General features: G+C 59.5%; 52 protein-coding genes, 1 other RNA gene and 1 pseudogene (1 of these 54 only partly in view). 30 read left to right on the forward strand and 24 right to left on the reverse strand.

Annotation, left to right across the window (positions count from 1 at the left end; translation table 11 throughout):
• From DT23_RS19910 to DT23_RS02845, 3 genes and pseudogenes are all read left to right on the forward strand, one after another.
• A pseudogene (locus DT23_RS19910) lies at positions 1 to 167 on the forward strand (PfkB family carbohydrate kinase); the annotation flags it as partial.
• The gene (locus DT23_RS02840; protein ID WP_038128069.1) at positions 164 to 1084 is read left to right on the forward strand and encodes a pseudouridine-5'-phosphate glycosidase; all 921 of its coding nucleotides are present in this window, start codon (positions 164 to 166) and stop codon (positions 1082 to 1084) included. The pseudogene DT23_RS19910 and the gene DT23_RS02840, both read left to right, overlap by 4 nt.
• A gap of 72 nt (positions 1085 to 1156) precedes the next feature.
• Positions 1157 to 1840 (forward strand): DUF502 domain-containing protein, encoded by a 684-nt coding sequence (locus DT23_RS02845; protein ID WP_038128070.1) that lies wholly within the window; start codon positions 1157 to 1159, stop codon positions 1838 to 1840.
• On the opposite strand, the gene DT23_RS02850 is transcribed toward DT23_RS02845, so the two are convergent.
• Positions 1837 to 2874, reverse strand: a complete 1038-nt coding sequence (locus DT23_RS02850; protein ID WP_038128072.1) for a patatin-like phospholipase family protein — start codon at positions 2872 to 2874, stop codon at positions 1837 to 1839. The two genes, DT23_RS02845 and DT23_RS02850, sit on opposite strands and share 4 nt — an antisense overlap.
• Before the next feature lie 66 nt (positions 2875 to 2940).
• A complete protein-coding gene (locus DT23_RS02855) occupies positions 2941 to 3714 on the reverse strand; it encodes a 3-hydroxybutyrate dehydrogenase (RefSeq protein WP_038128073.1) in 774 nt (257 codons plus the stop codon).
• A gap of 313 nt (positions 3715 to 4027) precedes the next feature.
• Between DT23_RS02855 and DT23_RS02860 the strand changes: the two genes are divergently transcribed.
• The 4 genes from DT23_RS02860 to DT23_RS02870 all read left to right on the forward strand — a co-directional run bounded on the left by DT23_RS02860 (position 4028) and on the right by DT23_RS02870 (position 7668).
• Positions 4028 to 5845 carry an extracellular solute-binding protein gene (locus tag DT23_RS02860; RefSeq protein ID WP_038128075.1) on the forward strand — a complete coding sequence of 606 codons (1818 nt, stop codon included), beginning with the start codon at positions 4028 to 4030 and terminating at the stop codon, positions 5843 to 5845.
• 16 nt (positions 5846 to 5861) lie between these two features.
• Positions 5862 to 5978 (forward strand): lipoprotein, encoded by a 117-nt coding sequence (locus tag DT23_RS19300; protein ID WP_156023827.1) that lies wholly within the window; start codon positions 5862 to 5864, stop codon positions 5976 to 5978.
• 134 nt (positions 5979 to 6112) lie between these two features.
• Entirely contained in the window at positions 6113 to 6427 is a 315-nt protein-coding gene (locus tag DT23_RS02865; RefSeq protein WP_038128077.1) for a hypothetical protein, read from the forward strand.
• A 119-nt stretch (positions 6428 to 6546) separates the two neighbouring features.
• Complete coding sequence (locus DT23_RS02870; RefSeq protein WP_081846891.1) at positions 6547 to 7668, forward strand: SH3 domain-containing protein; 1122 nt, start codon at positions 6547 to 6549, stop codon at positions 7666 to 7668.
• Between the two features lie 60 nt (positions 7669 to 7728).
• Here DT23_RS02870 and DT23_RS02875 read toward each other — a convergent pair whose 3' ends face one another.
• From DT23_RS02875 to DT23_RS02895, 5 genes are all read right to left on the reverse strand, one after another.
• Positions 7729 to 8100, reverse strand: a complete 372-nt coding sequence (locus DT23_RS02875; RefSeq protein ID WP_038128080.1) for a hypothetical protein — start codon at positions 8098 to 8100, stop codon at positions 7729 to 7731.
• A gap of 77 nt (positions 8101 to 8177) precedes the next feature.
• Positions 8178 to 8537, reverse strand: a complete 360-nt coding sequence (locus tag DT23_RS02880) for a hypothetical protein (RefSeq protein ID WP_038128082.1) — start codon at positions 8535 to 8537, stop codon at positions 8178 to 8180.
• 13 nt (positions 8538 to 8550) lie between these two features.
• The gene (locus tag DT23_RS02885) at positions 8551 to 9027 is read right to left on the reverse strand and encodes a hypothetical protein (protein WP_156023828.1); all 477 of its coding nucleotides are present in this window, start codon (positions 9025 to 9027) and stop codon (positions 8551 to 8553) included.
• Positions 9028 to 9103: 76 nt separating this feature from the next.
• Positions 9104 to 9469, reverse strand: a complete 366-nt coding sequence (locus tag DT23_RS02890; RefSeq protein WP_038128084.1) for a hypothetical protein — start codon at positions 9467 to 9469, stop codon at positions 9104 to 9106.
• Between the two features lie 122 nt (positions 9470 to 9591).
• Positions 9592 to 14670: a peptidoglycan-binding domain-containing protein gene (locus tag DT23_RS02895; RefSeq protein WP_156023829.1), complete on the reverse strand. Its 5079-nt coding sequence runs from the start codon at positions 14668 to 14670 to the stop codon at positions 9592 to 9594.
• Between the two features lie 902 nt (positions 14671 to 15572).
• Between DT23_RS02895 and DT23_RS02900 the strand changes: the two genes are divergently transcribed.
• The 4 genes from DT23_RS02900 to DT23_RS02915 all read left to right on the forward strand — a co-directional run bounded on the left by DT23_RS02900 (position 15573) and on the right by DT23_RS02915 (position 20346).
• A complete protein-coding gene (locus DT23_RS02900) occupies positions 15573 to 16640 on the forward strand; it encodes a helix-turn-helix transcriptional regulator (protein ID WP_156023830.1) in 1068 nt (355 codons plus the stop codon).
• A 217-nt stretch (positions 16641 to 16857) separates the two neighbouring features.
• Positions 16858 to 18387, forward strand: a complete 1530-nt coding sequence (locus DT23_RS02905; RefSeq protein ID WP_038128089.1) for a class I adenylate-forming enzyme family protein — start codon at positions 16858 to 16860, stop codon at positions 18385 to 18387.
• Entirely contained in the window at positions 18374 to 19021 is a 648-nt protein-coding gene (locus DT23_RS02910; protein ID WP_038128091.1) for a DsbA family oxidoreductase, read from the forward strand. The genes DT23_RS02905 and DT23_RS02910 overlap by 14 nt, the downstream gene beginning before the upstream one ends.
• Before the next feature lie 107 nt (positions 19022 to 19128).
• Positions 19129 to 20346, forward strand: a complete 1218-nt coding sequence (locus tag DT23_RS02915) for a multidrug effflux MFS transporter (protein ID WP_038128092.1) — start codon at positions 19129 to 19131, stop codon at positions 20344 to 20346.
• 65 nt (positions 20347 to 20411) lie between these two features.
• On the opposite strand, the gene mfd is transcribed toward DT23_RS02915, so the two are convergent.
• Together mfd and DT23_RS02925 are read right to left on the reverse strand one after the other, a co-directional pair.
• The gene (mfd, locus tag DT23_RS02920; protein ID WP_038128095.1) at positions 20412 to 23855 is read right to left on the reverse strand and encodes a transcription-repair coupling factor; all 3444 of its coding nucleotides are present in this window, start codon (positions 23853 to 23855) and stop codon (positions 20412 to 20414) included.
• A 42-nt stretch (positions 23856 to 23897) separates the two neighbouring features.
• Positions 23898 to 24434 (reverse strand): hypothetical protein, encoded by a 537-nt coding sequence (locus tag DT23_RS02925; RefSeq protein ID WP_038128097.1) that lies wholly within the window; start codon positions 24432 to 24434, stop codon positions 23898 to 23900.
• A 161-nt stretch (positions 24435 to 24595) separates the two neighbouring features.
• On the opposite strand from DT23_RS02925, the gene hemB reads away from it, so the two are divergent.
• The gene (gene hemB, locus DT23_RS02930) at positions 24596 to 25597 is read left to right on the forward strand and encodes a porphobilinogen synthase (protein ID WP_038128101.1); all 1002 of its coding nucleotides are present in this window, start codon (positions 24596 to 24598) and stop codon (positions 25595 to 25597) included.
• Between the two features lie 141 nt (positions 25598 to 25738).
• A complete protein-coding gene (locus DT23_RS02935; protein WP_038128103.1) occupies positions 25739 to 26296 on the forward strand; it encodes a lipid-binding SYLF domain-containing protein in 558 nt (185 codons plus the stop codon).
• A 96-nt stretch (positions 26297 to 26392) separates the two neighbouring features.
• Here the strand turns inward: DT23_RS02935 and DT23_RS02940 are convergent, their stop codons facing one another.
• The 3 genes from DT23_RS02940 to DT23_RS02945 all read right to left on the reverse strand — a co-directional run bounded on the left by DT23_RS02940 (position 26393) and on the right by DT23_RS02945 (position 27568).
• Positions 26393 to 27001, reverse strand: a complete 609-nt coding sequence (locus tag DT23_RS02940) for a lytic transglycosylase domain-containing protein (protein ID WP_038128105.1) — start codon at positions 26999 to 27001, stop codon at positions 26393 to 26395.
• Positions 27002 to 27105: 104 nt separating this feature from the next.
• Positions 27106 to 27318, reverse strand: coding sequence for a hypothetical protein (locus DT23_RS19305; RefSeq protein WP_156023831.1), 213 nt, complete (start codon positions 27316 to 27318; stop codon positions 27106 to 27108).
• The gene (locus DT23_RS02945) at positions 27308 to 27568 is read right to left on the reverse strand and encodes a PepSY domain-containing protein (RefSeq protein WP_051697007.1); all 261 of its coding nucleotides are present in this window, start codon (positions 27566 to 27568) and stop codon (positions 27308 to 27310) included. Before DT23_RS02945 ends, DT23_RS19305 begins: the two co-directional genes overlap by 11 nt.
• Before the next feature lie 249 nt (positions 27569 to 27817).
• Here DT23_RS02945 and ssb point away from each other — a divergent pair, with 249 nt between their 5' ends.
• The 3 genes from ssb to DT23_RS19915 all read left to right on the forward strand — a co-directional run bounded on the left by ssb (position 27818) and on the right by DT23_RS19915 (position 29610).
• Positions 27818 to 28336: a single-stranded DNA-binding protein gene (gene ssb / locus DT23_RS02950; RefSeq protein WP_038128106.1), complete on the forward strand. Its 519-nt coding sequence runs from the start codon at positions 27818 to 27820 to the stop codon at positions 28334 to 28336.
• 101 nt (positions 28337 to 28437) lie between these two features.
• Positions 28438 to 29205, forward strand: coding sequence for a heparan-alpha-glucosaminide N-acetyltransferase (locus tag DT23_RS02955; RefSeq protein ID WP_051697008.1), 768 nt, complete (start codon positions 28438 to 28440; stop codon positions 29203 to 29205).
• Positions 29206 to 29391: 186 nt separating this feature from the next.
• On the forward strand, positions 29392 to 29610 hold the full coding sequence (locus DT23_RS19915; RefSeq protein ID WP_038128193.1) for a DUF6500 family protein: 219 nt from the start codon (positions 29392 to 29394) through the stop codon (positions 29608 to 29610).
• 94 nt (positions 29611 to 29704) lie between these two features.
• On the opposite strand, the gene DT23_RS02965 is transcribed toward DT23_RS19915, so the two are convergent.
• The gene (locus tag DT23_RS02965) at positions 29705 to 30607 is read right to left on the reverse strand and encodes an NAD(P)-dependent oxidoreductase (RefSeq protein WP_276202206.1); all 903 of its coding nucleotides are present in this window, start codon (positions 30605 to 30607) and stop codon (positions 29705 to 29707) included.
• 108 nt (positions 30608 to 30715) lie between these two features.
• On the opposite strand from DT23_RS02965, the gene DT23_RS02970 reads away from it, so the two are divergent.
• The gene (locus DT23_RS02970) at positions 30716 to 33190 is read left to right on the forward strand and encodes a penicillin acylase family protein (RefSeq protein ID WP_038128109.1); all 2475 of its coding nucleotides are present in this window, start codon (positions 30716 to 30718) and stop codon (positions 33188 to 33190) included.
• Between the two features lie 432 nt (positions 33191 to 33622).
• Here DT23_RS02970 and DT23_RS19310 read toward each other — a convergent pair whose 3' ends face one another.
• Together DT23_RS19310 and DT23_RS02975 are read right to left on the reverse strand one after the other, a co-directional pair.
• The gene (locus DT23_RS19310; RefSeq protein ID WP_156023832.1) at positions 33623 to 34012 is read right to left on the reverse strand and encodes a hypothetical protein; all 390 of its coding nucleotides are present in this window, start codon (positions 34010 to 34012) and stop codon (positions 33623 to 33625) included.
• A 319-nt stretch (positions 34013 to 34331) separates the two neighbouring features.
• Positions 34332 to 35702 (reverse strand): class II 3-deoxy-7-phosphoheptulonate synthase, encoded by a 1371-nt coding sequence (locus DT23_RS02975; RefSeq protein ID WP_038128112.1) that lies wholly within the window; start codon positions 35700 to 35702, stop codon positions 34332 to 34334.
• Positions 35703 to 35878: 176 nt separating this feature from the next.
• Here DT23_RS02975 and DT23_RS02980 point away from each other — a divergent pair, with 176 nt between their 5' ends.
• The 6 genes from DT23_RS02980 (at position 35879) to DT23_RS03005 (ending at position 42339) form a co-directional block, all read left to right on the forward strand.
• Positions 35879 to 36949: a GlxA family transcriptional regulator gene (locus tag DT23_RS02980; protein ID WP_081846892.1), complete on the forward strand. Its 1071-nt coding sequence runs from the start codon at positions 35879 to 35881 to the stop codon at positions 36947 to 36949.
• A 196-nt stretch (positions 36950 to 37145) separates the two neighbouring features.
• Complete coding sequence (locus DT23_RS02985; RefSeq protein ID WP_038128113.1) at positions 37146 to 38330, forward strand: ABC transporter substrate-binding protein; 1185 nt, start codon at positions 37146 to 37148, stop codon at positions 38328 to 38330.
• A gap of 105 nt (positions 38331 to 38435) precedes the next feature.
• Positions 38436 to 39296, forward strand: a complete 861-nt coding sequence (locus tag DT23_RS02990; RefSeq protein ID WP_038128115.1) for an ABC transporter ATP-binding protein — start codon at positions 38436 to 38438, stop codon at positions 39294 to 39296.
• Positions 39293 to 39997 carry an ABC transporter ATP-binding protein gene (locus tag DT23_RS02995; protein ID WP_038128116.1) on the forward strand — a complete coding sequence of 235 codons (705 nt, stop codon included), beginning with the start codon at positions 39293 to 39295 and terminating at the stop codon, positions 39995 to 39997. Before DT23_RS02990 ends, DT23_RS02995 begins: the two co-directional genes overlap by 4 nt.
• Before the next feature lie 3 nt (positions 39998 to 40000).
• Entirely contained in the window at positions 40001 to 41008 is a 1008-nt protein-coding gene (locus DT23_RS03000) for a branched-chain amino acid ABC transporter permease (protein ID WP_038128118.1), read from the forward strand.
• On the forward strand, positions 41005 to 42339 hold the full coding sequence (locus DT23_RS03005; protein WP_038128120.1) for a branched-chain amino acid ABC transporter permease: 1335 nt from the start codon (positions 41005 to 41007) through the stop codon (positions 42337 to 42339). The genes DT23_RS03000 and DT23_RS03005 overlap by 4 nt, the downstream gene beginning before the upstream one ends.
• 149 nt (positions 42340 to 42488) lie before the next feature.
• Here the strand turns inward: DT23_RS03005 and DT23_RS03010 are convergent, their stop codons facing one another.
• The 6 genes from DT23_RS03010 to DT23_RS03035 all read right to left on the reverse strand — a co-directional run bounded on the left by DT23_RS03010 (position 42489) and on the right by DT23_RS03035 (position 50072).
• Complete coding sequence (locus tag DT23_RS03010; RefSeq protein WP_038128122.1) at positions 42489 to 43217, reverse strand: alanyl-tRNA editing protein; 729 nt, start codon at positions 43215 to 43217, stop codon at positions 42489 to 42491.
• Positions 43217 to 45748: a DUF3772 domain-containing protein gene (locus DT23_RS03015; RefSeq protein WP_051697009.1), complete on the reverse strand. Its 2532-nt coding sequence runs from the start codon at positions 45746 to 45748 to the stop codon at positions 43217 to 43219. The genes DT23_RS03010 and DT23_RS03015 overlap by 1 nt, the downstream gene beginning before the upstream one ends.
• The gene (locus tag DT23_RS03020) at positions 45745 to 46776 is read right to left on the reverse strand and encodes a cysteine synthase A (protein ID WP_038128123.1); all 1032 of its coding nucleotides are present in this window, start codon (positions 46774 to 46776) and stop codon (positions 45745 to 45747) included. Before DT23_RS03020 ends, DT23_RS03015 begins: the two co-directional genes overlap by 4 nt.
• Before the next feature lie 68 nt (positions 46777 to 46844).
• Positions 46845 to 47966 (reverse strand): NUDIX domain-containing protein, encoded by a 1122-nt coding sequence (locus tag DT23_RS03025; RefSeq protein ID WP_038128125.1) that lies wholly within the window; start codon positions 47964 to 47966, stop codon positions 46845 to 46847.
• 69 nt (positions 47967 to 48035) lie between these two features.
• A complete protein-coding gene (locus tag DT23_RS03030; RefSeq protein ID WP_162177167.1) occupies positions 48036 to 48473 on the reverse strand; it encodes a TrgA family protein in 438 nt (145 codons plus the stop codon).
• A 180-nt stretch (positions 48474 to 48653) separates the two neighbouring features.
• Positions 48654 to 50072, reverse strand: a complete 1419-nt coding sequence (locus tag DT23_RS03035; protein ID WP_038128129.1) for a cryptochrome/photolyase family protein — start codon at positions 50070 to 50072, stop codon at positions 48654 to 48656.
• 191 nt (positions 50073 to 50263) lie between these two features.
• Between DT23_RS03035 and DT23_RS03040 the strand changes: the two genes are divergently transcribed.
• The 7 genes from DT23_RS03040 to DT23_RS03065 all read left to right on the forward strand — a co-directional run bounded on the left by DT23_RS03040 (position 50264) and on the right by DT23_RS03065 (position 54923).
• Positions 50264 to 51445 carry a hypothetical protein gene (locus DT23_RS03040; RefSeq protein ID WP_051697010.1) on the forward strand — a complete coding sequence of 394 codons (1182 nt, stop codon included), beginning with the start codon at positions 50264 to 50266 and terminating at the stop codon, positions 51443 to 51445.
• A gap of 16 nt (positions 51446 to 51461) precedes the next feature.
• Positions 51462 to 51817, forward strand: a transfer-messenger RNA (tmRNA) gene (ssrA, locus tag DT23_RS18785).
• A gap of 108 nt (positions 51818 to 51925) precedes the next feature.
• The gene (locus DT23_RS03045; RefSeq protein ID WP_038128131.1) at positions 51926 to 52351 is read left to right on the forward strand and encodes a nuclear transport factor 2 family protein; all 426 of its coding nucleotides are present in this window, start codon (positions 51926 to 51928) and stop codon (positions 52349 to 52351) included.
• A gap of 131 nt (positions 52352 to 52482) precedes the next feature.
• Entirely contained in the window at positions 52483 to 52935 is a 453-nt protein-coding gene (locus DT23_RS03050) for an SspB family protein (RefSeq protein WP_038128133.1), read from the forward strand.
• 103 nt (positions 52936 to 53038) lie between these two features.
• Entirely contained in the window at positions 53039 to 54433 is a 1395-nt protein-coding gene (gene fumC, locus DT23_RS03055; protein WP_038128198.1) for a class II fumarate hydratase, read from the forward strand.
• Positions 54434 to 54519: 86 nt separating this feature from the next.
• Complete coding sequence (locus DT23_RS03060; protein WP_038128134.1) at positions 54520 to 54702, forward strand: DUF4169 family protein; 183 nt, start codon at positions 54520 to 54522, stop codon at positions 54700 to 54702.
• A complete protein-coding gene (locus tag DT23_RS03065) occupies positions 54699 to 54923 on the forward strand; it encodes a ribbon-helix-helix domain-containing protein (protein ID WP_038128137.1) in 225 nt (74 codons plus the stop codon). The genes DT23_RS03060 and DT23_RS03065 overlap by 4 nt, the downstream gene beginning before the upstream one ends.
• On the opposite strand, the gene olsA is transcribed toward DT23_RS03065, so the two are convergent.
• The 3 genes from olsA to DT23_RS03080 form a co-directional block, all read right to left on the reverse strand.
• The gene (gene olsA / locus DT23_RS03070) at positions 54899 to 55726 is read right to left on the reverse strand and encodes a lyso-ornithine lipid O-acyltransferase (RefSeq protein WP_038128139.1); all 828 of its coding nucleotides are present in this window, start codon (positions 55724 to 55726) and stop codon (positions 54899 to 54901) included. The two genes, DT23_RS03065 and olsA, sit on opposite strands and share 25 nt — an antisense overlap.
• Positions 55723 to 56499 (reverse strand): L-ornithine N(alpha)-acyltransferase, encoded by a 777-nt coding sequence (gene olsB, locus DT23_RS03075; protein ID WP_038128142.1) that lies wholly within the window; start codon positions 56497 to 56499, stop codon positions 55723 to 55725. The genes olsA and olsB overlap by 4 nt, the downstream gene beginning before the upstream one ends.
• A gap of 139 nt (positions 56500 to 56638) precedes the next feature.
• Positions 56639 to 56784, reverse strand: the 3' portion of a protein-coding gene (locus DT23_RS03080) for a DUF3553 domain-containing protein (RefSeq protein ID WP_038128145.1). Its footprint extends 34 nt past the window's final position; the window shows 146 of its 180 coding nt (coding positions 35-180); its start codon lies off the right edge, out of view; the stop codon is at positions 56639 to 56641.

Consider the following 56784-nt stretch of genomic DNA (forward strand, 5'->3'; position numbering starts at 1 on the left):
TTGCCTCGGCCCCACCTGCCGTGCTTGTGACCCGCGTGACGGGTGCAGGCGATACTTTCATGGCCGCCCATCTGGTGGCTGAACGGCGCGGCAGTGCGCGTGAGAAGGCGCTGGAACACGCGCTGATCGCCGCTGCCCGCTATGTTTCCGGAGAACTTGCCACATGACCCTGCCCCTGATCTTTGCCCCTGACGTGCGTGCCGCACTGGATGCCCGCCAGCCTGTTGTGGCGCTGGAATCCACGATCATCACCCATGGGATGCCATATCCGCAAAACCTGCAAACCGCGCAGGCGGTTGAGGCCGAGGTGCGCGCCGCCGGGGCCACGCCCGCGACCATCGCGCTGCTCGATGGCGCCATTCATATCGGGCTGGAGGCGGACATTCTGGAACGCCTCGCGCAGACCAGCGACGCGATGAAGGTCAGCCGCGCCGATCTGGCTGTGTGTCTCGCCAAGCGCGCCACGGGCGCCACGACGGTCGCTGCAACGATGATCTGCGCCCATCTGGCGGGGATTTCGGTCTTTGCTACGGGCGGGATTGGCGGCGTGCATCGCGGCGCGGAAGACAGCTTTGACATCTCCGCCGATCTGCTGGAACTGGGCGCAACGCCGGTGAGCGTGGTCGCCGCAGGGGCCAAGGCCATTCTGGATATCCCGAAAACGCTGGAAGTTCTTGAAACCCATGGCGTTCCCGTCATCGCCTATGGCCAAGACGATTTCCCCGCCTTTTGGTCGCGCAGCTCGGGCCTGTCAGCCCCCTTGCGCGCCGATAGTGCCGCTGAAATCGCCGCCGCGCATTTGATGCGCGCGCGCCTTGGCCTGCCCGGCGGGCAACTGATCGCCAACCCGATCCCGCCCGAGGCAGAGATCGCGCGCGAAGAGATCGTGCCGGTGATCGAGGCCGCGCTGCGTGAGGCCAGCGCGCAAGGCATCGCGGCGAAATCCGTCACGCCCTTCCTGCTGTCGCGGATCTTTGAGCTGACCGAGGGACGCTCGCTGGACGCCAATATCGCCCTTGTTTTGAACAATGCCCGGCTGGGCGCGCAAATCGCGCGCGAAATCGCGCAATCTAAAGCGGGCTGAGGCGCGCGCCCATTGCTCTGCCCCAGTCGCGCGCATAGATAGCGTGAGACAATTTGGCGCGAGAGGCCGCTTATGAGCAAACCCGAAGAGACCCATCCCCCGCGCCGTCGGTCGCGGTTTGCAGCGCTGCGCGGGTCGTTTTTCACGGGGCTGATCGTGGTCGCGCCGATTGGCCTCACGATCTGGCTGATGTGGACGATGGCGGGCTGGGTCGATGGCTGGGTGCTGCCGCTCGTGCCCCAAGAAATGCGCCCCGAGCATTACATCGGCGTCAATGTGCGCGGCATCGGCGTGCTGATCTTTTTGATTTTTACGGTGATCGTGGGCTGGCTCGCCAAGGGCTTTTTCGGGCGCACCTTCCTGCGCATCGGGGAAAGCGTGGTGGACCGCCTGCCCTTTGTGCGCACGGTTTATAGCGGGCTGAAACAGATCGCGGAAACGGTGCTGAGCCAATCGGAGGCGAAATTCGACCGCGCCTGCGTGATCGAATATCCGCGCCCGGGCATCAAGGCGATTGCCTTTGTGTCTTCCACCGCCAAGGGCGAGATTGCGGCGCTCGGGGCGCCCGATGACCCTCTGGTCTCGGTGTTTTTGCCGACCACGCCGAACCCGACCTCGGGGTTTCTGCTGTTGCTGCCACAATCGGAACTGACCTATCTCGATATGTCGATCGAGGACGCGGCCAAGCTGATCATCTCGGCCGGTCTGGTCTATCCCCAGCCCAAAGAGGCCAAGAAACCCAAGGACAAATCCTAGTCGAACAAGGCCCGAAGATCGGTCGAGGCCGTCACGCCAATCTTGTCGGCATGCGCGTCAAGCCAACTCTCTGCCGCCGCTTGGCCTGCCGCTTTGAGACGCTTGAGCTGGCCCCATTCGGGGATGATCTTGGAGACGGCGGACAGCTCGGTCATGATCGAGTCATCGCCAATCATATGGATCAGAACGTCTTTCATCGCGTCCGCGGGCATCCGCTCCTCGGCCAGCAGGCGCCGCACGAAATCAACCGCGCGCAATTCGCGCAGGAGCGAGCTGTTAAAGCTGATCTCGTTGATGCGCTCTTCGATCTGTGCGGGCGTTTTGGGCACGCCGTCGCGCACCATCGGATTGACATTCACCACCACAATATCGCGCGGATAATCGAGCGAAAATAGCGGGAAAAGCGGCGGATTGCCGGTGAAACCGCCATCCCAATAGGCCTCGCGCTTGCCGGTCTTGGGGTCGTCGATTTCCACCGCGCGAAACACCTCGGGCAGGCAGGCCGAGGCAAGGATCGAATCTACAGTGATGTCATCGCCCTCAAACACGCGCACCTTGCCCGTGCGCACATTGGTGGCCGCCACATAAAGCGCAGGTCCGGCGTTCGCACAGACATGCTTGTATTCGAATTTCTCGACCACAGAGCGCAGCGGATTGACGTAGAACGGCCCGGTATCATAGGGCGAAAACACCCGTGAGACATTGTCGAGGAATGCTGCTGGCGTGAAAGCTTCGAACCAGCGCGACAGCGCATGCGTCCCGGGCAATTGCGCCGGGAAATAACGCTTTATGCGCAAATCGGCAGTCTCGGAAACCTGCCCCCAAAGCTCGTCCAGCGCGGCGCGCGCGCCTGCCCGCCCGTTGCGCACCAGCCCCGCCTTTAACGCCGCCCCGTTCAACGCCCCCGCAGAGGTGCCCGAAATGGCGCGAAATTCCAGCCAGTCCTCGTCCAGAAGACGGTCCAGCACGCCCCAGGTGAACGCGCCATGCGCACCACCGCCCTGCAGTGCGAGGTTGACGGATTTGCTTTTCATCTGAGGCAACTCCCAAGTTGGCGGACATGGCAGGCAAGGGGCGCGCGGCCCCCTGCCCGTTTCGTCTTACAGCGCGGTCCAGCCACCATCGACCGAGATCGTGGTGCCCGTGATCTGCGCCGCCGCATCGGAACACAGAAACACCGCCGTGCCGCCCACCTGCTCGGTCGTGGCGAACTGCTTGGAGGGCTGGCGCGCAAGGATCACCTGCTCGATCACCTGCTCCTCGGTCATGTTGTATTCCTTGGCCGTGTCGGGAATTTGCGCCTCGACCAGCGGAGTTTTCACATAGCCCGGACAGATCGCATTCGCGGTGATGTCTTCCTTGGCCGTTTCCAGCGCGGTGACCTTGGTAAAGCCCACAACGCCGTGCTTGGCCGACACATAGGCCGATTTATAGGGCGAAGCCGTCAGGCCATGCGCCGAGGCGATATTCACCACGCGTCCCCAACCCGCCTTGCGCATCATCGGCAGCGCAACAGCGGTGGTGTGGAACGCCGAGGTCAACATGATCGCAATGATGCGATCCCATGTTTCGACGGGGAACTCCTCAATCGGGGCGACGTGCTGAATGCCGGCGTTGTTGACCAGAATATCGCAGCGACCCGCCTGCTCGATCAAGGCGCGGGCCTGCTCGCCACTCGACAGATCGGCCTGAATGTAGCGCGCTTTAACGCCAAACTCTGCACCCAGATCGGCGGCGAGTTTGTGATCTTCTTCGCGATCGGTGAACGAATTGAGCACGACATCGGCCCCCGCACGCGCCAGTTCGCGCGCAACCCCAAGACCGATTCCCGAATTCGAGCCGGTGATGACAGCGGTTTTTCCCTGAAGCGACATATTCCCTCCTACGTGGTGATTCTCGATTTCGTCGTGATCATGGCGCGCTGCACGTGCGAACACCATGCCGCAGGCGCAAATTGCCGTGAGCCTTAGCGGGATGCCATTGCGCATTTTTAGGGAATGATAAAAAAAACGCCCGCACAAGGCGGGCGTCAAGTCATGAGGCAGGTTTCATACAGGCAAGAAACCTATCGAGCAGTGAGTCTCTTATAAGCAATGCCGCGCCGCTCTCCAAGGGAAAAGTTTGCGCCCTTTCAATCGCCTCGCTAGCTTGGCGGCATAAAATACGGGCAGAAGAGGGATTGTTGCGATGGCGAGATCGGTGTTTTTCCGCGCTTTAAGCGTGCTGGCCTTGGGGTTCAGCCCAATATTTGCGCAAAACGCATCCGCTGAGTCGCAAGATGCGATTGCGATGTATGGCGCCCCTGCCCTTGCGCCGGGATTTGACCATTTACCCTACGCCAACCCCGATGCGCCCAAAGGTGGCGAGTACCGATTCGGGGTCGCGGGCAGTTTTGATTCGCTCAACCCCTGGATTTTGAACGGTCGCCCCGCGCAGGGAATCGCAAACTATGTCGCCGAATCGCTGATGGGGCGCTCGATGGACGAGCCCTTCACGCTTTACGGGGTTCTGGCGCAGTCGATCAAAACCGATGAGGCGCGTTCGTGGGTCGAATTCACCCTGCGCCCCGAGGCGAAATTTTCCGACGGCAATCCGGTCACCATCGCGGATGTGATGTGGAGCTACGAGACGCTCGGGACGCAAGGCCATCCGCGCTATCAAAACGCGTGGTTCAAGATTGCCAAGATGGAGCAAACCGGCCCGCGCTCGGTCAAGTTTACGTTCAAGCAGCCCGATCGCGAATTGGCGCTGCTGATGGGGATGCGTCCGGTGCTGGAGAAAGCGCAATGGGAGGGGCGTGATTTCGCCAACACCACCAATCTCGCGCCGATTGGGTCCGGCCCCTATGTGATCGAAAAGGTCGATCAGGGGAAATACATCACGCTCAAGCGCAATCCCGATTATTGGGGCCGCAATCTGGGGTTCAACAAGGGGCGCAACAATTTCGACACGCTGCGCTATGACTATTTCGGCGACGGCGGGGTGGTATTCGAAGCCTTCAAGGGCGGCGCGACCGACAGCTACACCGAAGACAGCGCCGCTGACTGGGCGCGCAACTATGATTTCCCGGCGGTGACATCGGGTGACGTGGTGAAATCGGAAATCCCCAACGGCCGCCCCTCGGGGATCAAGGGCTTGGTGATGAATACGCGCAACCCGATTTTCGCCGATTGGCGCGTGCGTCAGGCGCTCATTGATGCGTTCAATTTCGAGTTCATCAACAAGACGATCAACGGCGGGGCCGAGCCGCGCATTACCTCCTATTTCTCAAACTCCGAACTGGGGATGAGCCACGATGCGGCCAGCGGCAAGGTTCTCGACCTGCTCACGCCGTTCAAAGCCGATCTGCCTCCCGGCGTGATCGAGGGCTACTCCCTGCCCCAAAGCAATGGCAGCACGCGCAACCGCAAGAACATGCGCGCGGCGGCCAAGCTGCTCAATGAGGCGGGCTGGAAGGTCGATGACAGCGGCGTGTTGCGCAAGGACGGCCAGCCCTTTACCTTTGAAATTGTGCTGCAACAGGGCGCGGCGCAGCAACAAAGCATCGTCGATATCTATACCCAATCGCTCAAACGGCTGGGGATCGACGCCAAGGTTACGGTGATTGATGACGCGCAATATACCCAGCGCACCAACGCCTATGACTTTGATATGGCATGGTATTGGCGCGCGCTGTCGCTGTCGCCGGGCAATGAGCAGATGCTCTATTGGGGCCATCAAGGCGTCACCGAACAAGGCACGCGCAACTGGATGGGGATGAATTCCCCCGCCGCCGAGGCGATGATCGACACCATGCTCAACGCGCGCAGCCACGAGGATTTCGTCGCCGCCACCCGCGCGCTGGATCGTATCTTGACGGCGGGGCGCTATGTCATCCCGATCTGGTATGCCCCCAAAGATCGCATTGCCCATATCAAGGCCCTTCACTACCCCGATAAAACGCCGTTATACGGGGCGTGGCCGGGCTTTGCGCCCGATGTCTGGTGGTATGACGATAAGTCGTGAGAACAGGAGCAGGACGATGAAAAAGCTGATCCTTCTGGCCGCGCTGGCAGCGGCATTGGCAGGGTGCAACACGGTCGCGGGCGTTGGAGATGACATTTCCGGCGGCGCACGTCAGGTGCAGGGCTGGATGTAGTCGCGCGGGGCCTGACATTGCCGTGACGGAACCCCTTCACCACGAGATTCCTTTTGCCTTGAAACTCCGGTCGCGCGATCCTTTTTGATAAAGGAGGCGCGTCGGGCGCTGCGCGAATACGAGGAGAGCAGACTATGAAATGGCATCACATTGAGGAAAACTGGGCGGCCTTCTATGAGGCGATCATCGATCGCTGGCCCGAGGCGGAAGAATCCGAGCTTGATGAGATCGATGGCGACCAACGCGCGTTCCTGCGCTACATTGCCAAGCTGACCGAGCAAGAACCCGTTGAAGCCCGCGAAGAGGTGCTGGAATGGCTGCGCGGCGAATTGCCCTCGGATGTGGTGATGGACCCGGCTCATGACAGCCACTCGATTTCGCTCTCGGGAAAATACATCCCCGAAGGCGAAGATGAATCCGATGATGACAAGCGTTTTGGCGACGATTGAGCGCGGCGCGGCACCATTCCCGTCGCCGCAGGGCTATAGCAGACGGCGGAAAGACGGGCCTAGCTTGACCGCTATTTGCTGAGGTGTTCTAACCATACTGGCATCAGTGGAGTGTCAGTATGAGTGGTTATATTTCAAGGGTTTGTATTGCTATGGCGGCGGTAACGCTGTCAACGTCGCTCGCCAGTGCCGAGATGATGAAGGTGGGCGGGCTGCGCGAGGGCGACACGCTGAATGTGCGCACCGGAGCGGGGGCGAATTTTACCGATATCGGCGATTTGCGATCGGGCGCGATTGTTAATGTGAAGGGCGTCGATAGTTCCGGCAAATGGGGCCAGATCGTTTACCGCGGTCAGGTGGCCTATGTCGCGATGCGCTACCTGCAAGACGTGATGCGTCCCGATGGCAGCGCCGCCAGCACGGGCCAGTTCTGGGTCACAGGTATCAAGGCGGGCGACCCGGATGGCGGGCTTGTCATCCGCGCCGGGGCGGGGTCGAATTTTGCCGCTCTCGGCGTGCTGTCAAATGGCGAGGCGATCCATATCATCCAGCGCTCGCCAGATGGGAAATGGGCGATGATCGCGCTGGCCACTCAGGTTGGATGGGTGAGCACAGCCTATCTGAGCGAGACCAACCCGCATGGCCCCGCGCAGCCGCAACCGAAGCCCGCGCAGAGCGCACAGACGGGACCCGATGGAATGCCAGTGCCTGCCGTCTATTCGGTGACGCATGTCACGGCGGATGACCATCTTTGGGTGCGTGCCGAGCCGAATGCGAATAGCACGCCCGTCAATGCGCTGGCTCCGGATGCGCCGGTTTCGGTGATCGCCATGGCCTCGCCGCGATGGGCGAAAGTGACGGTCGGGCAGACCGTCGGTTACGTGAACGCGGCTTATCTGACGCGCGGCGGGGGCGTAACCACCTCCAGCGGGTTGCAGATGAATCTGATTTGCCGCGGGACCGAGCCGTTCTGGACCTTAGAGATCGGGGCGGATCGCAGCGTGATCTACTCGATGATGGGCGGGAGCGAGCAAACAAGCGCGCTCAATCAGGCATCGCCCTCGGCGATGACGGGGGGCTATCCCTATACGATTGCCGCGCAGCCTGTGTCGGGCATTATCGATCAGCGCATGTGTTCGGACGGGATGTCGGACATTGAATACCCGTGGTCCATGGTTTTGAACGCCCCCAATGAGGCCGGAAATATGATGACAATGCACGGCTGTTGCACATTGCGCTAAGGGGATACGAAAACAGGCTCGCGGGGATTGCGAGCCTGTCTGAGTTATGGACCAAAGCGCTTATTTCGCAGGTTTATAGCAACGCTTCATCAAGTCTTTCGACCCCGCGCCTTTTTCGACAAGCTTGGTAAAGGATTTCAGGTCGCAGGATTGGCGGTATTTCCCGCTGATCGAGGCTTTGGCCAGATCCTCGTAGTTTTTGAACACGCCTTTTGCCTGCAAGTCGCTCACGCGATTGAAGGTTTCTTTATCCAGATCACCGGGTTTGTGATGAATCGTCATTCCGCCCCACTCTTCATAGTCGGGGTTGAATGCGCAGCCGATCGGATCCCAGGTTGCGGCGACGCAATCGCCCCAGCTTGTGGCCGATGCCGTGGTTGCACTAAGCGCAATGCAGATGGTTGCGGTGGCCGCGAAGATGGTATGTTTCATTGTTTTCTCTCTCTCTCTCTGGGTTGGACTTCGGTAAAAATTGTCAGTTCGTGTTTTGCACGTTTGGGACTGCGGTCTTATTGGACAACCGCACCGACGGCGGTCGTCGTTTTCGGAGGTGCTTTCGCCACGCTCGGATCCGGCAGAATGATGTGTTGCTTGGCCTTGCGCTTGCGCATGTTTGCGACGTCTTTTTCAAACACATCCGCGCCAATCGTGTTGCCACTGGCGTGGCTAAGGTCTTTGATCTTGGCCTTGTCGGCGGCACGTGTCTCAAGACACATCATATCGTCGGGTGTCGTGAAACTTCCGCAAGCCCATGTGATATTCATGCAGCCAGTGCCATTCGCGTGACACAGCTGATCGGCCTGCGCCGCGCTTGCGCCCAATGCGCCAAAGGCCAGCGCAAACAGGAGGTGGGTGTGCTTCTGGGACATCTTCTCTCGCTCCTTATTTCGTCGGAAGTTTGGGCAACATCGGGCTGCCATCTTTGGGCGGGGGCGGCGTGATCATCTTGCTCGGGCGCGCGATGTCACCGCCCTTGAACTTGATCTCAAGCAGGTAGGTGGTTTTCCCGTCGGGGAATTTCACCGCAATCTCATTGGCCATTTTGCAGGGGCCACACCAGATATCGCCAAGCTCCTTCATGCCCGATTGCACGAAGCTGTCGCCCGCGCCGATGCGTTTGGCGACGGTTTTCAAAACAAAGGCCGGACGATTTGCACCTTTAAGACCGTTGAGCGTTTTGATCTCGCCACCGTTCAGTGAAAACGGTTTGATCGGCTGACTGCTGGGGTCTTTTTTGATGATAATATCGATGCCTGTAATCGGATCATTGCCGCCACGGGCCAGCGCGGGGGAAAGCCCCGCCATCATGCTCATACCAAGGGCAGCAGCGCCGATCATAAATGTGCGTCTTTTCGTCATGTGTTCATCTTTCGAATTTGGTGAGAAGGCAAGCGAGCGTCAGATTCACAGTGACGCCCGCGTCTTTCGCTAGGTCTCAATGGGCTACCGCCCAATCATTGGCCAGTTTGCCCCGAGAGACTTTCCCGGCTTTCGAAAGCGCAGGGGCCGTGACATCGCGGCTGACCGCTTTGGGAAGTTTTTTGATCGAGAGATTAGAGATCTGCTCTTTCGAGGGGACCAGCGCCTTTTCAAACTTGTCGATATCAACAGCCGCAACGCCGCCATGGCATCCAAGCTGGCCATTTTCATAAACGCCTGTCGTGCCGCCCCTGCTATGACAGTCTTTGACAAATGCGTAATACTCGCTCACCGACATTGAAAATGCGGGGGCCATAGCGCCAACGATGGTGCCAAGCGCGATGGTGCCGGTAAGTGCGATTTTGCGAAAATTCAGGGTCATGCTGTTTCCTTTCAGAGCGTTTGATTGAACCGCCTCAACTGCGGTCTCTGATTGATGACAAATCCGTTTGAGTTAAGCGATATCAGCCCCGTGCTATCCGATAACACAGGGCCAATATGTTGTTATTTAATGCAAATCCCGTTGAGCATGATCCGGCACTTTTCGGTGCCCACGGCATCCACGTCGGGTCTGGAAGGCGTGATTTTGATCGGAAGGCATTTGCCGTTGACCATCGGTAAACCATTGGTGCAGGCGCATTGCGTTTTCGAGATGTTTTTCGCGTTCTTATGATCAATGCAGGCGCAGATATCGCCGCGTTGATAGGTCGAGCGCGGGTCACATTTCAGCGCAGGTTCCGGGGCCGGCGCAGGCTTGGGGGCGGCCTTCTTGACGCATCCTTTGCCATTGACCAGCGTGAACCCTTTGGCGCACCGGCAAGACGTCGCATTTCTGCGCACCATGTTGTCATAGCGACAGGCACAGCTTTCGCCCTGTTTCACCGTGCTGCGCGCATTGCATTGCAGCGGCGGCGCAGGCATCGCAGGAAGGGGCGCATTTACGCAAGACGCCTCTCCCGTTTTTTGCAGCGGCAAGCCAAGGGCAGCAAACAGCGCGTCATCGAAGTCGCGACTGTCGGGCAGGCCAAGATCACGGCGCAACTGGGCAAGTGCGGCGTAGGTTTGCTTGCCAGGCTGGCCATCGACCGGCCCTGCCTTGAGGCCGCGATCATTCATCACCTTCTGGATCAACGCGACACGTTGCGTGCGATCGGGGGTGACGCCAACCGTGGCACAGTTCTGCATCGTGCCGCCTTTGCGCAATCCGTGCAGCTTCATGCGCAGATCGACATAGCTGGATGCGCCGGGGGCAAGGCTGAGTGCCGCGTTGGTGCATGACACCGCATTGCCGACCGCCGCACCACAAGACCACCCCGAACCAGACACCGCCTGCGCCGAAGCAATCCCCGGAGCGCCCGCCGTATCGCTCATTACAAGAGGCCCGAGATAGGGGGCCGTGCCGGTGTTGGTCACGCTCAGACGGAACCCGCAGTCATAGGTTTGACTGTTACGATTGGCGACGCAGGTGCTCGTTTGCTCTTTGGTGATCGCAAAAGAGGCGATTGGCTGCGGGACGATCGGCGCCGCGATATCCTGACTTGCGTTGCTAGCACTTAGGGGGCGCTCCTCTTTGGGGCAGTATGTCGCCGCGATTTGCGCAAACACCGTCGGGGCATCTTGGGCATTCGGGATCATGATCACGTCATTGACCAATGGGTTGACCGAGCCCCCCGCCGAATAGGTCGTGATGTTATTGCCCACCGCAGCCATCAGATGCGCAGGATTGACGTCTGTCCCGATGCCGATCCCGATGACGCGGCTTCCCTGTGCACGCCGCGCCGCAATTCTCGGCACGGCGGCACTTACCGCGTCAGCAACGGGCACCTGCTGGTAAGTAGAGGTATTGGGTACGAGGCTGTAAGTCGGATTTCCGGCCGTAATGAAAATTACCAACGGTGCGGGCGAGCTAAACGGGGTATTTGTAAATGACATGTCCCAACTTGATGGCCCGCCCGCGTGAATTTGCGGCAAGGTTCCCGAGACAATCGACTGGTAGTGAGTGTCAATATCTCTGGCCCCGGAGATCATTCCACCGCCCCCCCAGCGCGCCCTGATCGCGGCGGTGGAGCCGTTGCCACGCAACCCGTCCAAAGCCTGAATGATCGCGGTTTTGGTAATGTCGAGCCGGTTTCCATGGCTGGCGTCCATCCACTTGGATGCATCGACGACAAACAAGGTATCAAGGCTACAACTGGGGCTATCGCCTGCCAGCGGTGTGCTTGGCGTGACGGGATCGACAGGAACGACAACACTTGCCCCTGCGCCCAGCGTAGCGGTGCCAGTTATTGGCCCACTCGGCCCAACCGGTTCACCCGGCAGGTCCGGAACACCACTGACGCTCCCGGTTGATCCCGGCGTTGCCATGACATTCAGCGCAATCGTCACGCAGGCTTTGCCAGTGCCCGTAGCGGGCGCGTGCAGGCCCAGAGCGGGGCTGTCGGCAAAGGCACAGTTCTGGGCAGGATCGTTGCGCAAGCGCCCTGAGCCAACCAAAGTGGCGGTATATGGCAAGGTGATTGAACCACCGTTGCCCGTGATCTGATCGGTGCTCACATCACAAGCTGAACCGGTGCCACCTGCGACAGTAAAGATGCCACAGTTTGACCCCGTGAACGGATTGGGGTCGAACGCCCCGGACGCGATTGTGGTCTGGCCTGTTCCGGTGAGTTCGTCGGTGATGCGGATCGACTGACCGGCGGGCAGATTGGTGCCGCTGATCGTGACCTCGCATTGCGCGCTCCATTGATTGTTGGCACCGCGCACCGCGGGTTCGCAGGTCTTGGTCAGGTCAATCAAGGGATCAGCGGGCGCGGCGATTTCAAAGCAATCACTGGCGACGACGGGCGCCTGCCCGAGTTCGCCACCAAAGCTGAGAGAGACGCAGTTTTCCGCCCCGAAAAGATCCATGTTCGGCCCCATCATCAGATCGACGGTCAGGGTCGAGCTGCCCGAGTTCGGGAACTGGCTGCCCTGAATGCTACAGACCGGTTCATTGCCCTGAGCGGGGGCGGTGTAGGGCGGGCTGGTGCAATCCCACGGATCGCTTGATGTGATATTCTGGATCGAGGTCGCGCCGGGGTTTTGCCCGAAATGCAGATCCTCTGATAGCCAGAGCGGCCCCGTAAACGGCACGCCATTGGTGCTGACGTTGAGGGTGCATTGATAGGGTTGGAACCAGACACTGGAGCCAAAGGTCTGACGCTCCCCTGCGGCCTTGCAGGATTTTTTAACGTCGAATTCGGTCACGGCGGCGGGCTCGTCCAGATCGACACAATCGGCGGATCCAACGACCTGATCGCCGATGCGCACCTGGGCGCAGTTCTGGAAGTCCTCTTTGCCCAGATCGGCCAGAGGAATGGACATGTAGGCGTTGATGCGATGGTTCGTACTGGCGTTGAAATCGGCTGCCGAAATCGTGCAGCTCGCGCTATTTGTCAGGGGCGGTTGCTGACAATCCCAGCCATTAGGCATTGCGGGAGTGCCTTGCAAATTCAGGATATATGGCGCGGCAGAATTGCCCGAGGTGGTCGAGAACAGCTCGTCAAAGACCAGCGGATCGGTTATCGGCGCGCCGCTGCTTTGCTGGATGTAGATCGTGCAGGCGTAATAGGCATTGCCATCCTGAACGCCGCCCAGCCGGCAGCCCTTTTTCAGGGTGAAAACGGGCGGGTCTGTCGGCTTTCCATCCCAATGCGTTTCCACGCAATTGCCTTTGATGTCGCGGGGTTTGCCCCCGTCGGGTTTATACGCACCCGAAACGCAATTGCGCCAGTCGACCGCGTTGCCCTCGTCTGCGGCAAACAGCTCGAAGTTGATCGTTTCAAGGCCCGAGGCTGAAAATGCCACGCCGGACACTCCGCATTCGGTCTGTTGCTGCGGGAAGTTGCCCGAGCAGGCCCAGTTGGGATTGCCTGCGCTATAGCCGATGATATTGGCGTCAGTCGTGCCAGAGACCGCGGTTGCGTCCTCGACAAAGCTGAAGCTGCCGGCAAAGGGGGCTGGGACGGCCTGAACCGCGACCTCACATGACCAACGCTTGCCGGAAACGCCGTTCTCGACAGCCGCCACCGGCGCATCACAGCGTTTCTTGAGACTGATCTTCTTGGGGTCTTCCAGCTTGATCTCGGGCTTGATCGTGCGCCCGGTGCACATCGGAACCGACGCAAAGGTGCCAGCGGCGGTATCGGCGTGTCCTTTGATGCAGTTTTTCCATTCAATGGGCTGGTTGGGATCGCTCAAAGCCGTGAACAGCTGATAGGTTACGACTTGCGGCGCGCCCATCGTCGCCCCGTCAAAGACGCAGGTCAGATGATCGCTTTGCAGTCCGGTGCAATTTGCAGGCTCTGATGTGGACAGGAACTGCGCGGTGCCAATCGAAATAGTGGAGGCGTCATCTTCCAGCGTGAACGTGCCGGCAAAGGGCGTAGGGGTGACGGTGATCTCGGCACGACAATCCCATGTGTAGCCCAAAACGCCGTTCACAGTTGCCTGTTGCGGCCGCTCGCAGGATTTCTTGGCAATAACGTCCTCGATCTTGGGCGGCAGAGTCTCCGTGGGCAGATCAAGAACAACGCAAATGTCTGGAAATCTGCCAGCGGCATTTCTTTGCGGGCTGCGCATCGCAGGTTCGCTGCTGCGCTGGCCCGTTGCTGCGCCAAATGAGCCCGCCAAAATGTCGGTCATCGGACAATTGACTACCTCACCGCTGGCCTGATCGGTTGTGAAAGCAAAGCTGACATTGATCGTCGAGGCGCCCCCTGCGGCCAGCATGTCGGCGGCGGAAAGTTCGCACCAGCCAGCCGATCCAGAGGCTGACTCGAAACAAGACCAAGGCTCGCTTGAGGTCACGTTCATCATCGTTCCCGCGACCGTCACGGTCGCAGGCGGCATCGCACCAAAGAAATCCCCTGCGAAAATGATGCTGTCCGTTGCAAGATTGGTGCCCGTCACGTCAAGCTGGCAGTTCATCGTCATCGGACCAGAGGAGACAGCGACGATGGGATCACAGGTCTTGGTGATGGAATTGCGCGGGATCCATTGTGCCGAAACGCAGTTGCCCGCGACGGGCGCAGCCGTGCCGGAGCCATCGTCGTCATAGCTGCCCTCGACGCAGTTCTGCATCGGGTAGCTATCTTGCAATTCGCTTGCGGTGACAAAGACGGAATAGGACAGCGTCTCGGTGCCGCTTGCGTCGAAATCCGTGCCCGCAATGGTGCATGTGGCACCGGATGCGCAGACGAAATTGCCGGATGCGGAGCTGGAAGCTACCACCTCACCCGTGGCTGTTGTGGTGTCGGTATAGGCATCCGTGATGCTCAGTGTGCCCGCGAAAGGGGCCTCTGGCACCGATACATCAACCGAGCAGGTCCACAACTGACCCACGTCTCCGTTTTGTTCGGTGGAAATGGCGGGGGTGCAGGATTTGGTCAGGGAAATATCGCTTGCGTCCAAAGCTGTAACTGGGGGCGTCCAATCCGGCGCGCATTGTTCCGCGGGCACATATTCGGCATACATGTTATCCATCGCGACGCCTGGAACGGATATGGCGCTGAAGAAATAGGTTTTGTTCGCCTCAACAGTCATCCAAATGGCCTCTGCGTGCCATCTGCCGTCTGCTGTCACCCGTATTTGGTCCCAGTTCAGTGCGGGACCGTAGGCGCTCGAGTAGTTCGGTATGCTGGACTGCAACGTTTCCAAATCGCTAACCGTAAACTCCTGGATCATCATCTGAACCATTGGCGTCTGGTCTAACGAAGGGAACAATTCGGCATTCGCAGTGGTAAGATCTGCCCCGAATTTGATGCAGCCGTCATGCTCCATATGTATCGGCTGACCAAACTGGGGGGTACCGAACCATCGCAGATATTGTCCCTCGGGCGAATTGGAGGCATCCACTTGCGGCAATGCCTGGAGCAGTGGATCGCCACCATAGAGGCCCGCAGCAGCAACGCTTGTGGCACCGCCCGGGCCATCGACGCGGACCAAAGAGGCTGGCATCGCGCCATTGATGTCGGGCGAGGAGAGCCAAGGTGCCGGCAAAACAAGCAGATTATCCCCGAAATTCTGAACGACAGGCGTTTCGAAATCTCCGTTAACGATGAGATTTTGCGCAGATGTCGCAGAGGGAACGGCATTACTCGCACAGAAGGCAATTATGAAAGCGCTGAACGATGCAGTGGGGAAACGAAAGGCCATGAGAGCAGAATCCAATCCAAGATGTCACGAAGCGTCACGCGGGCGCGAGGCGTGGTTCCATCTTGGTTAGGGCGTATTAATTTCAGAGCGAACTACCATATGGTAGTCAGACGTGTAATTTAGGGAATGATTTCCGTAAAAAGCTGCATTTTCCGGCGCTCGCGGGCGCAGGATGCAACCGTAGCGCGATGCAAATATTTCAACAGCGCTGGTAGCTTAGCCCTTTACATGCACCGAGGATCACGCCACCCTCGCTTTTGCGTGAGGGGCGAAGGAACTTGGGGGCGGACTTGAAAGATCTGTTTGATGCGTTGCAAGAAACCTTGGATCTTGCAATCGAAGACGCCCAGTATTGGGATAAGGCCCTTGGCATTGTCGTTAAAATTTTAGGCGGAACGGGGGCCCTTATTCCCGCGACCGACCCTCTTTTTCGCGGCATGTGGATGTCGGGCACCAAAGAGATGAAAGACGCTCTGCCCGCCTATATCGGCGATGGCTGGGTGCACAATGATCCGCGTGAACAAATTCTGACGTTGATGGTAAAACACGGCTATGCCTGTGATAACGATGTTTTCCCGGTGCGCGCCGACAAAGACCAAATCCCGATTTTTCGCGACTATCTTTATCCGCTTAATTTTGGCGTTTGCTACTGTATCCGCATCCTGACGCCGAATGGCTATTGGGCAATGGTGGTACATTTCGACAATGACCATCCGCCAATCAGCGCTAAAGACAAACCTCTGATCGAGCGAATCCAGGCGATGTTTGCTCAGGCAACCGCGCGCGCCGATGAGATGGCGCTCAATCGCATCGCGACATTTGCGCAGTTTTTCAAAGGTACAGAGTCCGAAGTCTTTGTGCTCGACGTTGATGGCAGGGAATGCTTGCGCATAAATTCAAGCGGCAAGATGCAAAATCGATCGCCTACAAGCCAGCTCATTCCCGAAGAGATGGGCTTGGAACTGGGCGCAGAAATCCGCGAGCTATGTTCGAGCGACCCCAATCTGTCGATGAGCCGCGCCTATCAATTCAACGACAGAGGTAAAGTCTCGAACGTTTTGATCATCCAGATCCCACCAAATTTGCGCCATTTCTTCATGCATTTCAAAGTCTGCGCCATCAGAACGGAATGCAGCGACACAACGGCGCTTAAGCATTCGCGGCTGCGCGAAACCTTTGGCCTCTCGGAATCTGAAATCGCCACCATCGAGTTCCTGGTGGAAGGCAATACGCCCAATATGATCGCCAATATCCTCAGCCTGAAAAGTTCGACCATTAGACAACGATTGAAGCAAATCTACGAGAAAACTCAGGTGAATAGCCAGGTCGAATTGATTGGTTTACATGGCCGACTTTAGGCTAAGGCGGCCATGTCCGATAGGCGGCAGACCTTGACATCGCCTGTTTCGGGACAAGCTATATTGTAGCAAGACCGTCGCGTGTTTGACCAGAAAATAGCGGGCGGAGGGGGCGCTGCCCCCACCTGCTGCGCAGGTTCCCCCGGGATATTTGGGCAAGAGCGAAGGGGGCAATTTCGTGCTTGTTTGATCTGCGCGTGCACCCTAGCAAGACCTTATGAAATCTGAAACCTCTTCTCCGGCCCTGCGCCCTCCTCCCGCTGCGTTCAATATGGCAGCGCATATTCTGGCGGCCGGCGCACGGTCACCTGACAAGCTGGCGATGCAGATCGTCGGGCCGGGTGATGCGCAAAGCTGGTCCTATGCGCGTCTGATTGCGGCGGTGCGCGGGGCTGGCTCGATTTTCTTGCAGGCAGGCTTGGTGTCCGGCGATCGGGTGCTGTTGCGTTTGGGAAACGGGCCGGAGTTTCCTGTGGCTTTTCTGGGTGCAATCGCGGCGGGTCTGGTGCCGGTGCCCAGTTCGGCGCAACTGACGGCGCCCGAGATCACCAAACTCGCGCGCGATCTGGACCCGGCGGCGGTGATCGCATCAGACGGCGTGGCGCTGCCCGATCATCGGGCTAAGGTGATTGACGCGCAGGCGCTAAACCATGCGCCCGATGCCCCGCCTTGCGATTATGCAATGGGCGATGCGAACCGCTTGGCCTATATGATTTTCACCTCGGGCACGGGCGGTCAGGCGCGCGCCGTGATGCATGCCCATCGCGCGATTTGGGCGCGCCAGATGATGTATCAGGGCTGGTATGGTTTGGGCGAAACCGACCGGCTGATGCATGCGGGCGCGTTCAACTGGACCTATACGCTGGGAACCGGCTTGATGGACCCTTGGACGGTTGGCGCGACCGCGTTGATCCCGGCTGAGGGCGTGGCGCCGCGCAGCTTACCGCAGTTGATGAAACGCTTTGATGCGACGATTTTTGCCGCCGCGCCGGGGATTTATCGTCAGATCCTGAAACTCCATGATCACCTCGATTTGCCACATCTGCGTCACGGTTTGAGCGCGGGTGAGGCAATGCCCGACGCGCTGCGTGCCGCGTGGAACGCCGCCAGTGGCACCCAGATTTATGAGGCGTTGGGCATGTCGGAATGCTCGACCTTTATCTCGGGCAGCCCCGCGCGCCCGGCCCCGCCCGGCACGACCGGTTATGCCCAAAACGGTCGCCATATCGCGGTGCTCGATAGCGATGGCCAGCCCGTTGCGCGCGGCGTGCCGGGGATGCTGGCGATTCATCAAAGCGATCCGGGGCTTTATCTGGGCTATTGGAATGCGCCCGAAGAAAGCGCTGCGCGGCGCATGGGCGATTGGTTTTTGACGGGCGACACGGTGTCGATGGCGCAGGATGGCGCGATCACCTATCTCGGGCGCGGCTATGATATGCTCAATGCGGGCGGGTTTCGCGTCTCACCCCTTGAGATCGAAGCCGTCATGGCCGAATGCCCCGGCGCAGGCGAGGTCGCCGCCGTCGAGATCGCGGTCAAGCAAGATGTCAGCGTGATAGCCTTGGCCTACACGGGCAGTGCGACGCCCGATCAGTTGATCGCGCATGCCCAAACCAGTTTGGCACGCTATAAGCAGCCCCGGCTCTATCGCCATTTCGAAAGTTTGCCGCGCAACCGCAACGCCAAATTGCTGCGCAAAGAGATCCGCGCCAGTTGGAGCAAGGAGAGACCCCATGATCCCGCTTGATATCTTCGCCGATCCGGTGTGCCCGTGGTGTGTGATTGGCAAGGCGCGGCTGGACAACGCGCTGGCGGCGCGCCCCGCGCATCCCTTTGTGATCAGCTGGCAACCGTTTCAACTCAACCCGAGCATGCCAGCCGAAGGCATGTCGCGCGCCGATTACCTACAGGCGAAGTTCGGTCAGGACGACGCGGTGCGGATGAATATGAAATTACTGGAACTCGCGCAGGCTGAGGGGATCGATTTCCGCCCCGAGCGTGCGATTCATCAGCCCAACACGCGCGACGCGCATCGCCTGCTGTATTGGGCGGGGATCGAGCATGCACAAGGCGCGGTGATGGAGGCGCTGTTGGATGCGCATTGGCGCGAGGGGCGCGACATTTCCGATGCCGCAACGCTGAGCGAGATCGCGCGCAAGGCGGGAATGGACGGCGATTTGACGGCGCGGTTGCTGGCCTCAGATGCCGATCTTGATACCATCGAAGACAAGGAATCGCACGCGCGCCAACGCGGCATCTCGGCGGTGCCGACCTTTATCGTGGCCGAGCGCCATGTCGTGTCGGGCGCGCAGCCCACGGATCTGTGGATCAAGGTCATAGACGAACTCAGCAGCGCCCCGCCCGAGGCCACACAGCATTAACTCACTTCCGCGTGAGCGCACAGACCGTTGCGCGCGCCGCCCTCTGGTGTTTGGCGCGTAAATCTGTATTTTGCGCGCTCCTACCCTTTGCGCAAAGCTCTCATCTCATGACCCAAACCTCCGGTGCGCCAACCGCGCGCTCCTCCTTATCGCTGCCGGAATTAACGGTGATGCTGGCCTCGCTGACCGCGACGGTGGCGTTTTCTATTGATGCGATGATGCCCGCCCTGCCCCAGATCGCCGCCGAGCTTAGCCCCGATGCGATCAACCGTGCGCAGCTTGTGCTGACGGCCTTCGTGCTGGGTATGGGGGTCGGCACGCTGTTTGCCGGGCCGATTTCGGATGCGATCGGGCGCAAGCTTACGATTGCGGGTGGCATTGCGATCTATATCGCGGGGGCGTTGATGGCGGTGCATGCGCAAAGCCTTGAGGCGTTGCTGATCGCGCGTGTGGTGCAAGGGGTTGGGGCCTCGGCCCCCCGGATCACAGTGATGGCGTTGGTGCGCGATTTGTTTGCAGGGCGCGAAATGGCGCGGGTGACCTCGTTCATCATGATGATTTTCATTCTGGTGCCTGCGGTCGCGCCCTCGGTCGGGGCGATGATCATTTCGTTTTCCGGCTGGCGCGGCGTGTTTTGGGCCTTCATCGTGTTCGGGCTGATTGGCGTAAGCTGGCTTTGGCTGCGCCAACCCGAGACGCTCGCCCCTGAAAACCGGCGTCCGCTGAGCGTGTCCAAACTGAGTGCCGCTGCGCGCGAGGTGCTCGCCCATTACGAGGTGCGCATCTATATCGTGACCATCACGCTGGGCTTTGGGCAGATGTTTGCGCTGCTATCCTCGGCGCAACAGCTTTATGCCGCGCATGGGGTGACCGACACCTTCCCGATGTGGTTTGCCGCGGGGGCGCTGCTGGCGGGCACGGGGTCGGTGTTTAATGCGCGCTACGTGATGCGGCTGGGCATGCGCAAAATCGTCAAGGCGAGCTATATCATGCAGATCATCGTCTCGAGTGTGATGCTGGTGCTGGTGCTGACCGGGGTGACGGCGGGTGAATCCGGCCTGCCGTTGATCTTTATCTACACGGTCAGCGTGTTCTGGATGGCGGGCGTGACCTTTGGTAATCTCAACGCGCTGGCACTGGAACATATGGGCCATATTGCGGGCATGGCGGCCTCGGTTGTCACGGCGATTTCAACGGTGGGCGCGGTGCTGATCGCGGCGCCTGTGGGGCAGTTGTTCAATGGTACCGCGCTGCCCATTGTGGTTGCGACGCTGACCTGTTCCAGCCTTGCCTGGTGGTTGATCCGCAAGACGCAAACAAACTGACGGGCGCGCGTCTGGCCCGTGGCGGGATGCCTCCGGCGGGAGTATTTCAGTCTAGATGAAAGGGGTTAGCCCTTTTTCTTCTCGGACTGGATGACCTTTTCGGCCAGATCGCGGGCAATCGCGAAGGCGCCTTTAATCTTGTCCTTATCCGATTTCCAGTCACGCCGGATCACCAGTTTGTTGTCTTTGACCTTGGCCAGATCGCGCTGTGCGGTGAGGTAGTCCACCAGCCCGGCAGGATCGGGGAATTTGTCGTTGTGGAACTGCACCGTCGCGCCTTTGGGGCCCGCATCCAGCTTGGCGATCTGGGCGCGTTTGCACATCGCCTTGATCCGCATCACCAGAAGCAGCGTGTTGACCTCTTTGGGCAGCGTGCCGAAGCGGTCGATCAGCTCGGCGGCGAACCCTTCGAGTTCAACCTTGGTGGTCAGGCCTGAGAGGCGACGATAGAGGCCAAGGCGAATGTCGAGATCGGGGATGTAGCTGTCGGGGATCATCACCGGCACGCCAAGATTGATCTGCGGCGACCAATCGCCATCGCCAGTCTCGGTCAACTCGCCCGATTTCAGCTTGGCAATCGTTTCTTCCAGCATCGCTTGATACAGCTCGTAGCCGACTTCCTTGATATGGCCCGATTGCTCCTCGCCCAGCAAGTTACCCGCACCACGCAGATCAAGGTCTTGCGCCGCCAGATTGAACCCCGCGCCGAGGCTGTCGAGCGAGCCGAGCAATCGCAGCCGCTTTTGCGCTTGCGGGGTCAGCGGGCTGCGCGGCTTTGTCGTGAGATAGCAATAGGCACGTGTCTTGGCGCGGCCCACGCGACCGCGGATCTGGTAAAGCTGGCTCAGGCCAAACATATCGGCGCGGTGCACGATCATCGTGTTGGCGGTCGGAATATCCAGCCCGCTTTCGACGATGGTGGTCGCCAGCAACACGTCATATTGACCGTCGTAAAACGCATTCATCCGGTCGTCCAAATCACCTGCCGCAAGCTGCCCGTGCGCGACCAGATATTTCACCTCCGGCACATGGGTTTTCAGGAAATCCTCAATTTCGGGAAGATCGGAAATTCGGGGAACGACGTAAAAGCTTTGCCCGCCACGATAATGTTCGCGCAAAAGCGCTTCGCGCAGCGTCACCGTGTCAAATTCGGAGACATAGGTGCGGATCGCGAGGCGGTCGACGGGGGGCGTGCCGATGATCGACAGGTCACGCACGCCCGTCAGCGACAGTTGCAAGGTGCGCGGAATCGGCGTGGCGGTCAGCGTCAAAACGTGAATTTCCGAGCGCATATCTTTCAGCCGCTCTTTATGCTGAACGCCGAAATGTTGTTCCTCATCAATGACTAACAGACCAAGGTTGCGGAACTTTACCGATTTTGCCAGCACCGCATGGGTGCCGATCACGATATCAACGCTGCCATCGGCCAAGCCCTGACGCGTGGCTGCCGCCGCCTTTGCGGGCACAAAGCGTGAGAGCGGGCGCACGCTCAGCGCGGTGGCGCGAAAACGCTCGGCAAAGGTCTTGTAGTGCTGACGTGCGAGCAAAGTCGTGGGCGCGATCACCGCTACCTGCATGCCCGATTGCGCCGCGACAAAGGCCGCGCGCATCGCAACCTCGGTTTTGCCAAAACCGACATCGCCCACGATCAGCCGGTCCATCGGGGTGCCAGATTTCAGATCCTCGACCACGTCTTCGATGGCCGACATCTGATCGTCGGTTTCGGTATAGGGGAAACGCGCGGCGAAGGCCTCCCATTCGTGATGGGGGGCCTCAAGGATTGGCGCGGTGCGCAGATGACGCTCGGCGGCGATGCGCATCAGCTTATCCGCGATCAGGCGGATACGTTCCTTGAGTTTAGCCTTTTTCGCCTGCCAAGCGCCGCCGCCAAGACGGTCGAGCAGCCCCTCTTCATGGCCGTAACGGCTGAGCAGTTCGATATTCTCGACGGGTAGATACAGCCGGTCGCCGCCCGCATATTCCAGCAGCACGCAATCATGGGGCGCACCCAATGCGTGCACGGTCTCCAGCCCCTTGTAGCGCCCGACCCCGTGATCGACATGCACCACCAGATCGCCGGGGCTCAGCGTGCCATGTTCTGTCAGGAAATTCTCGGCCTTGCGCTTGCGGCGCGGCTTGCTGACAAGGCGTTCGCCCAGAACGTCTTGCTCGGAAATCACCGTCAAGGAGCGGTCCTCAAAGGGTGCTTCGAACCCTTCGTCCAGCGGCCAGACGGTCAGGTTCACGCCATCGCCAATCGCGCGCGCATCGCTGATCAGCTTGGCTCCGGCGAGACCTTCATCCTCCATCAGCCCCTTAAGGCGCTCGCGCGCGCCTTCGGACCATGACGCAATCACCACAGGACCGCGCGCCATGCGCGCTTGAACATGATCCTTTAGCGCGCTGAAAAGGCTTAGATTTTCGACTTGACGTTCAGGGGCGAAATTGCGCCCGATGCGCCCGCCTGCATCCAGAACTCCGGGACCGGGCGGGGCCGAGATCACCTGCAAACGCAACACGCGGCGCGGAGCAAGCGTGGCCTCCCAAGCGTCGGGATCAAGATAGAGCAGTTGGGGCGGCGCAGGTTTATAGACGGAATCCAACCGGTCGCGGCGCGTCATCGCCTCGCGCCGCGTGTCATATTGATCCGCGATCCCCTCCCAGCGGCTTGTTTGCGCAGGGCCGGTCTGATCGTCGAGCATCACCGCAGCGTCGGGCAGGTAGTCAAACAGGGTTTCCAGCCGATCGTGGAAGAAGCCAAGCCAATGCTCCATCCCCGCCTGTTTGCGCCCGGCCGAGACCGCCTCGTAAAGCGGATCATCCGCCCCGCCTGCGCCAAATTCCACGCGGTAGTTTTGCCGGAACCGCGCGATGGAGGGTTCGTCGAGGATCACCTCGCTTACCGGAGCCAGCTCAATACCGGGCAGCTTTTGCGTGGTGCGCTGGCTTACCGGATCAAAGCCGCGCGCGTCATCCAGCACATCGCCAAACAGATCGAGGCGCACCGGACCGCCCTCACCGGGGGGGAAGATGTCGATGATGCCGCCGCGCAGGGCGTAATCGCCGGGTTCCGAAACTGTCGAAGATTGCGAAAACCCCATACGCACAAGGAAATCGCGCAAAGCGGCCTCGTCGATGCGCTGACCGACACGGGCGGAAAAACTGGCCCCTTGCAGCACGTCGCGCGCAGGCACACGCTGCATCGCCGCCGAAAGCGTGGTGAGCAAAACAAACGGGCCGGGAATGCCCGCGCTGAGTGCCGCCAAAGTCGCCATGCGCGTCGCCGACACGTCAGGATTGGGCGAGACGCGGTCATAGGGCAGACAATCCCACGCCGGGAAATCCAGCACCACCGTGTCGGGCGCAAAAAACGCCAAAGCCGCGCGCATCGCCGCCAGACGGCGATCATCACGTGCGACATGAATGACCGGGCGGCCCTTGCCCAGCTCGCGCGCGATCAGCGCCGCGTCATAGCCCTCAGGGGCGCCCGAAAGTGTAAATTGCTCCATAGCCTAGCGAGGTATCCGCCCTGTGTTGCGTGTCAAGGGCGCTCAGAAGAACAGCGAGGAGAAACGCAGATTCTGAAACATTCCCCAAAACGAGGTGAAGATGATCGACGCAACCCCGATGGCCTGCACCCAGACACGATGCCGCGAGAGCGCGTGGATCACCATCTCAGGCGTTTCTTCGATGTCTGGTTGCGTGCAAAGCCGATGTGATAGCCCGACGCTCAGCGCAAACACCCCACTCAGCGGGAAGGCGAATAAGAACACGGCTTGCGAAATCTCTGCGCCGTAGAAAAACCCGCTAATGGCCAGAAAACTAAGCACAAAAGGAAACATGATCGAAATGGCAACGCCTGCATCCGCCCATATCCCGTGTAACCTGCGGGCGTTGATCAGCGTGATTTCAACCAGATCCGCTGCGGCTGGCCCACCCTTACGCCGGGCACGCCCCACCATGTCCCACGGAACGCCCATCACCCAATGTGAGGCTGAAGACCACACCACGGCCAACGCTATCCAATACCACATATTGGAAAAACTACGCAGATCAATGAGATGGACGATTACCTGGAAGATGTCCACGCGTGCCTCTTTATTACTTATGCGCCCCGTCTGGCCTGTCTAGACCAGCCGCGCGCCAAGAAAAAGATGCAAAGCCACGCAGGCGGGCTTGGTGTTGCGCGCCTGCTTGATTGCGGGCGCGATCCGTGGCAGGCCAGCACACAGAGTTACGGAGCCCAAAAATGACGCCAATCTTGCCGCCTTTCCCCCATTCCCGCCTGCGCCGCATGCGCCGCACCCCCGCTTTGCGCGATCTGGCGCAGGAAAACCGCTTGAGCGTGAAAGACCTGATCTGGCCGATTTTCATCACCGATGTGGCGGGGGCCGATGTCGAAGTGCCCTCAATGCCGGGCGTGTTTCGCCACACGCTTGAGGGTGCCGTGCGCGCCGCGGAAGAGGCCGCGAGCCTTGGAATCCCCGCGATTTGTCTGTTTCCCTACACCGATCCTGCGGTGAAAACCGAAGCCTGCGAAGAGGCATGGAACCCCGAAAACATCACCAACCGTGTGATCCGCGCGATCAAATCGGCGGTGCCCGAGATCGCGATCATGACCGATATCGCGCTTGATCCCTATAATGCGAATGGCCATGACGGGCTGGTGCGCGGTGGCGAGATCATCAATGACGAAACCGTTGATTGCCTTGTGAAAATGGCCGTTGCGCAGGCGGATGCGGGGGCCGATATTCTCGGTCCCTCGGATATGATGGATGGCCGGATCGGCGCAATGCGTACCGCGCTTGAGGCCAGTGGCCACCGCAACGTCACCATCCTGTCTTATGCGGCGAAATATGCCAGCGGGTTTTACGGCCCGTTTCGCGATGCGGTCGGGGCCACTGGTGCGCTGAAGGGGGATAAGAAAACCTATCAGATGAACCCCGCCAATTCCGACGAGGCGATCCGTCTGGTCGCGCGCGATCTGGCAGAGGGCGCGGATATGGTGATGGTCAAGCCGGGCATGCCCTATCTCGACATCTGCCGCCGGGTCAAAGACCAGTTTGGCGTGCCGACCTATGCCTATCAAGTGTCGGGTGAATACGCGATGGCGATGGCGGCGGTGCAAAACGGCTGGCTTGATCATGATCAGGTGATGATGGAAAGCCTGATGTCGTTCCGCCGCGCGGGCTGTGACGGGGTATTGACCTATTTCGCGCCCAAAGCGGCGAAACTCCTGGCGGGGCGCTAGGCAGGGTTTCGCCACAACACCGTGAAATGGCTCAAGAAGAAGTGACAGAGCGGGTTCCATACGCTATACATTGTAGCAATCGGTTAGAATAAGACCGTATCGGCCCGGTCGACCTGGGCACTTGAGCGGAGCAGAACGAACATGACACATCTTTCCAGACGGTCGCTATTGGCGATGGGGGGCGCGGGGCTGACACTTGCCGCCTGCGGTAATGGCATTGGCAACACGGGCGCTGCAGAGTTGGATGCGCGGGTCGATGCGACGCGCAGCTTCCTGTTGAACAAATATCCCGGCACCGCCGAGCTTGAACAAAAGGCGCTTGGCGTCCTTTGGATGCCGCTGATGACCGAGGCGGGCTTTGGCTTTGGTGGCTCCTATGGCCGTGGCGCACTACGGATCAACAATGTGACGGTCGATTATTACTCGGCGGCTTCTGCGAGCTTTGGCCTGCAAATCGGCGCGCAGCAATACGCCCACGCCCTGTTCTTTATGACGCCTGAATCCCTGGCAAGCTTCCGTCGCTCGGATGGCTGGCAGCTTGGGGCAGATGCCCGCTATGCACTGCCCGATGGTGGCGGCGCGATCAATGCCTCGACCCTGACGTCTACCGCGCCGGTGATTGCGCTGGTCTTTGGTCAGTCGGGTTTGATTGCCGGAGCCTCGCTGGCCGGCACGAAATACACCCGGATTATACCCTAAGATCAGCCACTTATGGCGTATTCTTGACCTGCAACATAAAGAAAGCCCCGCAAGACTCTGATCTTGCGGGGCTTTTCTTGGTTGTGGGGTGAAAAATCAGCTACCGAGGATCACGCGCACATAATTCTTCGTCTCGCGATAAGGGGGCACACCGTTATGCTTTGCCACCGCTTCCGGCCCGGCATTATAGGCCGCCAGCGCCAACCGCCAGCTCCCGAAACGGTCATACATCATCCGCAGATAGCGCGCGCCGCCTTCCAGGTTTTGCGCAGGATCATTAGGATCAACGCCCAACTTGGCCGCCGTGCCGGGCATCAGTTGTGCCAACCCGTGCGCCCCCGCATGCGAGCGCGCCCGCGGGTTCCAGCCGCTCTCCTGCTGCACCAGCCGCAGGAACAGGTTTTCAGGGATGCTGTGGCGCGCGGCGGCGGCCTTGGCAATGCTTAGATATTGGCCACGATACTTGCCGCGATAATTGGGCACGGTTTCAGTGCCAGCACTCGCGAGTTTCTTCGCGCCCGGCTGCAGTCGTGTTGAGTGCTGATATTGCTGAGCCCCACGCGTATCGAGAATTTTGGTCTGGTTGCGAAACAGCATCGTGCGCGACTTCGAAGAACTTGCGCTTAACCGCAATCCCTCGGCCTGCGCGAGCATTGGGCTGGCGATTACTGCAACTCCCAAAATTGCCCCGATTAACTTACGCATCGGCCACCTTACCGTTCACTATCCCAATTTTATTGGGTCGGACTATAGCGATAGCGGCGAAAAGTTAAACCTAAACCCGCGTTCGGTCGGCAAAGAATCGCTGATCAGTCGCTCGAGTCGCGGGTTTTTGGCGCCTGTTGCGTCTGGGCATCGCTATGGAGCGGGCCACTAAACAGCTCTTCGACAAACACCGACACAAGCGGCGAGTGCCCGATATGGGAGTCGCGTCGTCCGGTGGGCATGTCGGGCGACTGGTTTAGCGCGCCGGTTATGGGCCGGGAGTGCCCCGGCCCCGTGACAAGGCGATCAGTTGCCATCGCCCTTGCGATCCACCTGCTTGAAGGGCTTGGCGTCGAAATACATCTCCATGCGCTTGCCATCTTTAAGCGCGTAGACCTCGATATAGCCGTCCTCCATGTCAAAGCGGTGCACCTCGTAGCCCTGTGCAACAAGCTGCGTTTGCGGGGTCTTCTCCTTGGCCGGATCGACTTTGCTTTCGGCGAGGACAGGCAGGCTTGCGCTGGCCGTCATCAGTGCGGCGGCAGCGATCAGGATGCGCTTTGTCATCGGCTCATTTCCTCATGTTAGCGCCAGTGCGGGACCGTCCCGAACCGGTGGGCCTGATCTGTGCCCACAGCCCGGCGGGCGCGGGCCCTTATGCAACCAAGGTGCACGCGAAACCCTGCCCAAAATTTGCGCGCGAACGGCGCAATCGCGCCCCTACCCTCTCGCCAGCCGCTGCTTTATACAAACCAGACAAATTTCAGAATCGCTGCGCGCAAGGCTCGCGTAGCTTACATCACGCGGGAGGTGCGCATGGCGGGCAGCGTCAACAAGGTCATTCTAGTGGGCAATTTGGGGCGCGACCCCGAGGTGCGGACCTTTTCCAACGGCGGCAAAGTGTGCAACCTGCGCATCGCCACCTCGGAAACCTGGCGCGACAAGCAAAGCGGTGAGCGCAAAGAGCGCACCGAATGGCATTCCGTCGCGATTTTCCAAGAGGGTCTGGTCAAGGTCGCCGAGCAATATCTGCGCAAGGGCTCCAAGGTTTATATCGAGGGCAAGCTGCAAACCCGCAAATGGCAGGACCAATCCGGTCAGGATCGCTATTCGACCGAAGTCGTGTTGCAAGGCTTTGACGGCAATCTCACCATGCTGGACGGGCCTTCGGGCGGCGGTTCGGGTGGTGGAAGCCGTGATGGAGGCGGCTATGGCGGCCCGTCCTCGGGGGGCGGCGGTCGCGATGATGGCGGCTATGGCGGGCCGTCCTCAGGTGGCTCATCTTCGGGTGGCGGCGGTGGCCGGCCCGATTTCGATGATGAAATTCCGTTCTGATCCAAAGGGGGCCACGTGCCCCCTTTTTCTTTGCATGCCGTTTTTGCGCCGCTTCGATCTTGTGTCTTGACCGATGCACGCGCGGGCGCAATGAGGGGCGTATGACACAGGCAAGCAATCTTTCCCCCGACCAAAGCGCACCCAAACTGCGGCTTATCTTTCCCGATCTGGCACGTGCGATCGCGCTGATCGGGATGGCGATCTTTCATTTCACGTTTGATCTGCAGAATTTCGGCTTTGTCGCGCCCGGCACGATCTTCACGCCGGGATGGGAGGCATTCGGGCGCGCAGTGGCGGGCAGTTTCGTGTTTCTGGCAGGCGTGAGTCTGGTTCTGGCGCATGGGCGTGGGCTGCGGGCGCGCCCGTTTCTGACCCGCCTCGCCAAGCTTATGGCCGCCGCCGCGCTGGTCAGCGTCGCAACCTATCTGATGATGCCCGAGGTCTTCATCTATTACGGCATCCTGCATTCCATCGCGGTAAGTTCGGTGATTGGCGCGCTGCTGCTGCGCCTGCCTTGGGCGGTGCTGGCTGGGCTGGGGATTGGCGTCCTGTGGGTGCATCTGGATAATGCGAACCCGGCGTTCAACCACCCTGCCCTGTGGTGGCTGGGCCTGTCGACGCAATGGCGGCCTTCGATTGATTTTGAGCCGGTACTGCCTTGGCTCGCGCCGTTCCTTTGGGGGATGGCAGCGGCGAAACTGGCTGCCTGTGCGGGCTGGCTAGAGCGCGCGCCGCGCTATCAGATCGGCACGCGCGGGGGCGCGATGAATGTGGCGCTGTTTGCGGGTCGCCACACGCTGCCGATTTATCTGATCCACCAGCCCGTGCTATTCAGCGCGACGTGGGTCGCTTATCAATGGCTTGGGTGAAAAGCGGTGCATAGATCTTCCATTTCAGACAATGGTTTTTCCATTTTTTGAGGATCAAACCCTTCGCGCACCGCGCAGCGAAAAGTTGGTTTGAGCCCATACTTCCCAACCTATAACATTGCGGGGCTCAACTGTTCGCGCTATGTTCTCATAAGCTTAAACTCCCTCAACAAGGCCCAATTCGATATGAGATCCTCTCTAAGAACCAAAGCAGTCGAGGTCTGTAACGAGAAAATTGCTAAGAAGGGCGAGACTGTAGGCCTTTCATTCTACGCGTTTTTTACCAACAAGAATGACGATCCCGAATTACTCATGGAGGCGGCTAAATGGTGGATCAAAACGCATGAGCTTAATCACTTTGAGAAAGCCGTGAAGATCCGAGAACTCATTAGCTCGGGCTCCTAAGCAACGGCAGCAAAGTCCACACTCCCGACATTGATGCGCAGTGAACGTCCACTATTCCGGATGGAAGATCTAAGTGGCCGTTTTCACTGGCTCATCAGCCCAGCTTGCGCAGCCGCGCGATCAGTGAGGACGTGTCCCAACGTGCACCGCCCATTGCCTGCACCTCTTTGTAAAACTGATCGACCAAAGCAGTCACGGGCAGGCTTGCGCCAATCTCGTCACCCGTTTGCAGACAGATTTTGAGATCTTTGCGCATCCAGTCCACGGCAAAACCGTGCTCGAACTCGTCATCCGCCATCGTTTGATAGCGGTTGGACATCTGCCACGAGCCCGCTGCGCCCTGAGAGATCACCTCAACCACATCGGCGATATCGAGCCCGGCCTTTTCCGCAAAGTTCAGGCTTTCCGAAAGCCCCTGCACCAGACCCGCAATCGCGATCTGGTTGCACATCTTGGTGACCTGCCCAGCGCCGCTTTCACCCAGACGGCGGCAGATCTTGGCATAGGCGGCGATCACCGGTTCGGCCTTGTCATAGGCAGCTTGCTCGCCGCCGCACATCACCGAGAGCTGGCCGTTTTCCGCACCCGCCTGCCCGCCCGAGATCGGCGCGTCGACAAATGAAACGCCATGCCCCTTGGCCTCTTTGCATAATTCGCGTGTCACCGCCGCCGACACCGTGGTGTGGTCAACAAACACCGCGCCCGTTTTCATACCTTTGAATGCGCCATCCTTGCCCAGACAGACCGCGCGCAGATCATCGTCATTGCCCACACAAGACATCACGAAATCAGCGCCTTGCGCGGCCTCGCGCGGAGTTGGGGCACTGGCGCCGCCATATTGCGCGACCCAATCCGCCGCCTTGGCCGCCGTGCGATTGTAAACCGTGACCTGATGGCCCGCCTCTTGCAGGTGGCCCGCCATCGGATAGCCCATCACCCCAAGACCCAGAAATGCCAGTTTTGCCATCGTGCTCTCCCGTTGCTGTGAATTGCGCACAAATCCGTGGAATGGCGCTCATACGTTGATTGTGGTGTCGCGCTCATCTAGTAACGCGCGCAACGGGGGCGTCAACCAAAGCGCCCCATCAAGGGAACGTGAGGCGCGATGTATAAGGCATTTCGATGGGGTGTGCGGCTGGTGCTTGCGGCAATCGTGGGCATCTTCCTGATGGGCGCGCTGGTGTGGTTCTTCGCCTCGCGCTCGCTACCCGATTACAACGCCACCTATAAGGTCGAGGGCCTGCAAGCGCCGGTTGAAATTGTGCGCAACACCGAAGACGTGCCCCACATCTTTGGCAAAGACGACCCGGATATGTTCTTCGCGCTTGGGCTGGCACATGCGCAGGATCGGCTGTGGCAGATGTTGCTGCTGCGGCGCACCGTGCAGGGCCGGTTGTCGGAAATGTTTGGCACCAAGACGCTGAAAACAGATGAGCTGATGCGTCGCCTCGGGCTGTATGATGCGGCTGTGTCCTCGGTTTCGGCGCAAGATGATTACACCAAGGCGGCGCTTGAAGCTTATTCACGCGGCATCAACCAGTGGATCGAGATCGTCAATAAAGGCGCGATGGGGCGTGGTGCCCCCGAGTTCTTCCTGTTTGACGCCAAGATCAGCTATTGGACGCCTGCGGATTCGCTGGCGATCATGAAACTGATGGCGGTGCAAATGTCGAGCCAGTTGCAAAACGAGGTGCTGCGCGCGCGCGTGTCGATGCTGGGGCAAGGCTGGGTGAACGATATTATGCCCGATGATCCCCAACAGGCCGTGGCCACCCTGCCCAGCTATGCCAGCCTGTTCCCGACCATGCCGCGCGGCATCCAGACCGCCAGCAACGAAAGCGAAGGCCCGTTCTCGCCCTTCACGGAACGCGGGATGGCAGGGGCGTCAAATGCCTGGGCGGCAGCACCCGATCGCTCGGCGGCGGGGGGCTCGCTTTTGGCCAATGACCCGCATCTGGGGCTGACGGCCCCCACGATCTGGTATCTGGCGCGGTTGCAGTTGCAAGGCGGTGGTGTGATTGGCGGCACGATACCGGGAATGCCGCTTGTACTATCGGGGCGCAACAAGGATCTGGGATGGGGGCTGACCTCGGCCTATGTCGATGATCAGGATCTTCATATCGAACAGCTCGATCCCAAAGATCCCACGCAATATCGCACACCCGACGGGTTCAAGAAGTTCCGCTCCAAGCGCGTGATCATCAACGTCAAAGACGCCAAGCCCGTCACGATCACCCTGCGCTGGACCGACAATGGCCCGGTTCTGCCGGGCAGTCATTTTGATCTGGCCACGGTCACGCCGCCCAATTCGGTGGTCTCGCTGAATTGGACAGCGTTTGATCCGCATGACACCACGATGTCGGGCGCGATGGGTTTGATGCGGTCGCATTCGATCGCAGAGGCGCTCAAGGCGGCGGCCGAGATCGTGGCGCCCGCGCAAAACATCACCATGGCTGACAAGACCGGCGTGGCGCTGGTTACGGCCGGGCGCATTCCGCTGCGCGACCGCGCCAATGTCACGCAAGGTCGGATGCCCAGCCCCGGTTGGGAGGAAAAGAACCGCTGGAAGGGCTATCTGCCCTTCAAGGACAATCCGCAATTCATCGACCCCAAAGGCGGGATTGTGCTGAACACCAATAACAAGACGGTGGATCGCCCTTTCCCCTATAATGTCAGCTTTCACTGGGGCGATACGCAGCGCATCCAACGCCTAAGCAAACTGCTGGGCGAGCGCGAGGTGCATTCGCGCGACAGCTTTATCGCTGCCCAGCTTGATACCGTCAGCCCCGCCGCGCGCGGGTTGCTGCCGCTGGTGGGCGCGAACCTGTGGTTCACCGGCGATCCCGCTCCCGATGGCACGCCCGAACGCCAGCGCCAGCGCGCGTTGGAACTGCTGGCAAGCTGGGATGGCGAGATGTCTGAACACCTCCCCGAACCGCTGATCTATGCCGCCTGGATGCGCGAGTTGCAAACCCGGCTGATCCGCGACGAGCTGGGGCCGCTGGCCAAGCAATTCACTCATCTCGAGCCGGATTTCATCGAACGGGTGTTTCGCAATACCGATGGGGCAAGCCGCTGGTGCGACATCCTCCAATCTGCCCCGAAAGAGACCTGCACCGATATCGCGCGCCAGTCGCTGGACGCCGCGCTGCTGGATCTGAGCAAGAAATACGGGCCCAATGTCGAAAGCTGGCGCTGGGGCGATGTGCATATTGCCGAACAGGATCATCCTGTCTTGGGCAAGGTCCCGGGGCTGAAATGGTTCGTCAATATCAGGCAATCGACCTCGGGGGGGGATTTCACCTTGATGCGTGGTAAAACGCGGGGCGGCGACGGGCCGGATGCCTTCGCCAATGTCCACGCGGCGGGCTATCGTGAAGTGCTCGATTTCGCCGATCCCGATTCTTCGGTGTTTATCATCTCAACCGGACAATCGGGCCATCCGCTGAGCAGCCATTACGACGATCTGTCCGAACTCTGGCGCTCGGGCGATTATATCCCGATGTCACTGGACCCGGCGCTCGCGCGTGCGGCAGCGGTGGGGACCACGCATCTGATCCCGCAGGCGGCTAAGGAATAGGTGGGTTGGGTGTGGTGATGTGGAGGTGGTTTGAATGGGGAGTCTATGAGGTAGTCGGGGCTGGGGAAAGCCGTTCAGCATAGGTTTTTTTGAGAGATCAGCATGCACTAATTTGCCCATTCAAATATTTAGTAGATGGCAGTCCACTCAAGAAGATCTTTTAAAAAAGAAGGTACGAAAGATTATATTAGGGTACATGTTATTCACTTCACTTATGTTGAATTTTTCTAAGTAGGTGTGAGCATCTCTTGGCCCTTGGGATGCGGCAAACCTGTAGCTAAAATAAGCTGGTTGATCGGCATTAAAATTTTGAAACTCTTGTCTTAACGTTTTTTCAACATCTGAGCGGCTTATCTTAAGTGTTTGATCTAGCATCGGATTTTTTGATTGAAAATGAATGGCGCAGACCAACCGAGCGTAGGCACCTTCTGGTCATACTGCACTGTCGTCAGGTAAAACCATCATTTGGGAGCGAATGAAAATTTGTGTGTTGTTCTCACGTTCCAGCGCCTGACGTGAAGAAAGGCCGTACTGTGCGCAAGCAAGTGAACCGGTGGTAGAGTCTTGTGGGTTAAGCTCGAAATTTCCTGTCATCACTCGAAAATATGGATCGTCGATCTCTAACGGAGAGGTCTCTAAAACGAGTTTAGGCTGAAAACCGGGAGCGATTTTTTGAATTTGTTCGATCACGCTATCAGCAGTCGGTCCGCTGTTACGCGCGATGTTGAAAATATCTGAAAATTGAATAGACTTTGATTGCTGTGCCGAAGCAGTGCCGCCTGCGATCGTGGCGGATAACAGTGCCATAACAAGCTTGGACAAAGTGTTTTTTTCTAGCGACAAACATTTTATTATCTCGATTTAGTTAAAGAAGGTGCTACAATATTGCACCTTTACCTTACAGAAATTATGAAAGTTTGCAAAGCCTTCTAGTTCGTCACAAACCCTCATTTTCGGAACATCCCAACACCACCCCGTTTGAGGCTGCCACAAACCCCGTTCAAAACTCAGACTTTTGTTGAAGGTTTCTGGCCCTTTCGAGATAGCCACGGTCCACCCCATCCCATGCAACCCCAACCCTACAACCAAAAGGCCCCGAGAAAATTCGACGGGGCCTTCGTAATACGGTGATCGCGGCACGTTACTGCGACGCAGCTTTCGCCAGTTTCCGGCGGTCTTGCAGTTCTTCGGCCACCAAGAACGCCAGTTCCAGCGATTGCGAGGCGTTGAGGCGCGGGTCGCAGGCGGTGTGATAGCGCGAGGACAGATCCTCGTCGGTCACAGCGCGCACGCCGCCGGTACATTCGGTCACGTCCTTGCCCGTCATTTCGAAATGCACGCCGCCGGGGATCGTGCCTTCGGCCTTGTGGATCGCAAAGAACTCGCGCACTTCGCGCAGCACGGAATCGAAGGGCCGCGTTTTGAAACCGCTCGCCGATTTGATCGTGTTGCCATGCATCGCATCGCAGGACCAAACGACATTGGCGCCCTCGGATTCAACTGTGCGGATAAGACGGGGCAGATGATCGCCCACCTTGCCCGCGCCGAAACGCGCGATCAGGGTCAGGCGGCCTGCCTCGTTTTCCGGGTTCAGTTTTGCCATCAGCACCTTGAGGTCATCCTCGGTCGTGCTGGGGCCGCATTTCAGACCGATCGGGTTTTGCACGCCACGGCAGAACTCGACATGCGCGCCGTCAGGCTGGCGCGTGCGATCACCGATCCACAGCATGTGACCGGTGCCTGCAACCGGCAGGCCGGTGGTGGAATCGATGCGGCAGAGCGCCTCTTCGTATTCCAGCAGCAGCGCCTCGTGGCTGGTGTAGAACTCGACCGCACCCAGCTCGTGCGCGGTTTCCGAGGTCACGCCAGCGGCACGCATAAATTCCATCGCCTCAGAGATCTGATCGGCGACCTTGCGGTATTTCTCGGCCTCTTCGGCATCAGCGAAGCCCGCGATCCAGCTTTGCACGCGGTGGATATCGGCAAAGCCCCCGGTCGAGAACGCACGCAGCAGGTTTAGCGAGGCCGCCGCCTGCGTGTAGGCCTGCAACATCCGGTTCGGGTCGGGCTGGCGCGAGTCCATCGTGGCCTCGAAGCCGTTGATGATGTCGCCGCGATAGCTCGGGTATTCGACGCCGCCGATCATCTCGGTCGGGGCCGAGCGCGGCTTGGCAAACTGCCCCGCCATCCGGCCCACCTTGATCACCGGCACTTTCGCGCCCCAGGTCAGCACAACCGCCATTTGCAGCATGACCTTGAACGTGTCGCGGATATTGTCGGCGGAGAACTCGCCAAAACTTTCGGCGCAATCCCCGCCTTGCAACAAGAATGCCTCGCCACGCGCGGCTTGCGCCAGATCCGCCCTGAGACGACGCGCCTCGCCGGCAAACACCAGCGGAGGCATGCGCGACAGGGTGCCCTCAACCGCGCTCAGAGCAGCGGCATCGGGATAGTCGGGCATCTGAACCCGCGGTTTTGCGCGCCAGTCCGATTTGCTCCAACCCTTGACCATCTGATCCTCCAAAGCGTGTGTTTTTCTGTTCAAAGGCGCTTATAGCCGCGCGGTGCCACAAGGACAAACCCGAAAATGCGCGCGGGTAAACGCGCCCGGCAGATCAGACTCGCTCTTGCGGGCGGGCGAAGTTCCGGTGCACGCTGCAGACCAGACCCAAGATCCGAGACATCACCATGCCCCAAGCCCCCTCTCGCCCGCATCGCCGCCCCGCTCCTTCGCAGGGCTCGATCCGGCTAGAGACGGACCGCAACAAGCGCAGCTTTGCGTTTCTGTTGCTGGATCGGTTCACGATGATGGCATTCGCCAGCGCGATCGAGCCGCTGCGGCTGGCCAATCAGGTGTCGGGGCGCGACCTGTATGACTGGCAACTCGTCAGCGAAGGTCAACGCGATGTAACCTGTTCAAACGGCACGGTGTTTCGCACCGATATCGGGCTGGAGGAACTGGCGCGCGATTCCACGGTGCTGGTCTGTGGCGGCATTGATGTGGCCGAGGCGATCACCAAGCCGGTGCTGAACTGGTTGCGCCGCGAGGCAAGGCGCGGGGCGGCGATGGGCGGGCTTTGCACTGGGGCTTGGGCGCTGGCCGAGGCTGGGCTGCTGGACGGGCGGCGCACCACGATCCACTGGGAAAACACCGATGCGTTCGGCGAGGATTTCCCCGATGTCGAATTAACGCGCAGCGTGTTTGTCATTGATGGCAACCGGCTAAGCACGGCGGGCGGCACGGCCTCGATTGATCTGATGTTGCGCTTGATCGCGATAGATCACGGCGAGCAACTGGCCAATACCGTGGCCGATCAGATGATTCACTCCTCAATCCGCACGGATCGTGATTCTCAACGTCTCTCGATTCCCACCCGCATCGGCGTGCGTCACCCCAAGCTTGCCCAGGTGATCGGACAGATGGAGAGCAATATCGAAGAGCCGATCAGCCCCGCCACGCTGGCCACCGAGGTCGGCATGTCGGCGCGCCAGTTGGAACGGCTGTTTCGCCGCTACCTCAACCGCTCTCCCAAGCGCTATTACATGGAGCTACGGCTGCAAAAAGCGCGCAATCTGCTGATGCAGACCGAGATGAGCGTGATCAACGTGGCAATGGCATGCGGTTTTGCCTCGCCCTCGCATTTCTCCAAATGCTACCGCGCGCATTACCAGACCACGCCCTACCGTGAACGCGGCACCTCGGGCGGTGGCGATCTGGGCGGTGGCGATCTGGGCACCGCGCCAGAGGCTGATCATTAGCGCACAGCGCAACGCGATCCCTGCGCTGACACCTCACAAAAATGCACAAATCCCCAAGTTGGCGTTACGACAGTGCGATTGGTGCTTGACCTTTTGGTCCGAATTTCCATGACTTCACGCCATCCGTGGTGTTTCCTTTTACAAAACCGCGCACTAATCTCGCGCTAGAACGCGAGTTCAACATGGGAGTGAATAAATGAAAAAAATTCTTCTGGCCTCTGCCGCCATCGCTTTTGGCGCAACGGGCGCTTATGCCGATGACGTGAAAATGGGTGTTCTGCTGGGCTTCACCGGCCCGCTGGAATCACTTGCACCGGGCATGGCAAAAGGCGCCGAAATGGCGATCAAGGAAGTTTCGGAGTCCGGCAAGCTGCTGGGCGGAGATACCGTGACCCCGATTGAGGCCGACTCGACCTGCGTGGACGCAGCGGCCGCAACGGCTGCGGGCGAGACGCTTGTGACCTCGGATAAGGTGTCGGGTATCGTTGGCGCGATGTGTTCGGGTGCGACCACGGCTGTGTTGCAAAACGTCGCGATGGCCAATGGCATGGTGATGATCTCGCCCTCGGCGACCTCGCCTGCGCTGACCACCCTGCCCGATGACGGGTTGTTCTTCCGCACCGCGCCCTCGGATGCACGTCAGGGCGACGTGATGGCGGACGAGATCCTTGAAAAAGGCATCAAATCGGTCGCCGTGACCTACACCAACAATGACTACGGCAAAGGTCTCGCCGATAGTTTTGAGAAAGCCTACGAAGCCAAAGGCGGCAAGGTCACGATTTCGGCAGCCCACGAAGATGGCAAGGGCGATTACTCGGCTGAAGTCGGCTCGCTGGCCTCGGCTGGTGGCGATGCGCTGGTGATTGCGGGCTATGTCGATCAGGGCGGCTCGGGCATTCTGCGCGGCGCACTTGATACTGGTGCGTTTAGCAAGTTCGTCTTCCCCGACGGGATGGTCAGTCAAACGCTGCAAGACAATTTCGGTTCTGAGATCAACGGCTCGTTCGGCCAGCTTCCCGATTCTGCGGGTCAGGGCATGCAAACCTATCTTGGCATGGCAAAAGCGGCTGGCTATGACGGGTCTTCGGCCTATTCGGGTGGCTCGTATGACGCGGCTGCGTTGATCATGCTGGCGATGGAAGCGGCCAATTCCACCGATCCCAAAGTCTATAAAGACAAGATCATGGACATCGCCAACGGTCCGGGTGAGAAAATCTATCCCGGCGAGCTGGCCAAAGGTCTTGAGCTGATCAAAGAAGGCAAGCCGATCGATTACGAAGGCGCAACCGCCATCAAGCTGATCGGCAACGGCGAAGCTGCCGGCACCTTCCGCGAAATTGAGATCAAGGATGGTAAGATCGAAACGGTGAAATACCGCTGATCGCCCACTCACACTAAAGCAGCCCGGAGCGATCCGGGCTGTTTTCAATTATAACAATATCTTGCGGCACAATCTTAAGGTGACCGCACGACTTCAGGGGACCCCATGATCCGGGTTGAAAATCTCGTCAAATCCTTCGGCGGCTTTCGTGCCGTCGACGATGCTAGCCTATGTATCGAGACTGGCTCGATCACCGGCTTGATCGGCCCGAATGGTGCCGGAAAATCTACCCTTTTCAATGTGATAGCCGGGGTTCATGAACCTACCGCTGGCCGCGTCACGATGGATGGCGAGGATATTACCGGCCTCAAACCTCATGAGCTGTTTCACAAAGGGCTGCTGCGCACCTTTCAGATTGCGCATGAGTTCCCCTCGCTCACGGTGCGCGAGAACCTGATGATGGTGCCCCCCGATCAGCCTGGAGAGACGCTGTGGAACACTTGGTTCGGCCGGCGCAAGATCCGCGACTCTGAAGCAGAGCTTCTGAAGAAAGCCGACGAAGTGCTTGATTTTCTGACGATTTCGCATCTGCGCGATGAAAAGGCGGGCAACCTGTCTGGCGGTCAGAAAAAGCTGCTCGAACTGGGACGCACGATGATGGTCGAGGCCAAGATCGTCTTTCTCGATGAGGTCGGCGCGGGTGTGAACCGCACGCTGCTGAATACGATTGGCGATGCGATTGTGCGCCTGAATAAGGAACGCGGCTATACGTTCTGCGTCATCGAACACGACATGGATTTCATCGGCCGCCTGTGTGACCCGGTGATCGTGATGGCCGAGGGGCGCGTTCTCGCGCAAGGCTCTGCCGATCACATCATGGAAAACGAGGCAGTGATCGAGGCCTATCTAGGCACCGGCCTCAAGAACAAGGTCAAGGCCGAGGAAGTCACCGAAGACGCCTTGCATGAAGATCACGGCGCCCAGCCCGGACTTGGCGATGAAGCAGGCAAAGGAACCGCGCAATGAGCTATCTGGACGCGCGCGACATGACCGGCGGCTATGGCAAGGCCGATATCCTGAACAGCTGCACCCTGACCGTCGATAAAGGCGAAATCGCGGTGATCGTCGGCCCCAATGGCGCGGGCAAATCCACCGCGATGAAGGCCGTGTTCGGCATGCTGAACCTGCGCGAAGGCCGGGTCACGCTGGACGGGGTCGATATCACCGCGCTGAGCCCGCAGGACCGGGTGAAAAAGGGCATGGGGTTCGTGCCTCAGGTCAACAACGTGTTCCCGACGATGAGCGTTGAGGAAAACCTCGAAATGGGCGCGTTCATCCGCGACGATGATTTCAAGGTCGCGATGGAGCAGGTGTTTACCCTGTTCCCGATCCTCAAGGACAAGCGCCGCCAGAACGCGGGCGAGTTATCGGGCGGGCAGCGCCAGCAAGTCGCCGTCGGGCGCGCGCTGATGACGCAGCCGAAACTGTTGATGCTTGATGAGCCGACCGCTGGCGTCAGCCCTATCGTGATGGACGAGCTGTTTGACCGCATCATCGAGGTTGCGCGCACCGGCATCTCGATCTTGATGGTGGAGCAGAACGCCAGACAAGCCCTTGAGATTGCAGACAAAGGATATGTCCTCGTGCAAGGCGAAAACAAATATACCGACACTGGCAAGGCCCTGATGGCCGACCCGGAAGTCCGGCGCACATTCTTGGGGGGCTGACTGATGGATTTCCTTAACGCGCTGGTCGCGATTACCAATTACGTCATCATTCCCGCCACGGCTTATGGCGCGCAGCTTGCGCTGGGGGCGCTTGGGGTCACGCTGGTTTACTCGATCCTGCGGTTTTCCAACTTTGCCCATGGCGACACGATGGCCTTTGGCACGGGCGTGGTCATTCTGATCACTTGGGGCTTTCAGGCGATGGGGATCAGCTTTGGCCCGCTGCCCACGGCGCTGCTGGCCCTGCCCTTTGGCATTGTCATTACCTCGGCGCTGATGCTGGGCACCGATAAGGTCGTTTACCAATATTACCGCAAGGTGAAGGCCGCACCGGTGGTGATGGTCATGGTCTCGGTCGGGGTGATGTTCATCATGAACGCGCTGACGCGGTTCCTGATCGGCGTGGATCAGATCAACTTCGCCGATGGTGCGCGCTTTGTAATTAACGCGCGGCAATGGCGTGAGATGACGGGCATGTCCGAGCCGCTGACGCTGCGCTCAACGCAAGTCATCACCGTCGTCACCGCGATTTTGGTGGTCTGGGCGCTGTTCTGGTTTTTGGGGCGCACGCGCACGGGCAAATCCATGCGTGCGTTTTCCGATAACGAGGATCTAGCGCTGCTCTCGGGCATCGACCCCAATCGCGTCGTTGCCGTGACCTGGATCATCACCGGAGCGCTCGCAACCATCGCAGGCACGCTGTATGGCTTGGATAAATCCTTCAAGGCGTTCACCTATTTCCAACTTCTGCTGCCGATCTTTGCCTCGGCTATCGTGGGCGGCATCGGCAATCCGGTGGGCGCAATCGCGGGTGGTTTCGTGATCTCGTTCTCCGAGGTCGGCCTGACCTATGCGTGGAAAAAGGTCGTCACCTATCTGATCCCGAACTGGGAGCCGGACGGTTTGGTTCAGCTTCTCTCTACCGATTACAAATACGCCGTCAGCTTTACCATCCTGATCCTCGTGCTGATCTTTAAACCGACCGGCCTGTTTAAGGGGAAAATCGTATGAGCACCGCACGTCAAGCAGATGCAGCAGCGGGCGGTCGTCTGCGCGCGCCCTTGTTCTTTGCCCTGATGGCCGGGCTGATCGTGCTGGAGGGGATGACCTCGGGCTGGAACTCGGCGCTGGGTATTCTCAACATGGGATTGCTGAGCGCGATCATGGCCTTGGGCGTGAATATGCAATGGGGCTATGCAGGGCTGTTTAACGCAGGTGCGATGGGGTTCGTCGCACTTGGCGGGCTGGCACCGGTGCTGATTTCGATGCCCCCCACGCCGGGCGCGTTCAAGGCGGGCGGCTTTGGCATTCTCGCGGCGTTTGCGGTGGCTGCAATCGCTGTGATCGGCGCGGTTTGGCTCTATCGCACCCTGCGCGGCAAGCTGCGTGGGCTTGCGGTGGCGGCGGTACTGATCGTGGGCTTTTTCACCTTTCGCTGGCTGTTTGATCCGGCAGTCGATGCCATCGAGGCGATCAACCCTTCGGCTGCGGGCAATCTTGGCGGCTTGGGCCTGCCGACACTGGTCAGCTGGCCGGTCGGTGCGCTGCTGGCGGCAGGTGCGGCGTGGCTGGTGGGCAAGATCGCACTGGGGCTGCGCTCGGATTATCTGGCGATTGCGACGCTGGGCATTGCGGAAATCGTAGTCGCTGTGCTGAAGAACGAGCAATGGCTGGATCGTGGTGTGCTCAACGTCAACGGCATCCCGCGCCCTTGGCCCGTACCTTATGAGATTGATCTGCAAAACAGCCACGCATTCGTGACCAAGATGCAGGCGTGGGGGATCGACCCGACGCTTGGCTCGACGATTACCGTGAAGCTGGCCTTCCTGTTGCTGTTCGTGATCGTCATTTTCGCGCTGATCTGGCTGACGGAGATGTCGCTGCGCTCCCCTTGGGGGCGGATGATGCGCGCGATCCGCGACAATGAGGTCTCGGCCGCCGCGATGGGCAAAAACGTGACCCGTCGGCATTTGCAGATCTTCGTGCTTGGTTCGGCGGTGATCGGTTTGGCGGGGGCGATGATGATCTCGCTTGATGGTCAGATGACGCCCTCAAGCTACAATCCGCTGCGCTATACGTTCATCGTGCTTGTGATGGTGATTGTCGGTGGGTCGGGCTCTAACTGGGGCTCGATCCTGGGCGGTGTATTGATCTGGTATGTCTGGGTGAAGGCAGGCGATTGGGGCCCTGATATGATGGCGATCCTGGCGAGCCCCTTCCCCGCAGGTCCGTTCAAAGAGCATATGATCGACTCGGCGGCCCATATGCGGATGCTGGTGATGGGGATTATCTTGCTGGGCGTGCTGCGCTTTAGTCCGCGCGGGTTGTTGCCCGAGAAGTAACGCGAGAAAAAAGAGGGGGCGCTGCCCCCCCCGTCGCCGGAGGGCGACAATTAACAGTCAAAGAGGGGGCGCTGCCCCCTCTGGCCTTGCGGCCATTCACCCCCGGGATATTTTTCAAGAGCGAAGCAGGGGCGCGCCCTGCCCGCGTATTAGCGCAATTGCAGATAGACCCGGCGGTTCTGGCGGCCCTTTTTCTCGATCTTGCCGATCTTGACGCCGCCGATTTCGCGCAAACTCGCCACATGCGTGCCGCCACAGGGTTGCAGATCAATCTGCGCGCTCTCGGCCCCGATCGCGATCAGGCGCACCCAGCCTTGGCCCACAGGCGGCGCGACCGACATGGTTTTCACCAGTTCGGGCTGTGCGGCGAGTTGCGCATCGGTGATCCAGCTTTCGCGGACGGGTAAATCCTGTTCGATCCAGCCGTTCAGCAGCGCATCGAGCGCCTCGATATTGTCGGGTTTCTCGGCCATGTCGAAATCGAGCCGCCCGCGTTCAACGCCGATCTGCCCACCGGTCACAGGATAAGGGATCGCGACCGAGAGCAAATGCAGCGCGGTGTGCACGCGCATATGGCGGTGGCGACGCTCCCAATCGAGTTCCTGCTGCACGCGCGTGCCCACGGGGGGCAGTGGCGCGGGCTCGGCAGGCACCAGAACCACCGCGCCGGGAGCGTTGGGTTCGCCTTTGACCGCAGTAGCAATTTCCAGCGCGCCGCCGTCCCAAACCAGCCGCCCACTATCGCCGGGTTGCCCGCCACCCGTTGGGTAAAAGATCGAATTCGCGCAGTAGATGCCGCCCTCGGATGTGTGGCCCGTCACGCGCGTCTCAAGATCACGCGCATAGGGATGGATGCGGTAGCTTTGCTGATGCGGCATTAACGGGCTCCTCCACCGCCATCGCCATCGCCATCGCCGTCAAAGTCCTCAATACCTTCGCCGGGCGTCGGTTTGCCCATATCGGCGCGCGTGACGGTTTGCGTCGGTGCAGCGGGCGCGGCTTGCAACTCTGCTTTGTCTGCGGGGGCTGCGGGCGGCTCCCCACGCCCGACATCGCGCAGCACTTCGGGATTGCGCAGCCACAGATCGCTTTGGGGAAACGGCACTTCGATTCCAGCCTCGGCAAAGCGCGCGTTAATCTCGTGGTTCATTTCGCTCATCACGCGCAGCGAGAAATTCACATCCGACAGGATCACGCGCAGCTCAAAATCCAGACTCGAGGCCCCGAACCCCGTGAAAAGCACATAGGGTTCAGGGTTCATCATGATCAACGCCTGATTTTCCGCCACCTCAAGCAAGATTTTCTCAACCTTGCGCGTATCGCTGCCATAGGCCACGCCGACTGGCACGATCAACCGCCCCGTAACATTGCCGCGCGTCCAGTTTGTTACCTGCCCAGAGATCAGATCGGCATTAGGCACGATGACTTCGGAACGATCAAAGGTCACGATCCGGGTGGAGCGAACGGTGATCGCCTTGACGATCCCTTGCTGGCTGCCGACCTCAATCCAGTCGCCCTCGGATATCGGGCGCTCGATCAGCAAGATGATGCCCGACACGAAGTTCTGCACGATGGTTTGAAGACCAAACCCAACACCCACTGACAGCGCACCGGCGACGATGGCCAGCGAGCTAAGGTCAATCCCGGCCGAGGAAATCGCAATCACCGCAGCCAGAAAGATTCCGATATAGCCAAGGCCCGAAATGATCGCGCTTTGCCCGCCTTTGTCGATATTGGTTTTGGGCAACAGCGAGGTGCGTAGCGCGCCTTGCACCAGCCGCGTCACCGACAGGCCGATCAGGAAAATGACGAGGAACGTTACAAAAACGCCGGGTGAAATCGTGACGCCACCCAGCGTAGCGCCCGATTGAAACTTGCCCCATAGCTCTTTGAGGTCATCGACACGCGCGCCCCAGATCAGCGCCGCAACGGGCAGCGCCAGCGCCCCCAGCACGAAGCCAAACAATACCGGGATCAGAGATTCGCGCGCATCATCTTCGCGCCGCATCACGAACACATAGAGATCGGCGCTGAATTGCTGGATCACCAGCACCAGTGCGATCAGCCCCAGCGTCAGGGTCAACGGCCAGATCAGCGCATTGGCCGCATTCACATAGCCAATCGCGCCCAGCACCGGGCCAATCATCGCGACGGCGATCACCAGATTGCCAATCGCCCCGACGATGCGATCGCGAAAGGCTTTTTCCTCGGTATCGGATTTTTCATTTCGCAGATGGCGGCGCAGCAGCCGGCCAAGGCGATACAGCAAAATCCCCGCCAGCACCTGAAGCGGAAAGGCCATAACGCCAAAACCCGCATCCAGCGTGCGCGCCAACGCCTCGGTTTGATCGCTGGTCTTGGCGGCCCCGGTGAGCACCCGCTCGCCCTGCGTCACGATCCAGTCGCCAAGCGGGCCTTGCAAGCCCACAAGCAGCCCGAACAGGATGGTCAAAACCCGCCCCTCGCGGCGCCGCTCGGTCGTCAGATTGAACGGAGACTCTTGCTGCTCGCTTTTGGGAAAGACACGGCCCGCCAACCAGACCGCGGTGATGATCACACTCGCCGTGGCACCAAGCACGTTGACCAGTTCAAGCCAAAGCGGCCCAAGCAATGCGGTCTGGCGCAAGGCAAGGATCAAGAGTGCGAGGCCTGCGAGAGGCAGGAAAAGCTGGCCCAACGATACCAGCGCATCGATGACGCGGCGCGCGCGCAGGGCGAGACGTTTTTCTAGAAAACCCGCCAGCCGCTCGATCCAGTGTCGCCCCCGGACCAACAACAGCAATGCGACAAACAGCAGGCCCACGATCACCGGCGCATTGTCACGCATCGTAGCATAGGGGGTATTGGTGCTGAGCGTGTCATACATCTCACCGCTGAGCGCCCCGGTCAGCGATCCGGTAATCGCAAGCGCTTCGGGCCAGTTGACCGGGTTCAGCGGCGAAGGAGTCAGACGCAGCAGCTTGTCCGTCTGGCGCGCGCGCACCAACTTGTCGATATTGGCAACGATGACATCGGCCCGGCTGGCGGCCTCGCTGGCGCGCAGACCGGGCGCTTGCAGTTGCGACAGTTGATCTTGCAGCGTCTTGCGACGGCTTGTGATCGCCTGATCCTCGGTCTCGCCTTCTTTCGGAGCAGGCCCAAGCGCCTCAATCTGTGCCTTGAGCGTCGCGATCTGGCTGGCATTGATGTCTTCGGCAGCGGTCAGCGTCTTGCGCCAACCATCAACCTTGGTGCGCAAAGCATCCAGGCTCGCACTATCGGCGGTGCCGTCTTGCACGGTATTTTCCGCCGCAGCCGCGACCTTGTCCCACGCTGCATAATCGGGCGCGTCTGTGGTTTGAGCCAACGCCAAGCCTGGCAAGGCCAGCGCGAGCATGAGTACCCAAAGACGCGCCAGCCGCCAGATCATTGCGCGAAGACCTCGGGGATCGTGCGACCGGGGCCATCCAGCCAATCGGGAACGGGCAAGCCCTTTTCGTGCAGAAAGGCGGGGTTGAACAGCTTGGATTGATAGCGCGTGCCGTAATCGCACAGGATCGTCACAATCGTGTGGCCCGGCCCCATCTCACGCGCCATGCGGATTGCGCCGGCCACATTGATGCCAGACGAGCCACCAAGGCACAGGCCCTCTTCACTCAGCAGATCAAAGACAATCGGCAGCGCCTCGGCATCGGGGATATTGTAGCTCATATCCGGGGTGAAGCCCTCTAGATTGGCGGTGATGCGGCCCTGCCCGATCCCTTCGGCGATTGAGGAGCCTTCGGATTTCAGCTCGCCCGTCGTGTAAAAACTGTGCAGCGCTGCGCCATCAGGATCGGCCAGCGCGACCTTCACGCCCTTGGGCTGAAGCGCCATGCCGATGCCCGCCAGCGTCCCCCCTGATCCGACCGCGCAGACAAAACCATGCACATGCCCGCCGGTCTGTTCCCAAATCTCGGGGCCGGTGGTTTCGATATGGGCCTGACGATTGGCCGTGTTGTCAAACTGATTGGCCCAGACCGCACCGTTGGGGTCGGATTTTGCCAGCTCATTGGCTAAGCGTTCTGAGTAGCGCACGAAGTTGTTGGGATTTTTGTAAGGCGCGGCAGGCACTTCGACCAATTGTGCGCCCGCCAGACGCAGCATGTCTTTCTTTTCCTGACTTTGCGTCTCGGGGATCACGATGACCGAGCGAAACCCCATCGAGGCCCCGACCAACGCCAGCCCGATGCCGGTATTGCCCGCCGTGCCCTCGACAATCGTGCCACCGGGTTGCAGCGCGCCGCGCTGGATCGCATCGCGAATGATATAAAGCGCCGCGCGATCCTTGACCGACTGGCCGGGATTGAGAAACTCGGCCTTGCCCAAAATCGTGCAGCCCGTCATCTCGGACGCTTTTCTCAGCTTGATAAGCGGGGTGTGCCCCACCGCTGCCGCCAGATCGCCGCAAATGCGCATGAAATCCTCCAGTGTCGCGCGCCCCGTCAGGGCATTGTCCCCAGACTTAGGCCGCCGCGCGCGCCACCTCAAGCCTTGGCGCGCAAACTCTCACGCATCCGATCCAGCCACAGCGACAGCACGACAAGGGGTGCATTGCCCGCCTCGCCGGTTTGCACCATCTCCATAAGCTGATCGAAGGGCACCAGATGGGGGCGGATATCCTCGCCCTCATCCTCAACACCGCCCGGTCGCCCGGCGTCATCGGGCAGATCGGTCAGGCCGATATAGCAATGAATGAACTCGGATTTTGCCCCCGGCGTGGGGTAAAAACGCGGCGCTTCGATCAGGTGATCAAGGGTGATGCCCGCCTCTTCCATTGCTTCGCGATGTGCGGTTTGCTCGGGGCTTTCGCCGGGATCAATGCGCCCGGCAATGGCCTCAATCATCCAGGGGTTTGGCTCTCCGCGCGCAAAAGGGCCTGCGCGAAACTGCTCGATCAACAAAACGCGGTCGCGGCGCGCGTCATAGGGCAGAACAACCGCCGCATCGCCCGAGATGAAGGCCGCCCGACTTAGCGTATCCGAGTAACCACCCGCGAACAGGCGATGGCGCAGGTCGTAATCTTCTATGAGGAAAAATCCATGATAGCCAATAGATTGCGACTCGATCTTAACGTCCTCCTCTTGCACAGCACGGCGCAAGGTTTGCGGCATCGGTTTCGCTTGGGCTGATAGCTTCGACGCGGCACACACCAAAATCGAGTGATAGCGCGCATTTGCCGCCTCTGGTCCGATTTGTTCAGCCTCGTGGATAAACTGCGCTGCCGCCTCGGTTTTAAGCGCGCCCCATTGCGCGCGCCACTGTGCAAGCGTCCAGTCCGCGCCCGGATCCCAGTGGCCAGCGCCGGGCAGCCAAACCCGCGCCGCAACCTTTTCACCGTCTTGGGATAGCTGCAAATCGCAAGGCGTATAGCCCGCCTCATACCACGCGATGCGCTCGGCCTCATGTGTGCTCAGCGTGCAAATAATGCCTGTCGTGGTCGCGCCCGCCTGCGCCTCGAGCACGGGAAAGCCAAGCGGCACGCCATCGCGGCACGCCTCCCGCGCGCGATAGCCCTCTAACTCCGCCGGATGCAAGTCGGGAATACGCCCGATCACCGCGCGCAAAAGCGGCGGATGACAGAGCGTTCCGTAGAAGAAATGTTGCATACTCAAGAGGCTGCCCAACGACCTGATTTCAACAGCCACCCTGCGCGCGTGGCCCCTGATGTCAAGCGCTTAGCGGCCGTATTTGCGATAGGCCCATTCTGACGCGCCCCCCGCAAGAACAGCCCCGCAGATCAGAACGATCAAAACATCAACGCTAAACGAGGCCTGCGCAATCGCGGCACCCTGACCGATAATATCGACCAATGCCTCAACCGCATCATCATAGCGCATCCGCAACGCCAGTTTCAGCATCTGCGCCGCGCCAAGAAACGCATAGCTCCATGCCATCATGTAAAGCGCGCCGCGAAGGCCATCGCTAATCGCGCTCATCCACGGCCGCCCGGGGTGTAAACCGACAACCCGCCAGCCCAGCAAAAGCCCGAAGGACGACGCCACCAGCGGCAAAATACTTGCCCCTTCAACGCCTTGGGGCAAAGCGGGAATAATCTCGTTAGCAGTAAAAAAACCCGTTCCCGCAAGTGAAATCGCGGCAAAAAATTTTGCCATTGTCGGGATCTGCATCTTTGTATTTCGAACGGCCAAGCGTTGCATAACATACTCCTCACCCGGCGAAAAAAGGCCGGGGCATACCATAGGCTTACGGATTTAAAGAAGAATTACGGCAAAATTACGGTACTTTCCGCTAGGGGAAGCCTTTTTTCTTTCAAGAAGAGCGCAGACTGCCCCTCAATCCGTGTCGCGATGCGCGTGATAGGCGGCCAGCGCACACTCTCGTCCGCCCTTGAGATCGGCGATTTGCGCGGGATAGCTCTGATCCGGCGTTAACCCCCAACTGCGCGGGATTGCGTCAAAGAAATCGCGCGCGGTTTGCGGTGGGTTGGACTGCCCCTCTAGAATGAACTTATCGCGATAGTCTTTTGTTTTGTCGAATTTTTTAAGCTGCGTTTCAGGATTGAAAACGCGGAAATATGGCGCGGCATCCGGCCCTGATCCGGCCACCCATTGCCAGCCCATCGCATTGCTTGCCGGATCCCAGTCGATCAGGCAATCTTCAAACCAACGCCGCCCGACACGCCAATCCGTCATCAGATGTTTCGTCAGATAAGACGCGACAATCATGCGCGCGCGATTGTGCATCGTGCCGGTGACATACATCTCACGCATCGCCGCATCGACAAAGGGCTCGCCCGTCATGCCACGGCGCCACGCCTTGGCGTCATTGTTGTCGGGGCGCCATGGGAAGCCGTTCCACTCTTTGCGCCAGTTTGCCTCGGCCAGATCGGGGAAATGATAAAGCAGATGCCAAGCAAATTCGCGCCAGACCAATTCCTTGAGGAAATGCTCGGCCCCCGCCGCGCCCTCTTGAACATGACGCCATCCCGCATGCCAGACCGCGCGGGGGGAAATCTCGCCATAGGTCAGGTTTTCCGACAGGCCCGAGGTCGCGCCCGACGCGGGAAAATCGCGTTCGGTTTTGTAGTGCTCGATATGATCGCGCAGAAAGGTCGACAAGCGACCTTGCGCCCGTGCCTCACCGATATGGGCGTATTTCGCCACGACCTCTGCGCCGCGGTTCATCGCATCCCCCATTTGCCAGTCCGACAGGGTTTCACTGTCAGGCCAGTTACTTGGAGCACGAAGTTCAGACACGGTTTTGAGCGGCGCGGCAATATCGCGGCCCTTCACCGCGCGCCAGTATGGCGAATAGACCTTGTAAGGTTCGCCCTTGCCGGTTTGCACGCTCCACGGCTCAAACAGCAGATGGCCCGCCTGGCTTTCGGCCGTGATCCCGTCCTCTTTTAACGCCGCCTTGACGGCCTTGTCGCGCGCAACTGAGGCCGGATCATAAGCGCGTGACCAATGCACCGCGCGCGCTCCGGTTTGGGCGATCAACGCGCGCAACACCTCAAGCGGGTCACCCTTGCGCAAAATCAGGCGCGATCCTTTTTCCGCGAGTGCGTCGGCAAAATGATCGACGGCCTCACCAAGACGCCATTTTGGCGCCGCCCCCAGTGCCGCGACCTGATCGTCGTAAATAAACACCGGGATCACCGCCGCCCCATTCGCAGCCGCCGCCACCATTGCAGGATGATCATAAAAGCGGAAATCCCGCCGAAGCCAAAGCAGTGTCACATCCGCGCTCATCAATCCCTCACATCTATAGCCGCTCAAATACTACGCAGATCTACGCGAAAGGTTCACTTTCCGCTTCTTGCGGGCCGTTTGAACGAATCTTAACTTGCACCCGCCTACTATATTGGGAACCAAGCAAGCCATGCAGCCTTTCGATCAAGGCACGCGTGTCGCTCCATCATTGCTGCAAGGCCAGAGGCTATATGATTCTCAACTTTTCGATCCTGTTGCTTGCCTTGCTCATTCTAGGCGGAATGTTCGTACCCGCTCTGCGCGCCCGCCCAAGGTGGCGCGCGATGGTCACGCCGCTGGCCTCGATCATCGGCTCGGGGTTTCTGGTGCTCGGGCCGATCCTTGAGGTGCGCTTTGGTGCGTGGGCGCCCTTGGCGATGGCGGGACTGTGCCTTGTGGGCTGGCTGTTTGGCGCGGCGGTGCGCAATAATATCGCCGCCGAGGAGCGGCCCGACACCGCCTTGATTTCGCGCGTCGAGCAGCTTGCCCAGATTGCGCTGTCTTTCGCCTATGTGATCTCGGTCGCCTATTATCTCAATCTGTTTGGGGCGTTTGCAGTGTCGCTGACACCGTGGAACAGCCATTTCATGGCAAATGTCGTGACGACAGCCGCGTTGGGCGTGGTTGCCGTGGCAGGCTTTGGGGGTGGATTTCACACGCTTGAGAAGATGGAATATGCCACGGTCGCGCTGAAACTGGCGATCATCGGGGGGTTGTTGCTGGGTTTGGCTGTATATTTTGGCAAGACGGCAACACAGGGCAAACTGATTTTTGATCCTGGTCAGCTGGGGCCGTGGGATTCGCTGCGTTTGATCTTTGGTCTGATCGTCACGGTGCAAGGGTTTGAAACCGCGCGCTATCTGGGCAAAAGCTATGATGCCCCCACGCGTATCGACGCGATGCGATGGGCGCAGATGCTCTCCACGGCGATCTACATGGTCTACATCGTGCTGCTCGCTTACATTTTTGTGCCCGACGCCCTTCACCTGACCGAAACGTCAATCATCGAGATGATGCGCGTGGTCGCCCCGATCTTACCTGCGATGCTGGTGGCGGCGGCTTTGGCGGCGCAGTTTTCGGCCGCTGTCGCCGACACCGGCGGCGCAGGCGGGTTGCTGTCGGAGTTCACGCGCGGACGGCTGGAACCCAGACACGCCTATCCCGTGCTGATCGCTGCGGGTATCGCCCTGACTTGGAGCGCGGATATCTTTGTCATCATCTCCTACGCCTCGCGCGCCTTTGCAGGCTACTACACCTTGCAAGCGGTGCTGGCGGCGCTGCAAAGCAAGGGGCTGAAAAGCAAGGCGTTCTGGGTGCTTGCGGCATTTGGTGTAGCGATGACGGTGCTCGGCATCCCGGCCGAGGGCAGCTAAAGTCGCGCTGCGCACGCCCCTTGATCACGCGCCCGGCCCCACCTATATATGATGTGTTCCCTTTCGGGGGGACTATGGACATAAACGCGCTCGTAATAAGCGGATCGGACCCGGGGGCGGTACCCGGCGGCTCCACCAAGCCACCCTCATTGGGGGAGAATGGGGCCGAAATAGGATCGACGAACGTCTAAAGGGGTTTTGCTTTGTCTCGGTGAGCCACCACCGTTATCGGTGCGATTTGTACAGTTGCCAATGACAACCGTGCTCCGGTCGCTCTTGCTGCGTAAGCAGTTCGAGAGATCGAAACCTAACTCCTTGCGCCTAGCAGCGTAAGGCGGGGCCCGCAGGAGCCTTGCAACAGAATCCTGCACCTTTTCCCCCTTTCAGCATACGATCAATCGCTTGATCCAAGCGGCGTTAACCCCGTCGTAAACTGTTCATGCGCAATATGGCGGTGACCACGAGCCTGAGAGGATTGCAATGTCACGTCTGCGCAATATTGAGATATGGCTGAACGCCGTTTGGGGCGATGGCCACCTCGATTTGATCGAGCCGCTCTTTACCCAACGTGCGCAAGCCGCGGGAATCATGGACGGGCTCAATCTTGGCCCGAAAGAGTTTCTCGAATTTGTTCCGGCGTTTCGCGCGCATCTGCATAAGATGACCATCTCGATCCTGCGCAGCTTTGAGAGCGAGGATTGGGTTTGGACCCTGCTCAAGATTGATGGAATCGGGGTGGCCAATTGCGCCCCCGTCAGTGCGACGGGTCAACTCGCCATGCGCTTTGAGGGAGATCAGGTTGCTGAGGCTTATAACAGCTTTGATGCGATCTCTATTTTCGAACAGCTCGGCCTGCTCCCCCCTGAGACAATTGCGCTGTGCCTGTCGGGCGAAACACTGGGCTGATCGTGGGCTTAGAAGGCGGTCTGCAACCCGGCCCTTGCCCTGCCTTTTTGCTCCCGTGGCTGTGTGATCGCACCCCCTTCCCTCTGACGACGAATCCCTTATGCTATCTGCAGGATAAAGAAGGGAACGGCATGACGCGTTCGATCGATTACGGCAATCTGATGCATGATGCGATGCGCGGGCTGATCCAGACCGTGCTTGAAGATATTGCCGCGAACGGTTTGCCGGGTGAACATCATTTTTTCATCACCTTCGATACCCGCCACCCCGATGCCGAACTCGCCGATTGGCTGCGCGAACGCTATCCCGAAGAGATGACGGTCGTCATCCAGCATTGGTATGAGGGGCTTGAGGTCACCGATGACGGGTTTTCGATCACGCTGAATTTCGGCAATGCGCCCGAGCCGCTTTATGTGCCCTTTGACGCGGTCTCGACTTTTGTCGACCCGTCCGTCGAATTCGGCCTGCGCTTTGAAACGCAAGCCTATGACGAAGACGAGGTGGAAGCCGACGACGAGGAAGAAGCTGCCCCCGCACCGCGCGGCGATGCCGAAGTCGTCAGTCTCGATCAATTCCGTAAATAGCGCGAACCTGCCCTGACGGCAGTATACATCCGCATACCGATTGCAAATCGTCCCCGCTCGGCCTAAAACGCGCAAGAGTTTTGCGCAGTTCATGGAGGCCCTGATGACCGCGACACGCACCGAAACCGACAGCTTCGGCCCGCTTGAAGTTCCCGCCGACAAATATTGGGGCGCGCAAACGCAGCGCTCGATCATCAACTTCCCTATCGGATGGGAGCGCCAGCCAGTGCCGATCATCCGCGCGCTGGGCGTAATTAAGAAAGCCTGCGCTCAGGCCAACAAGGCGCAAGGCGCGATGGATGCGAAAGTCGCGGATGCGATCATCGCTGCCGCCTCTGAGGTGATCGAGGGCAAGTTCGACGATAACTTCCCGCTCGTCGTGTGGCAAACTGGCTCGGGCACGCAATCGAACATGAACGCCAATGAGGTGATCTCGAACCGCGCCATCGAAATGCTGGGCGGCAAGATGGGGTCCAAAGATCCGGTCCATCCCAACGATCACTGCAATATGGGCCAGTCCAGCAACGACACCTTCCCCACCGCAATGCATGTCGGGATCGCGATGCAGGCGCGCGACGTGTTGCTGCCGGGCTTGCGCAAACTGCACGCAGCACTTGAGGCAAAATCATTTGCTTTCAAAGACATCATCAAGATCGGGCGCACCCATACGCAGGACGCCACGCCCCTCACGCTGGGTCAGGAATTCTCCGGCTACGCGCATCAGGTGAAAAAGGGGATCGAGCGGGTCGAAGCTTGCTTGGGCGATATTTACGAACTCGCGCAGGGCGGCACCGCCGTTGGCACCGGGCTGAACACCCGCAAAGGCTGGGCGGAAACAGTGGCTGCAAATATGGCCGAGATCACCGGCCTGCCCTTTATCACCGCCCCCAATAAATTTGAGGCCTTGGCCGCGCATGACGCGATGGTGATGTTCTCGGGCGCGCTGAAAACCGTGGCGGCCTCGCTGTTCAAGATCGCCAATGACATCCGCCTTCTGGGTTCTGGCCCGCGCTCGGGTCTGGGGGAGCTGATCTTGCCGGAAAACGAACCTGGCAGCTCGATCATGCCGGGCAAAGTGAACCCGACGCAGGCCGAAGCGCTGACGATGGTGTGCGCACATGTCATGGGCAATGATGCGGCGGTGGGCTTTGCCGGCTCGCAAGGCCACTTCGAGCTGAACGTCTATAACCCGATGATGAGCTATAACGTCTTGCAAAGCATGCAGCTTTTGGGCGACTCGGCCTCGGCCTTCACCGATAACATGGTGGTCGGCATCGAGGCTAACCTGCCACGTATCGACAAGCTGATGAAGGAATCGCTGATGCTGGTCACAGCCCTTGCGCCCACCATCGGCTATGACAACGCGACCAAAGTGGCGAAGACTGCGCATAAAAACGGCACTACGTTGAAGGAAGAGGCAATCGCACTCGGCTTCGTCGATGAGGCCACGTTCGACGCAGTGGTGCGCCCTGAACAGATGATCGGCCCAAAAGACTGATCTTTTGCGCCGCGTAAAAACGCAAAGGGGTGGCCGCGATTGGCCACCCCTTTTTTGTCCAGTAAAGCTGTGGCAAACTCGCGCCTATGAGCAACGTCACCAATCTCAACCAATTCCGCAAACAGCAGGCCCGCGTGAAAAAGCGCGCGCAGGGCAATGAAAACGCTGTTAAATTCGGCCGTAGCAAAGCCCAATTTTCACTCGAGGATCGCCAAAGGGACAAGGCGCGTCGGGATTTGGACGGGCATGCGCATGAGGACAAAGAATGAGCCGCCCGAAAAAGCGCTCTCTGACCTTGGGCGGGCATCGGACGTCAGTGACTTTGGAAGATGAATTCTGGCAAGCCTTTCGCGATATCGCGGACGAAAAAGAAAAAGGCATCAACGAGTTAGCAGCTGAAATTGATGTGGATCGCGGTGTCGATGCCGGGCTTGCCACAGCGATCCGGCTATACGTCTTGGCCCATTACCGCTCGCGCGAATCCTCGTAGGGTAGCCCCGCACGCACGGCGTGCTCGGCACGCAACGCCAGCTCTTTGCGCGAGGCGAAATCGGCGACGTCAAGCGGGTCGTGAAACACGATATCCACCGCCCCTTGGCGTCGCTGCGCAAGCACCTTGAGGAGATGCGGGCCAAAGCTCATCTCACCCCACCAACCGTAAAACCGCGCATCTTCCTCATCGGGCGGATGATAGATCACCGTGACCGGTTGGATCTGCATGATCCGGTCCAGTCCATGACTGAAGAACGCCTCGAAAAGCGTTGGTTTAAAAGGTAAAACACGGCGCGCGTCGGTCGAGGTGCCTTCCGGAAAAAACAACAAATGATGCCCCGCGCGGATGCGCTGCTCAAAGACTTGCTGCTGGATCTTCGCCTCGCGCCGATCCCGACGAATGAACACCGTTCCCGTCGCGCGCGCGAGCCAACCGATCATCGGCCAGCGCGCGACCTCGGCCTTGGAGACGAAATAAATGTTTTGGCAGGCATTGAGCGCGAAAATATCCAGCCATGAGCCATGATTAGCCACCACAGCGCCGATATGATGCATCGGGCGTCCGCGCACGCGATAGCGCATACCGAGGATCGGAAAGGACATGCGGCAGACCGTTCGGGTGATACGAGGCGTCCACGGGCGGTTGAGACCGTGAAGCGGGCGCTCAATCAGGCGCAAGAGCAACAGCAAAACCAAGCCGCCATAACACAACGCTGCCAGCGCAACCCCGCGCAGCAACGCACGCAACCAGCCAAGCGCGGATATGCGTGTTTGTGGCGGTTCTTGCGCGTCCCAGCTCATGCGCGGCCTTCGAAACGACGGGTGTAAAATGCGCGATGTTTGTCGCTCATCGCCTTGGTATCCATCAATAAAAGCACATCGGTGGTGTTGAACGGCTTATCAATATAGGCACCCTCGCCGACAAAGCCGCCGAGACGCAGGTAGGCCTTGATCAGGTTGGGCATCGCCGCCATCGCGGCGCGCCGATCAAGGTCATGCGCACTCACAAGATCCATCGGCTGGAACGCCTCGGGCAGCGCGCGCGGACGCAGGTTTTCAGGCGCGAGGTGGTGGTGATGCAACCACGACAGCGGCTGCGCCAATGCGCCGGAATCTGTGCCATGAAACGAGGCCACACCGAACAGGATTTCGACCTCATGGGCCAGCACATAATCGGCCAGCGCGTTCCACAACAGCAGCATCGCAGCCCCGCCGCGATAGTCGGGGTGCACGCAAGAGCGCCCTAATTCCAACAGCTTACGACCCGATCTTTTGAGCCGGTCCAGATCATATTCGCCATCGCAATAAAACCGCCCCGCCGCGCGCGCCTGATCAGAGCGCAGCAAGCGATAGGCCCCCACCACGTGCACTCCCTCGGGCAGATTTCGATTAATCAGCAGCAGATGATCGTAAAGCGGATCGAGCGCGTCCTGCTCAATTTGCGCTGCGTGATCAACGGTTTCGCCCCCGCCACCCAGCTCTTGCACGAACACACGGTAGCGCAGCCGCTGTGAGGCGACCAGATCGGCCTCGCTTTGTGCAAGCCGGATTTCGAATGACGCCGTGTCGATCACGCGCAGCAGTTCCCCTTAACGTGTTACACTGGTGTAAAAACCTGCGCGCCGCTTGGCAATATTTCCTTGCGCTCGGCGACGGCGTAGCGCAACCTAGGGATGTATTTTTCCGCCGCCTCGCAGGTTTGTTAACCTTTTGTCAACTCTGATCGCGCACAACAAGTTCTAGCGCCACATTGCGCCCATCAATCACCTTCTTACCTGCATGCTCGAAATTGACCGTGACCCTCTGCGCGATCCGCGATTGCACCTGACCGATCCCCCATTCGGGCATTTTCGGATTTC

The sequence above is a fragment of the Thioclava indica genome, assembly GCF_000714545.1.
Lineage (GTDB): Bacteria > Pseudomonadota > Alphaproteobacteria > Rhodobacterales > Rhodobacteraceae > Thioclava > Thioclava indica.

Coding starts and splice junctions, on each gene's coding strand:
- DT23_RS02995 (WP_038128116.1), top strand. CDS start 39,293: ATGAGCTATCTGGACGCGCGCGACATGACCGGCGGCTATGGCAAGGCC.
- ssb (WP_038128106.1), top strand. CDS start 27,818: ATGGCGGGCAGCGTCAACAAGGTCATTCTAGTGGGCAATTTGGGGCGC.
- DT23_RS19915 (WP_038128193.1), top strand. CDS start 29,392: ATGAGATCCTCTCTAAGAACCAAAGCAGTCGAGGTCTGTAACGAGAAA.
- DT23_RS03005 (WP_038128120.1), top strand. CDS start 41,005: ATGAGCACCGCACGTCAAGCAGATGCAGCAGCGGGCGGTCGTCTGCGC.
- DT23_RS02855 (WP_038128073.1), bottom strand. CDS start 3,714: ATGTCGCTTCAGGGAAAAACCGCTGTCATCACCGGCTCGAATTCGGGA.
- DT23_RS02985 (WP_038128113.1), top strand. CDS start 37,146: ATGAAAAAAATTCTTCTGGCCTCTGCCGCCATCGCTTTTGGCGCAACG.
- DT23_RS03040 (WP_051697010.1), top strand. CDS start 50,264: ATGATTCTCAACTTTTCGATCCTGTTGCTTGCCTTGCTCATTCTAGGC.
- DT23_RS03010 (WP_038128122.1), bottom strand. CDS start 43,217: ATGCCGCATCAGCAAAGCTACCGCATCCATCCCTATGCGCGTGATCTT.
- DT23_RS03050 (WP_038128133.1), top strand. CDS start 52,483: ATGACGCGTTCGATCGATTACGGCAATCTGATGCATGATGCGATGCGC.
- DT23_RS02890 (WP_038128084.1), bottom strand. CDS start 9,469: ATGACCCTGAATTTTCGCAAAATCGCACTTACCGGCACCATCGCGCTT.
- DT23_RS19305 (WP_156023831.1), bottom strand. CDS start 27,318: ATGGCAACTGATCGCCTTGTCACGGGGCCGGGGCACTCCCGGCCCATA.
- DT23_RS03020 (WP_038128123.1), bottom strand. CDS start 46,776: ATGCGCATTTGCGGCGATCTGGCGGCAGCGGTGGGGCACACCCCGCTT.
- DT23_RS02880 (WP_038128082.1), bottom strand. CDS start 8,537: ATGTCCCAGAAGCACACCCACCTCCTGTTTGCGCTGGCCTTTGGCGCA.
- DT23_RS02945 (WP_051697007.1), bottom strand. CDS start 27,568: ATGACAAAGCGCATCCTGATCGCTGCCGCCGCACTGATGACGGCCAGC.
- DT23_RS03030 (WP_162177167.1), bottom strand. CDS start 48,473: ATGGCAAAATTTTTTGCCGCGATTTCACTTGCGGGAACGGGTTTTTTT.
- DT23_RS02970 (WP_038128109.1), top strand. CDS start 30,716: ATGTATAAGGCATTTCGATGGGGTGTGCGGCTGGTGCTTGCGGCAATC.
- DT23_RS19300 (WP_156023827.1), top strand. CDS start 5,862: ATGAAAAAGCTGATCCTTCTGGCCGCGCTGGCAGCGGCATTGGCAGGG.
- DT23_RS02915 (WP_038128092.1), top strand. CDS start 19,129: ATGACCCAAACCTCCGGTGCGCCAACCGCGCGCTCCTCCTTATCGCTG.
- DT23_RS02875 (WP_038128080.1), bottom strand. CDS start 8,100: ATGAAACATACCATCTTCGCGGCCACCGCAACCATCTGCATTGCGCTT.
- DT23_RS02860 (WP_038128075.1), top strand. CDS start 4,028: ATGGCGAGATCGGTGTTTTTCCGCGCTTTAAGCGTGCTGGCCTTGGGG.
- fumC (WP_038128198.1), top strand. CDS start 53,039: ATGACCGCGACACGCACCGAAACCGACAGCTTCGGCCCGCTTGAAGTT.
- hemB (WP_038128101.1), top strand. CDS start 24,596: ATGACGCCAATCTTGCCGCCTTTCCCCCATTCCCGCCTGCGCCGCATG.
- DT23_RS03045 (WP_038128131.1), top strand. CDS start 51,926: ATGTCACGTCTGCGCAATATTGAGATATGGCTGAACGCCGTTTGGGGC.
- DT23_RS02840 (WP_038128069.1), top strand. CDS start 164: ATGACCCTGCCCCTGATCTTTGCCCCTGACGTGCGTGCCGCACTGGAT.
- DT23_RS02980 (WP_081846892.1), top strand. CDS start 35,879: ATGCCCCAAGCCCCCTCTCGCCCGCATCGCCGCCCCGCTCCTTCGCAG.
- DT23_RS02845 (WP_038128070.1), top strand. CDS start 1,157: ATGAGCAAACCCGAAGAGACCCATCCCCCGCGCCGTCGGTCGCGGTTT.
- DT23_RS03035 (WP_038128129.1), bottom strand. CDS start 50,072: ATGAGCGCGGATGTGACACTGCTTTGGCTTCGGCGGGATTTCCGCTTT.
- DT23_RS02935 (WP_038128103.1), top strand. CDS start 25,739: ATGACACATCTTTCCAGACGGTCGCTATTGGCGATGGGGGGCGCGGGG.
- olsA (WP_038128139.1), bottom strand. CDS start 55,726: ATGAGCTGGGACGCGCAAGAACCGCCACAAACACGCATATCCGCGCTT.
- DT23_RS02870 (WP_081846891.1), top strand. CDS start 6,547: ATGAGTGGTTATATTTCAAGGGTTTGTATTGCTATGGCGGCGGTAACG.
- DT23_RS02955 (WP_051697008.1), top strand. CDS start 28,438: ATGACACAGGCAAGCAATCTTTCCCCCGACCAAAGCGCACCCAAACTG.
- DT23_RS03015 (WP_051697009.1), bottom strand. CDS start 45,748: ATGATCTGGCGGCTGGCGCGTCTTTGGGTACTCATGCTCGCGCTGGCC.
- DT23_RS03000 (WP_038128118.1), top strand. CDS start 40,001: ATGGATTTCCTTAACGCGCTGGTCGCGATTACCAATTACGTCATCATT.
- DT23_RS03060 (WP_038128134.1), top strand. CDS start 54,520: ATGAGCAACGTCACCAATCTCAACCAATTCCGCAAACAGCAGGCCCGC.
- mfd (WP_038128095.1), bottom strand. CDS start 23,855: ATGGAGCAATTTACACTTTCGGGCGCCCCTGAGGGCTATGACGCGGCG.
- DT23_RS02975 (WP_038128112.1), bottom strand. CDS start 35,702: ATGGTCAAGGGTTGGAGCAAATCGGACTGGCGCGCAAAACCGCGGGTT.
- DT23_RS02865 (WP_038128077.1), top strand. CDS start 6,113: ATGAAATGGCATCACATTGAGGAAAACTGGGCGGCCTTCTATGAGGCG.
- DT23_RS02850 (WP_038128072.1), bottom strand. CDS start 2,874: ATGAAAAGCAAATCCGTCAACCTCGCACTGCAGGGCGGTGGTGCGCAT.
- DT23_RS03065 (WP_038128137.1), top strand. CDS start 54,699: ATGAGCCGCCCGAAAAAGCGCTCTCTGACCTTGGGCGGGCATCGGACG.
- DT23_RS02905 (WP_038128089.1), top strand. CDS start 16,858: ATGAAATCTGAAACCTCTTCTCCGGCCCTGCGCCCTCCTCCCGCTGCG.
- DT23_RS02940 (WP_038128105.1), bottom strand. CDS start 27,001: ATGCGTAAGTTAATCGGGGCAATTTTGGGAGTTGCAGTAATCGCCAGC.
- DT23_RS02895 (WP_156023829.1), bottom strand. CDS start 14,670: ATGACTGTTGAGGCGAACAAAACCTATTTCTTCAGCGCCATATCCGTT.
- DT23_RS02885 (WP_156023828.1), bottom strand. CDS start 9,027: ATGACGAAAAGACGCACATTTATGATCGGCGCTGCTGCCCTTGGTATG.
- DT23_RS03025 (WP_038128125.1), bottom strand. CDS start 47,966: ATGCAACATTTCTTCTACGGAACGCTCTGTCATCCGCCGCTTTTGCGC.
- DT23_RS02910 (WP_038128091.1), top strand. CDS start 18,374: ATGATCCCGCTTGATATCTTCGCCGATCCGGTGTGCCCGTGGTGTGTG.
- DT23_RS02990 (WP_038128115.1), top strand. CDS start 38,436: ATGATCCGGGTTGAAAATCTCGTCAAATCCTTCGGCGGCTTTCGTGCC.